The 55,225-nt window shown below is 59.9% G+C and carries 55 protein-coding genes, 1 tRNA gene, 2 pseudogenes and 1 riboswitch (2 of these 59 only partly in view); of the genes and pseudogenes, 33 read left to right on the top strand and 25 right to left on the bottom strand.

From position 1 onward, the window contains the following. The 5 genes from ACEN8E_RS25035 to ACEN8E_RS25015 form a co-directional block, all read right to left on the bottom strand. Positions 1–262 carry the beginning of a ribose-phosphate pyrophosphokinase gene (locus ACEN8E_RS25035; RefSeq protein ID WP_003171603.1) on the bottom strand. 680 nt of this gene lie to the left of the window's left edge, so the window shows 262 of its 942 coding nt (coding positions 1–262); it begins with the start codon at positions 260–262; its stop codon lies beyond the left edge, outside the window. 46 nt (positions 263–308) lie between these two features. Next, positions 309–383 (bottom strand) — tRNA-Gln (locus ACEN8E_RS25030). A gap of 36 nt (positions 384–419) precedes the next feature. Beyond that, positions 420–1,271, bottom strand: coding sequence for a 4-(cytidine 5'-diphospho)-2-C-methyl-D-erythritol kinase (gene ispE, locus ACEN8E_RS25025; RefSeq protein ID WP_495590272.1), 852 nt, complete (start codon positions 1,269–1,271; stop codon positions 420–422). Between the two features lies 1 nt (position 1,272). Beyond that, complete coding sequence (gene lolB / locus ACEN8E_RS25020; RefSeq protein ID WP_495590271.1) at positions 1,273–1,890, bottom strand: lipoprotein insertase outer membrane protein LolB; 618 nt, start codon at positions 1,888–1,890, stop codon at positions 1,273–1,275. A gap of 4 nt (positions 1,891–1,894) precedes the next feature. Then, entirely contained in the window at positions 1,895–3,619 is a 1,725-nt protein-coding gene (locus ACEN8E_RS25015; RefSeq protein WP_495590270.1) for a tetratricopeptide repeat protein, read from the bottom strand. Between the two features lie 224 nt (positions 3,620–3,843). Between ACEN8E_RS25015 and hemA the strand changes: the two genes are divergently transcribed. From hemA to ACEN8E_RS24985, 6 genes are all read left to right on the top strand, one after another. Further along, positions 3,844–5,133 carry a glutamyl-tRNA reductase gene (hemA, locus tag ACEN8E_RS25010; RefSeq protein WP_495590269.1) on the top strand — a complete coding sequence of 430 codons (1,290 nt, stop codon included), beginning with the start codon at positions 3,844–3,846 and terminating at the stop codon, positions 5,131–5,133. Then, positions 5,130–6,212, top strand: a complete 1,083-nt coding sequence (gene prfA, locus ACEN8E_RS25005) for a peptide chain release factor 1 (protein ID WP_495590268.1) — start codon at positions 5,130–5,132, stop codon at positions 6,210–6,212. Before hemA ends, prfA begins: the two co-directional genes overlap by 4 nt. After that, positions 6,213–7,043 (top strand): peptide chain release factor N(5)-glutamine methyltransferase, encoded by an 831-nt coding sequence (gene prmC / locus ACEN8E_RS25000; protein WP_007973878.1) that lies wholly within the window; start codon positions 6,213–6,215, stop codon positions 7,041–7,043. Continuing rightward, entirely contained in the window at positions 7,037–7,792 is a 756-nt protein-coding gene (locus ACEN8E_RS24995; RefSeq protein WP_495590267.1) for a molybdopterin-synthase adenylyltransferase MoeB, read from the top strand. Before prmC ends, ACEN8E_RS24995 begins: the two co-directional genes overlap by 7 nt. Next, positions 7,785–8,576, top strand: coding sequence for a glutamate racemase (gene murI, locus ACEN8E_RS24990; protein WP_495590266.1), 792 nt, complete (start codon positions 7,785–7,787; stop codon positions 8,574–8,576). The genes ACEN8E_RS24995 and murI overlap by 8 nt, the downstream gene beginning before the upstream one ends. A gap of 123 nt (positions 8,577–8,699) precedes the next feature. Next, the gene (locus ACEN8E_RS24985; RefSeq protein ID WP_495590265.1) at positions 8,700–9,218 is read left to right on the top strand and encodes an acyloxyacyl hydrolase; all 519 of its coding nucleotides are present in this window, start codon (positions 8,700–8,702) and stop codon (positions 9,216–9,218) included. 132 nt (positions 9,219–9,350) lie between these two features. On the opposite strand, the gene ACEN8E_RS24980 is transcribed toward ACEN8E_RS24985, so the two are convergent. The 6 genes and pseudogenes from ACEN8E_RS24980 to ACEN8E_RS24955 form a co-directional block, all read right to left on the bottom strand. After that, positions 9,351–9,656: a YkgJ family cysteine cluster protein gene (locus ACEN8E_RS24980; RefSeq protein WP_495593394.1), complete on the bottom strand. Its 306-nt coding sequence runs from the start codon at positions 9,654–9,656 to the stop codon at positions 9,351–9,353. A 92-nt stretch (positions 9,657–9,748) separates the two neighbouring features. Further along, the gene (locus tag ACEN8E_RS24975; RefSeq protein WP_495590264.1) at positions 9,749–10,531 is read right to left on the bottom strand and encodes an SDR family NAD(P)-dependent oxidoreductase; all 783 of its coding nucleotides are present in this window, start codon (positions 10,529–10,531) and stop codon (positions 9,749–9,751) included. 99 nt (positions 10,532–10,630) lie between these two features. Further along, the gene (phrB, locus tag ACEN8E_RS24970; protein ID WP_495590263.1) at positions 10,631–12,088 is read right to left on the bottom strand and encodes a deoxyribodipyrimidine photo-lyase; all 1,458 of its coding nucleotides are present in this window, start codon (positions 12,086–12,088) and stop codon (positions 10,631–10,633) included. A 21-nt stretch (positions 12,089–12,109) separates the two neighbouring features. Next, positions 12,110–13,051: a MerR family transcriptional regulator gene (locus ACEN8E_RS24965; RefSeq protein WP_495590262.1), complete on the bottom strand. Its 942-nt coding sequence runs from the start codon at positions 13,049–13,051 to the stop codon at positions 12,110–12,112. Next, positions 13,051–13,593, bottom strand: a pseudogene (locus tag ACEN8E_RS24960) (YbgA family protein); the annotation flags it as partial. The pseudogene ACEN8E_RS24960 and the gene ACEN8E_RS24965, both read right to left, overlap by 1 nt. Positions 13,594–13,790: 197 nt before the next feature. After that, complete coding sequence (locus tag ACEN8E_RS24955; RefSeq protein WP_495590261.1) at positions 13,791–14,777, bottom strand: NAD(P)/FAD-dependent oxidoreductase; 987 nt, start codon at positions 14,775–14,777, stop codon at positions 13,791–13,793. A gap of 196 nt (positions 14,778–14,973) precedes the next feature. On the opposite strand from ACEN8E_RS24955, the gene ACEN8E_RS24950 reads away from it, so the two are divergent. Both ACEN8E_RS24950 and hemH read left to right on the top strand, forming a co-directional pair. Further along, positions 14,974–15,876: a TIGR01777 family oxidoreductase gene (locus ACEN8E_RS24950; protein WP_495590260.1), complete on the top strand. Its 903-nt coding sequence runs from the start codon at positions 14,974–14,976 to the stop codon at positions 15,874–15,876. Positions 15,877–15,889: 13 nt separating this feature from the next. Further along, positions 15,890–16,912, top strand: a complete 1,023-nt coding sequence (gene hemH, locus ACEN8E_RS24945; protein ID WP_495590259.1) for a ferrochelatase — start codon at positions 15,890–15,892, stop codon at positions 16,910–16,912. 103 nt (positions 16,913–17,015) lie between these two features. On the opposite strand, the gene ACEN8E_RS24940 is transcribed toward hemH, so the two are convergent. Beyond that, on the bottom strand, positions 17,016–18,290 hold the full coding sequence (locus tag ACEN8E_RS24940; protein ID WP_495590258.1) for a uracil-xanthine permease family protein: 1,275 nt from the start codon (positions 18,288–18,290) through the stop codon (positions 17,016–17,018). 2 nt (positions 18,291–18,292) lie between these two features. Next, complete coding sequence (gene upp, locus ACEN8E_RS24935) at positions 18,293–18,931, bottom strand: uracil phosphoribosyltransferase (RefSeq protein ID WP_495590257.1); 639 nt, start codon at positions 18,929–18,931, stop codon at positions 18,293–18,295. Between the two features lie 166 nt (positions 18,932–19,097). Between upp and ACEN8E_RS24930 the strand changes: the two genes are divergently transcribed. The 4 genes from ACEN8E_RS24930 (at position 19,098) to ACEN8E_RS24915 (ending at position 21,111) form a co-directional block, all read left to right on the top strand. Then, positions 19,098–19,655, top strand: coding sequence for a hypoxanthine-guanine phosphoribosyltransferase (locus ACEN8E_RS24930; RefSeq protein ID WP_007981338.1), 558 nt, complete (start codon positions 19,098–19,100; stop codon positions 19,653–19,655). A 3-nt stretch (positions 19,656–19,658) separates the two neighbouring features. Then, positions 19,659–20,132, top strand: coding sequence for a WbuC family cupin fold metalloprotein (locus tag ACEN8E_RS24925; RefSeq protein ID WP_495590256.1), 474 nt, complete (start codon positions 19,659–19,661; stop codon positions 20,130–20,132). A gap of 142 nt (positions 20,133–20,274) precedes the next feature. After that, a complete protein-coding gene (locus ACEN8E_RS24920) occupies positions 20,275–20,760 on the top strand; it encodes a hypothetical protein (protein ID WP_495590255.1) in 486 nt (161 codons plus the stop codon). 63 nt (positions 20,761–20,823) lie between these two features. Next, complete coding sequence (locus tag ACEN8E_RS24915; protein WP_495590254.1) at positions 20,824–21,111, top strand: PA4642 family protein; 288 nt, start codon at positions 20,824–20,826, stop codon at positions 21,109–21,111. A 66-nt stretch (positions 21,112–21,177) separates the two neighbouring features. Here the strand turns inward: ACEN8E_RS24915 and mqo are convergent, their stop codons facing one another. Next, positions 21,178–22,686 (bottom strand): malate dehydrogenase (quinone), encoded by a 1,509-nt coding sequence (gene mqo, locus ACEN8E_RS24910; protein WP_495590253.1) that lies wholly within the window; start codon positions 22,684–22,686, stop codon positions 21,178–21,180. Positions 22,687–23,426: 740 nt separating this feature from the next. After that, positions 23,427–23,666, bottom strand: coding sequence for a hypothetical protein (locus ACEN8E_RS24905; RefSeq protein WP_495590252.1), 240 nt, complete (start codon positions 23,664–23,666; stop codon positions 23,427–23,429). A 206-nt stretch (positions 23,667–23,872) separates the two neighbouring features. Between ACEN8E_RS24905 and ACEN8E_RS24900 the strand changes: the two genes are divergently transcribed. Continuing rightward, positions 23,873–24,457 carry a YajG family lipoprotein gene (locus tag ACEN8E_RS24900; protein WP_007973847.1) on the top strand — a complete coding sequence of 195 codons (585 nt, stop codon included), beginning with the start codon at positions 23,873–23,875 and terminating at the stop codon, positions 24,455–24,457. A 123-nt stretch (positions 24,458–24,580) separates the two neighbouring features. Here the strand turns inward: ACEN8E_RS24900 and ACEN8E_RS24895 are convergent, their stop codons facing one another. Further along, positions 24,581–24,787, bottom strand: a complete 207-nt coding sequence (locus ACEN8E_RS24895) for a hypothetical protein (RefSeq protein ID WP_033048315.1) — start codon at positions 24,785–24,787, stop codon at positions 24,581–24,583. A 190-nt stretch (positions 24,788–24,977) separates the two neighbouring features. Here ACEN8E_RS24895 and ACEN8E_RS24890 point away from each other — a divergent pair, with 190 nt between their 5' ends. Then, on the top strand, positions 24,978–25,256 hold the full coding sequence (locus ACEN8E_RS24890; RefSeq protein ID WP_429385168.1) for a hypothetical protein: 279 nt from the start codon (positions 24,978–24,980) through the stop codon (positions 25,254–25,256). 75 nt (positions 25,257–25,331) lie between these two features. Here the strand turns inward: ACEN8E_RS24890 and ACEN8E_RS24885 are convergent, their stop codons facing one another. Continuing rightward, the gene (locus tag ACEN8E_RS24885) at positions 25,332–26,495 is read right to left on the bottom strand and encodes a 1-acyl-sn-glycerol-3-phosphate acyltransferase (protein ID WP_495590251.1); all 1,164 of its coding nucleotides are present in this window, start codon (positions 26,493–26,495) and stop codon (positions 25,332–25,334) included. 142 nt (positions 26,496–26,637) lie between these two features. Between ACEN8E_RS24885 and ACEN8E_RS24880 the strand changes: the two genes are divergently transcribed. From ACEN8E_RS24880 to ACEN8E_RS24870, 3 genes are read left to right on the top strand one after another with little or no spacing between them, the layout of a single operon-like run. Further along, the gene (locus ACEN8E_RS24880) at positions 26,638–26,820 is read left to right on the top strand and encodes a CPXCG motif-containing cysteine-rich protein (RefSeq protein ID WP_495590250.1); all 183 of its coding nucleotides are present in this window, start codon (positions 26,638–26,640) and stop codon (positions 26,818–26,820) included. Between the two features lie 9 nt (positions 26,821–26,829). After that, a complete protein-coding gene (locus ACEN8E_RS24875) occupies positions 26,830–27,090 on the top strand; it encodes a putative signal transducing protein (RefSeq protein ID WP_495590249.1) in 261 nt (86 codons plus the stop codon). A gap of 35 nt (positions 27,091–27,125) precedes the next feature. Then, the gene (locus ACEN8E_RS24870; protein WP_495590248.1) at positions 27,126–27,749 is read left to right on the top strand and encodes an SOS response-associated peptidase; all 624 of its coding nucleotides are present in this window, start codon (positions 27,126–27,128) and stop codon (positions 27,747–27,749) included. Between the two features lie 105 nt (positions 27,750–27,854). On the opposite strand, the gene ACEN8E_RS24865 is transcribed toward ACEN8E_RS24870, so the two are convergent. Both ACEN8E_RS24865 and ACEN8E_RS24860 read right to left on the bottom strand, forming a co-directional pair. Continuing rightward, positions 27,855–28,598, bottom strand: coding sequence for a methyl-accepting chemotaxis protein (locus ACEN8E_RS24865; protein WP_495593393.1), 744 nt, complete (start codon positions 28,596–28,598; stop codon positions 27,855–27,857). 111 nt (positions 28,599–28,709) lie between these two features. Continuing rightward, positions 28,710–28,907: pseudogene (locus tag ACEN8E_RS24860) on the bottom strand (HAMP domain-containing protein); the annotation flags it as partial. Between the two features lie 1,360 nt (positions 28,908–30,267). Here ACEN8E_RS24860 and ACEN8E_RS24855 point away from each other — a divergent pair. After that, entirely contained in the window at positions 30,268–31,086 is an 819-nt protein-coding gene (locus ACEN8E_RS24855; RefSeq protein ID WP_495590247.1) for a M48 family metallopeptidase, read from the top strand. Positions 31,087–31,219: 133 nt separating this feature from the next. Here the strand turns inward: ACEN8E_RS24855 and ACEN8E_RS24850 are convergent, their stop codons facing one another. The 3 genes from ACEN8E_RS24850 to ACEN8E_RS24840 form a co-directional block, all read right to left on the bottom strand. Further along, a complete protein-coding gene (locus tag ACEN8E_RS24850) occupies positions 31,220–31,804 on the bottom strand; it encodes a TMEM165/GDT1 family protein (protein WP_495590246.1) in 585 nt (194 codons plus the stop codon). An 89-nt stretch (positions 31,805–31,893) separates the two neighbouring features. Continuing rightward, positions 31,894–32,018, bottom strand: a riboswitch (yybP-ykoY riboswitch). A gap of 50 nt (positions 32,019–32,068) precedes the next feature. Continuing rightward, entirely contained in the window at positions 32,069–33,067 is a 999-nt protein-coding gene (locus tag ACEN8E_RS24845; RefSeq protein ID WP_495590245.1) for a methyltransferase, read from the bottom strand. Positions 33,068–33,100: 33 nt separating this feature from the next. After that, a complete protein-coding gene (locus ACEN8E_RS24840) occupies positions 33,101–34,066 on the bottom strand; it encodes a 2-hydroxyacid dehydrogenase (protein ID WP_495590244.1) in 966 nt (321 codons plus the stop codon). A gap of 91 nt (positions 34,067–34,157) precedes the next feature. Here ACEN8E_RS24840 and ACEN8E_RS24835 point away from each other — a divergent pair, with 91 nt between their 5' ends. The 7 genes from ACEN8E_RS24835 to ACEN8E_RS24805 all read left to right on the top strand — a co-directional run bounded on the left by ACEN8E_RS24835 (position 34,158) and on the right by ACEN8E_RS24805 (position 44,708). Then, entirely contained in the window at positions 34,158–34,787 is a 630-nt protein-coding gene (locus ACEN8E_RS24835) for a LysE family translocator (RefSeq protein ID WP_429365866.1), read from the top strand. Between the two features lie 160 nt (positions 34,788–34,947). Beyond that, positions 34,948–36,630 (top strand): fatty acid--CoA ligase, encoded by a 1,683-nt coding sequence (locus tag ACEN8E_RS24830; protein ID WP_495590243.1) that lies wholly within the window; start codon positions 34,948–34,950, stop codon positions 36,628–36,630. A gap of 339 nt (positions 36,631–36,969) precedes the next feature. Next, the gene (locus ACEN8E_RS24825) at positions 36,970–38,853 is read left to right on the top strand and encodes a DUF1302 domain-containing protein (RefSeq protein WP_495590242.1); all 1,884 of its coding nucleotides are present in this window, start codon (positions 36,970–36,972) and stop codon (positions 38,851–38,853) included. Positions 38,854–38,881: 28 nt separating this feature from the next. After that, on the top strand, positions 38,882–40,246 hold the full coding sequence (locus ACEN8E_RS24820; RefSeq protein ID WP_495590241.1) for a DUF1329 domain-containing protein: 1,365 nt from the start codon (positions 38,882–38,884) through the stop codon (positions 40,244–40,246). Between the two features lie 175 nt (positions 40,247–40,421). Beyond that, positions 40,422–43,160, top strand: coding sequence for a winged helix-turn-helix domain-containing protein (locus ACEN8E_RS24815; protein WP_495590240.1), 2,739 nt, complete (start codon positions 40,422–40,424; stop codon positions 43,158–43,160). Positions 43,161–43,246: 86 nt separating this feature from the next. Continuing rightward, on the top strand, positions 43,247–43,888 hold the full coding sequence (locus tag ACEN8E_RS24810) for an MBL fold metallo-hydrolase (RefSeq protein ID WP_008016675.1): 642 nt from the start codon (positions 43,247–43,249) through the stop codon (positions 43,886–43,888). Between the two features lie 103 nt (positions 43,889–43,991). After that, entirely contained in the window at positions 43,992–44,708 is a 717-nt protein-coding gene (locus tag ACEN8E_RS24805) for a YiaD family glycine zipper/OmpA-like lipoprotein (protein WP_495590239.1), read from the top strand. Positions 44,709–44,999: 291 nt separating this feature from the next. On the opposite strand, the gene ACEN8E_RS24800 is transcribed toward ACEN8E_RS24805, so the two are convergent. Then, a complete protein-coding gene (locus ACEN8E_RS24800) occupies positions 45,000–45,434 on the bottom strand; it encodes a Z-ring associated ZapG family protein (RefSeq protein ID WP_008016678.1) in 435 nt (144 codons plus the stop codon). 144 nt (positions 45,435–45,578) lie between these two features. Between ACEN8E_RS24800 and ACEN8E_RS24795 the strand changes: the two genes are divergently transcribed. The 3 genes from ACEN8E_RS24795 (at position 45,579) to zapE (ending at position 48,773) form a co-directional block, all read left to right on the top strand. After that, a complete protein-coding gene (locus ACEN8E_RS24795) occupies positions 45,579–46,208 on the top strand; it encodes an alpha/beta hydrolase (RefSeq protein WP_495593392.1) in 630 nt (209 codons plus the stop codon). A gap of 24 nt (positions 46,209–46,232) precedes the next feature. Next, the gene (locus ACEN8E_RS24790) at positions 46,233–47,588 is read left to right on the top strand and encodes a tryptophan--tRNA ligase (RefSeq protein ID WP_495590238.1); all 1,356 of its coding nucleotides are present in this window, start codon (positions 46,233–46,235) and stop codon (positions 47,586–47,588) included. Positions 47,589–47,678: 90 nt separating this feature from the next. Beyond that, on the top strand, positions 47,679–48,773 hold the full coding sequence (zapE, locus tag ACEN8E_RS24785; RefSeq protein WP_413427774.1) for a cell division protein ZapE: 1,095 nt from the start codon (positions 47,679–47,681) through the stop codon (positions 48,771–48,773). A gap of 195 nt (positions 48,774–48,968) precedes the next feature. Here the strand turns inward: zapE and ACEN8E_RS24780 are convergent, their stop codons facing one another. Further along, positions 48,969–49,889, bottom strand: a complete 921-nt coding sequence (locus tag ACEN8E_RS24780) for a GlxA family transcriptional regulator (RefSeq protein WP_223461246.1) — start codon at positions 49,887–49,889, stop codon at positions 48,969–48,971. A gap of 221 nt (positions 49,890–50,110) precedes the next feature. Between ACEN8E_RS24780 and ACEN8E_RS24775 the strand changes: the two genes are divergently transcribed. Next, positions 50,111–51,247: an acyl-CoA dehydrogenase family protein gene (locus ACEN8E_RS24775; RefSeq protein ID WP_495590237.1), complete on the top strand. Its 1,137-nt coding sequence runs from the start codon at positions 50,111–50,113 to the stop codon at positions 51,245–51,247. Between the two features lie 103 nt (positions 51,248–51,350). Here ACEN8E_RS24775 and ACEN8E_RS24770 read toward each other — a convergent pair whose 3' ends face one another. Then, positions 51,351–52,391: an NADP(H)-dependent aldo-keto reductase gene (locus tag ACEN8E_RS24770; RefSeq protein WP_495590236.1), complete on the bottom strand. Its 1,041-nt coding sequence runs from the start codon at positions 52,389–52,391 to the stop codon at positions 51,351–51,353. A 245-nt stretch (positions 52,392–52,636) separates the two neighbouring features. Between ACEN8E_RS24770 and rplM the strand changes: the two genes are divergently transcribed. The 4 genes from rplM to ACEN8E_RS24750 form a co-directional block, all read left to right on the top strand. After that, entirely contained in the window at positions 52,637–53,065 is a 429-nt protein-coding gene (rplM, locus tag ACEN8E_RS24765; protein WP_003228062.1) for a 50S ribosomal protein L13, read from the top strand. Positions 53,066–53,079: 14 nt separating this feature from the next. Beyond that, the gene (rpsI, locus tag ACEN8E_RS24760; protein WP_003228056.1) at positions 53,080–53,472 is read left to right on the top strand and encodes a 30S ribosomal protein S9; all 393 of its coding nucleotides are present in this window, start codon (positions 53,080–53,082) and stop codon (positions 53,470–53,472) included. Between the two features lie 268 nt (positions 53,473–53,740). Then, entirely contained in the window at positions 53,741–54,334 is a 594-nt protein-coding gene (petA, locus tag ACEN8E_RS24755) for a ubiquinol-cytochrome c reductase iron-sulfur subunit (RefSeq protein ID WP_495590235.1), read from the top strand. Then, on the top strand, positions 54,334–55,225 hold the 5' portion of the coding sequence (locus ACEN8E_RS24750) for a cytochrome b (protein ID WP_429365854.1). It continues 320 nt past the right edge of the window; only the first 892 of its 1,212 coding nucleotides appear in the window; it begins with the start codon at positions 54,334–54,336; the stop codon falls past the right edge of the window. Before petA ends, ACEN8E_RS24750 begins: the two co-directional genes overlap by 1 nt.

Below are 55,225 nucleotides of genomic sequence, written 5' to 3'. Positions count from 1 at the left end.
CAGCAGTGATACGAGTAGCCGAGGAGCGGCGGAAGGCATCAGCCATCACTACCAGTTCCATCAGGTTATCGTTGGTCGGAGCGCAAGTCGGCTGAATAATGAAGACGTCTTTACCGCGGACGTTTTCATTGATCTCGGCTGTAATTTCGCCGTCGGAAAATTTACCGACAGAGATGTCACCGAGAGGGATATGCAGCTGACGTACGACACGCCGAGCCAGATCGGGGTTAGCGTTCCCCGTAAAGACCATCATCTTGGACACGCGCAGTACCTGAAGGCTGAGGGTAACCTGGATGAGTATAGGAAAATGGCAGGGGCGGCTGGATTCGAACCAACGCATGGCAGGATCAAAACCTGCTGCCTTACCGCTTGGCGACGCCCCTGTATCTGTTGCAACGATTACCCTGTAATCGGTTCCTTTAGAGCAGACTTTGCAGCTTGCGATGCAACATCGAAACGTTGCTTCCTTTTGCTACAAACCCTGTAAGGGTCTCTGTAAGAAGGGCCGAGACTTTATCAGCTTCAGCTTTGCTTGGGAAGCCCCCAAACACACAACTTCCAGTTCCGGTGAGTTTTGCTTCGGTAAATTTACCTAACAAATTCAAAGCGTTACGTACCTCTGGATAACGCCTTGTTACCACCGGCAAGCAGTCATTTCGACTGTTTCCCTTGGGAACGGGGCGCACTTTAATGGGAGGAGTGTTACGTGTCAACAACGGATCTGAAAAAATTTCTGCCGTACTTACAGAGACTTGCGGCACCAGCACGAGATACCACGGTTCTTCCGGGTCGACAGGGGTCAGTTTCTCCCCCACGCCCTCGGCAAAAGCCGCGTGGCCACGCACGAAAACCGGGACGTCAGCGCCCAGCGTCAATCCCAGGCCAGCCAGGCGATCTTCATCCCAACCCAATTGCCACAGGTGATTGAGGCCGAGCAAAGTCGTTGCGGCATTCGAACTGCCGCCGCCAATGCCGCCGCCCATGGGCAGGATTTTTTCGATCCAGATATCGACACCCAGTGTGCACCCGGACTGTTCCTGAAGTTTTTTCGCGGCCTTGACGATCAGGTTGCTGTCGTGGGGAACGCCTGCGAATTCGGTGTGCAGTTGAACGACGCCATCATCGCGCAGGGCGTAGGTGATTTCGTCGCCGTAGTCGAGAAACTGAAACATGGTTTGCAGTTCGTGGTAGCCGTCTTCGCGGCGGCCGAGAATGTGCAGCATCAGGTTGAGTTTGGCCGGAGACGGCAAAGTCAGGCGATTGGCTGGCATGTCACGACCCCAGTTTGCGCGGTTGCCAGGCCTTGATCACCAGTGTGACGTCAAGGTCGGTGCCATGCAGCTTGATTCGTTCGGGCAGCCAGTAACCGTTTTGCTGGGTGTAGTCGGTGTATTCGACCTTCCAGCCATCCTGTTCGAGGTTGGCCAGGCGGCTGTCGGCATCCAGTGTCACGTGGCTTTTGCTGTCCGGAGCCGGAAGCCCGCGGACCCACCACGCCAGGTTGGACACCGGCAACTTCCAGCCCAGTTGCTCCTCGAGCAGCACTTCCGGGTTCGGTGCGTCGTAACGCCCCTGGTTGGCGACTTCCAGCGAAACCTTGCCCGGCCGTCCGGTCAGGCGCGCCGCACCACGCCCCAGCGGACCGGAGAGGCGAATGTCGTAGTAATCCTGGCGTTGCAGCCAGAACAGCGTGCCGCTGCCCGAGTCTTTCGGCGCGCGAATGCCGATCTTGCCGTCGATCTGCCAGCCATCGAGGCTGGTCAGTTGCTGTTTGTGCTCACGCCATTGGGCTGGATTGCCGTGCCCCTCGACCGATTCGCGGGGACCCAGCCCGGCGCAACCGGCGAGCAGGGCGATAAAACTGAAGACGATGAAATGGCGCAAAAACATAATCCTAAAGAGTCTCTGATCCGGTCAGGCGTTTGATGGTGCCGCGCAATGTCGGGCTGTCAGGCTGTTCCTTGAGGAACTTGCCCCAGACTTGTTTCGCTTCACGCTGTTTGCCGTTGGCCCACAGGACTTCGCCCAGGTGAGCGGCGACCTCCTGATCGGGGAAGCGGTCCAGGGCTTGACGCAGCAGGCGCTCGGCTTCGTCGAGGTTGCCCATGCGGTAATTCACCCAGCCCAGGCTGTCGAGTACCGCCGGGTCTTCCGGACTGATCTGGTGAGCCTGTTCGATCAGGGCCTTGGCTTCGGCATAGCGCGTGGTGCGGTCGGACAGGGTGTAGCCCAGGGCGTTCAATGCCATGGCGTTGTCCGGGTCGCGCTTGATGATTGTGCGCAGGTCTTTTTCCATTTGCGCCAGGTCATTGCGTTTTTCCGCCTGCATGGCGCGGGTGTAGAGCAGGTTCAAGTCGTCCGGGTATTTCTGCAAGGCTTGTTGCAGGACATTCCAGGCCTTGTCGCCCTGATTGTTGGCGGACAGGGTTTCGGCCTCGATCAGGTACAACTGGATGGCGTAATCCGGCTGCTCATCGCGCTCTGCCGCCAGCTTGCGTTGCGCTTCGGCGGTCTTGCCGTTGTTGATCAGGATGTCGGCCTGACGCAATTGCGCCGGCAGGAAATCGTTGCCCGGTCCGACTTTGGCATATTCGATCAGCGCGCCTTGCGGGTCGTTTTGTTCTTCGGCGATGCGGCCGAGGTTCAGGTGCGCCGAGTCGACATGGCTTTCCCGGGCGATCAGGTCTTCGAGATAACCCTTGGCCTCATTCCAAGCCTTGGCTTCCAGGCAGACCAGCGCCAGGGAGTAACGCAGTTCGTCGTCTTCCGGGTACTGCTGAACCAGGCTCGAGAACTCGGCCTTGGCGTCGTCCATGCGGTCCTGTTCAACCAGCATGCGTGCGTAAGTCAGGCGCAGGCGCTTGTCGTCCGGGTATTTCTTGATGCTTTTCTGTAGCAGTGGCAGGGCTTCGTCACCGCGATGGAGGGTCTGCAGCAGGCGTGCGCGCAGCAGGATCGGAGCGATTTCGCCGTCATCCGGCGGATTGTTTTCCAGCAGCGTGAGCGCGCCTTTGGCGTCGCCATCCTGTTGCATCAGCAGCGCCTTGCCGAAAATCAGCTGGCTGTTGTTCGGATGACGCTGCAACAAACGGTCGAAGCTTTTCATCAAGCCGTTGCGGGTGTCCTGGTCGGTGTCGGCCGCAGACAGCGCGAGGAAGTCGAAATGGGTGTCGCCCTTGCCTTGCAGGACTTTCTCCATATAGGCCATAGAGTCGTCATAACGCCCGGCGCGTGCCAGTTGCACGGCGGCGGCGCGTTGCGCTTCGAGGTCGTTGGGGGCGTTCCTGGCCCAGATCAGCGCGGTATCCAGGGCCGCCTGATCGGCGCCCAGGTATTCGGCGATACGGAATGCCCGCTCGGAGATGCCCGGATCCTGGGTGTTGATGGCCTGGGTCACATAGTTGTCCAAGGCAATGTCGAAACGATTGCGCTGACCAGCCAGTTCGGCGCTCAACAGGCTGAAAATGGTTTCCTCGCTGAACGAGCTGTAGACCTTGGGCTTTTCAGGGGCCGGGGTGCTGTCTTCAGTCGATGGCGTACCGTCCGACGAAACGGGTGCCAAGGCCTGGCAGCCGCTGAGGAAGACAAAAGCGAGGAGCAACGCGGAAGATCTATTCATATAGGAAGAGGACGACTAACCTGCGGTCAGATCATCATGACACAAGCTTTCGGCCAAACATAACCGGCCAGCCATTTTCCCACTGGAGGCGATGTGCGCACCTGTAAACGAGAACGGCTCGCAGTACGAGAGGATGCCGATCATGGCGATAGAGATCGAGTAGTTGTTCTGACTCCGTCGAAGTAGGACAATTACCGGCTTCACGTCACAATCAGCGACTTTGAATGGCCTTCCTTGCACTCGGTATTAACCACAAGACTGCTTCAGTAGACGTCCGCGAGCGCGTGGCTTTTACCCCTGAGCAGCTGGTTGAGGCCTTGCAGCAGCTCTGCCGACTCACCGACAGCCGCGAAGCTGCGATCCTCTCCACCTGCAATCGCAGTGAACTCTATATAGAACAGGATCACCTGTCGGCGGACATCGTGCTGCGCTGGCTGGCCGAATATCATCATTTGAGCTTCGACGAGCTGCGCGCAAGCGCCTATGTGCATGAAGATGATGCGGCAGTTCGTCACATGATGCGCGTGGCCTCCGGGCTCGACTCGCTGGTATTGGGCGAACCGCAGATTCTCGGTCAGATGAAGTCGGCCTATGCCGTGGCCCGCGAGGCAGGCACCATCGGGCCATTGCTCGGGCGGCTGTTCCAGGCCACGTTCAATGCGGCCAAGCAGGTGCGCACCGACACGGCCATCGGCGAGAACCCGGTATCGGTGGCGTTTGCCGCGGTGAGCCTGGCGAAACAGATTTTCAGCGACTTGCAGCGCAGTCAGGCCTTGTTGATCGGCGCCGGCGAGACCATCACCCTGGTCGCCCGCCATCTGCATGACCTCGGTGTAAAGCGCATCGTGGTCGCCAACCGTACCCTGGAACGCGCGAGCATTCTGGCCGAACAGTTCGGCGCCCATGCCGTGTTGCTGTCGGATATTCCGGCTGAGCTGGTGCGCAGCGATATCGTCATCAGTTCCACTGCCAGCCAGTTGCCGATACTGGGCAAGGGTGCAGTGGAAAGCGCCTTGAAACTGCGCAAGCACAAACCGATCTTCATGGTGGACATCGCCGTTCCGCGCGACATCGAGCCAGAAGTCGGCGAGTTGGACGATGTTTACCTCTATAGCGTCGACGATCTCCATGAAGTGGTCGCCGAGAACCTCAAGAGCCGCCAGGGCGCAGCCCAGGCCGCCGAAGAGATGGTCTCGGTCGGCGCCGAAGACTTCATGGTCCGCCTGCGTGAATTGGCGGCGGTGGACGTGCTCAAGGCCTATCGCCAACAGAGCGAACGCCTGCGCGACGAAGAGTTGCAAAAGGCCCAGCGCCTGCTGGCCAACGGCGCCAGCGCCGAAGAGGTGCTGGTACAACTGGCGCGCGGGCTGACCAACAAACTGTTGCACGCACCGAGCGTGCAGTTGAAAAAGCTTACTGCCGAAGGTCGCCTGGATGCGCTGGCGATGGCCCAGGAACTCTTTGCCCTCGGTGAGGGCTCATCGGATAGCTTTTCGGATAAAAAACCGCAATGAAAGCGTCACTGCTCAACAAGCTGGATATTCTCCAGGACCGTTTCGAGGAATTGACCGCCCTGCTGGGCGACGGCGAGGTCATTTCCGATCAGAACAAGTTCCGCACTTATTCCAAGGAGTACGCGGAAGTTGAACCGATCGTGAACGCCTATAAACAGCTGCTGAAAGTGCAGGGTGACCTCGAAGGCGCCCAGGCTCTGCTCAAGGACAGCGACCCGGACATGCGTGAAATGGCCGTGGAAGAAGTCCGCGAGGCCAAGGAACGCCTGGTCACGCTCGAAGCCGACCTGCAGCGCATGCTGCTGCCCAAGGACCCGAATGACGGGCGCAACGTATTCCTCGAAATCCGTGCCGGCACCGGCGGCGACGAGGCGGCGATTTTCTCCGGTGACCTGTTCCGCATGTATTCGCGCTACGCCGAGCGTCGTGGCTGGCGGGTGGAAATCCTCTCGGAAAACGAGGGTGAACACGGCGGCTATAAAGAGGTGATTGCCCGGGTCGAAGGCGATAACGTCTACGGCAAGCTGAAATTCGAGTCTGGCGCCCACCGCGTGCAGCGGGTGCCGGCGACCGAGTCCCAGGGCCGTATCCACACGTCGGCCTGCACCGTGGCGGTGTTGCCCGAGCCGGACGAACAGGAAGCGATCGAGATCAACCCGGCTGACCTGCGCATCGATACCTATCGCTCCTCCGGTGCCGGAGGCCAGCACGTCAACAAGACCGACTCGGCTATCCGTATCACGCACTTGCCGTCCGGCATCGTGGTCGAGTGCCAGGAAGAGCGTTCACAGCACAAGAACCGTGCCCGGGCGATGTCCTGGTTGTCGGCCAAGCTGAACGATCAGCAGACGTCGGCCGCAGCCAACGCCATCGCCAGCGAGCGCAAGTTGCTGGTCGGTTCCGGTGATCGCTCCGAGCGCATCCGCACCTACAACTTTGCCCAGGGCCGGGTCACCGACCACCGGGTCAACCTGACCCTGTATTCCCTCGACGAGATCCTTGCCGGCGGCGTCGAGGCGGTGATCGAGCCATTGCTTGCCGAGTACCAGGCCGATCAACTGGCAGCGATAGGTGAGTAAATGACGATCATTGCCAGTTTGTTGCGCGCCGCCGATTTACCCGACTCGCCGACGGCGCGTCTGGATGCCGAATTGCTGCTGGCGGCGGCGTTGGGCAAGTCCCGCAGTTTTCTGCACACCTGGCCGGAACGCATCGTGCCGAGCGAAGCGGCGCTGACCTTCGCCGAGTATTTGCAGCGCCGCCGCAGCGGTGAGCCAGTGGCCTATATCCTCGGCCAGCAAGGTTTCTGGAAACTGGATCTGGAAGTGGCGCCGCACACGCTGATCCCGCGCCCGGACACTGAGCTGCTGGTGGAAGCTGCGCTGGAATTGTTGCCGGCCACACCGGCCAAGGTCCTCGATCTGGGCACCGGCAGCGGCGCGATTGCCCTGGCACTGGCGAGCGAGCGTCCGGCCTGGAGCGTCACTGCCGTGGATCGCGTGCTGGAAGCCGTGGCCCTGGCCGAACGCAATCGCCAGCGCCTGCATCTGAATAACGCCAAGGTGCTGAGCAGCCATTGGTTCAGCGCCCTGGAAGGTCAGCGTTTTCAACTGATCATCAGCAACCCGCCTTACATTGCAGCGGCCGATCCGCATCTGGTCGAGGGCGATGTGCGCTTCGAACCGGCCAGTGCGCTGGTGGCCGGTGTCGACGGGCTCGACGATCTGCGTCTGATCGTCGCCCAGGCACCGGACCATCTCGACGCTGGCGGTTGGCTGATGCTCGAACACGGTTATGATCAGGCCGAGGCGGTCCGCGATTTGCTGCTGACCCGTGGTTTCGAGGAAGTTCACAGCCGCACCGATCTGGGCGGTCACCAACGCATCAGTCTGGGGCGCCTGCCGTGCTGAATGATCAGGAGTTGCTGCGTTACAGCCGGCAGATTCTGCTGCAACACATCGATATCGACGGCCAGTTGCGGCTCAAGGACAGTCGCGTATTGATCGTGGGCCTTGGTGGTCTCGGTGCGCCGGTGGCGCTGTATCTCGCTGCCGCAGGTGTCGGCGAATTGCATCTGGCGGACTTTGATACCGTCGACCTGACTAACCTGCAACGCCAGATCATTCACGACACCGACAGCATCGGCATGGGTAAAGTCGATTCGGCGATCAAGCGCCTGACGGCGATCAACCCCGAGATCCGGTTGATCGCTCATCGTGCGGCGCTGGATGAAGACTCCCTGGCCGCTACGGTCGCCGCCGTGGACCTGGTGCTCGATTGCTCCGACAATTTCTCCACCCGTGAAGCGGTCAACGCCGCTTGTGTGGCGGCCGGCAAACCGCTGGTCAGCGGCGCGGCGATTCGCCTCGAAGGGCAATTGTCGGTGTTCGATCCGCGTCGGCCGGAGAGCCCGTGCTATCACTGCTTATACGGGCACGGCAGCGAAGCCGAATTGACCTGCAGCGAAGCCGGGGTGGTCGGGCCGCTGGTGGGGCTGGTCGGTAGTCTGCAAGCGCTGGAAGCGCTGAAATTGCTGGCCGGATTCGGCGAGCCGCTGGTGGGGCGTCTGCTGTTGATCGATGCCTTGGGCACGCGCTTTCGCGAATTGCGGGTCAAGCGGGATCCAGGCTGCGGCGTCTGCGGGCCTTCACATGCGTGAAGCGCCAATCGGCGTGTTCGACTCCGGTGTCGGTGGGCTCTCGGTGCTGGCCGAGATCCAGCGCTTGTTGCCCAACGAGACGCTGATGTATATCGCCGATTGCGGGAATGTTCCCTATGGCGAGAAAACCCCGGAGTTCATCCGGCAGCGTTGCAGTGTAATGGCCGACTTCTTTCAGCAACAAGGCGCCAAGGCCCTGGTGCTCGCCTGCAACACGGCGACGGTGTCCGGCGTCGCCGATTTGCGTCGCGACTATCCCGAATGGCCCATCGTCGGCATGGAGCCGGCAGTCAAACCGGCCGCCGCCGCCACCCGCTCCGGCGTGGTGGGGGTGCTGGCTACCACCGGCACCTTGCAGAGCGCCAAGTTCGCTGCATTGCTCGACCGTTTCGCCACTGACGTGAAAGTGATTACCCAGCCGTGCCCCGGGCTGGTGGAGCTGATTGAAAGCGGCGATCTGCGCAGCCCCGAACTGCACCAGCTGTTGGCCAGGTATGTCCAGCCGCTGCTGGCCGCCGGCGCGGACACCCTGATTCTCGGATGCACCCATTACCCCTTTCTCAAGCCGATGCTCCGGCAGATGATCCCTGACGACATCAGTTTGATCGACACCGGTGCTGCCGTTGCGCGGCAACTCCAGCGGCTATTGGCCGAAGGCGAACTGCTCGCCGAAGGGCCTGCCCGTGAGGCGCAGTTCTGGACCAGCGCCGATCCGCTTCATTTCAGAAATATCTTGCCGATACTGTGGAATACCCATGGCGTTGTGCGAAGCTTCAACAGGTAAAAGATTGACCGGGGGAGTACGAAAAATCGGATGAAGGATCTGATCGCTCGCTGACTTCTATAAGCGTTGCAGGGCTGGGCAACATAAAAATCATACGAAATCGTTCGGAAAAGGAAGTTTCTCGTGAAGCGACTATTCTGTTTGGCCGCGATTGCGGCCGCATTAATGGGGCACACCTTTACTGCGCAGGCGGCAGGTGTGGAGTTCGCGGTTGGTCAGACCAGCGATTCGACCATGACGTATCGACTGGGCATGCAGTTCGATTGGGACCAGAGCTGGTGGCAGAGTGACGTCGGTCGGATGACCGGCTACTGGAGCGGTGCCTACACCTACTGGGAAGGCGACAAGACCTCGAGCAACAACAGCCTGTCGTTCTCTCCGGTGTTCGTCTACGAATTTGCCGGCCAGAACGTCAAACCGTACGTTGAAGCAGGCATTGGCGTGGCGGTGTTCTCCCATACCCGACTCGAAGACAACAACATCGGCGGTGCTTTCCAGTTTGAAGACCGTATCGGTTTTGGCCTGCGCTTCAACGGCGGTCATGAAGTCGGGATCCGCGCGACGCACTATTCCAACGCCGGGCTCGCCAGTTCCAACGACGGTGTAGAAAGTTACTCGTTGCATTACACGTTGCCGTTGTAACACGCAACGCTGTACTAAATGTGGGAGCGGGCTTGCTCGCGAAAGCAGTGGATCAGTCGACACTGTAATCGACTGATCTGACGCTTTCGCGAGCAGGCTCGCTCCCACATTTGTATTTGGGTGACTTCAAAACTAGCGATACGCCGTCGAAATTCCCTGGCGTTCGTCGATGCACTCCGGTGCGCCCATCTCGAACTCCCGGCAGATCAGCGGACGTTTTTCGTAGATGGTGCACAACATCGTGTTGCGATCCAGTGCGGCACACCAGCCGTCGTCCAGGCGCAGCATGACTTCCCCGCCCCAGTCATCGGTATCGATGAACCGTTCAGGCACGCCCGTATCGGTGATCAGCATGACTTCGAGCTGACAGCAGCAGGCTGCGCAGCTCGAGCAGGTGATTGCGGGTTCCGCGATTTGCGTATGGGGGATGGTTTTCATGGCGCGCAGTGTAAGGCAGTCGCCGGGAGCTGTGTGAAAGGTCGGACGGACGCAGGTCCGCCCCGAGATACCGCTGCCGATGATTGCGATGTTCACGGTTGATCCATGATCGGCGGCAGGCTGCGCACCATGCGTTTGCCGATCTCCAGTTTCACTTGGTCCGGCAGTCTGGAGAGCGGCCAGAGGGTGGCCATGAACGCTGCCGGGAAAGCGATTTCCAGCGGACGGTCCCGGAGTTTTTCGAAGATGTGCCGTGCGGCTTTTTCCACGGGCCAGCTCAAGGGCATGGGGAATCCGTCTTTTGTCGTCAGCGGCGATTCGATACTCCCGGGGCTGATCACCGTGACTTCTATGCCTTCGGGAGCCAGGTCGATGCGCAGGGATTCGAACAGATAACGCAGCCCGGCCTTCGAGCCGCCGTGGGCTTCTGCCCTGGGCAGCGGCAGGTAAGTCACGGTACTGGCCATGGCCACCATATGCGGTGCGGTGCCGGCACGCAGCAGGGGCAGGGCAGCTTCGATGCAATAGCTGCTGGCCAACAGGTTGGTGCGCACCACGTGCTCGACAATCGACGCATCGAACTGCCTGGCGTCCACGTACTCGCTGGTGCCAGCGTTGAGTATCACAGTGTCCAGCGAGCCCCAGTCTTCGGCAATCTGCTCGCCAATTTCGCGCACGGTCTGGCTGTTGGTCAGGTCCCCGGCGACCACCAGTACCTGTCCCGGATAACGTAGTGACAAGTCTTTCAGTGGTGACACGGTGCGCGAACTGACGGCCAGGTGCGCACCGATCTTCAGGATTTCTTCGGCCATGGCGGCACCAATGCCGCTGCTGGCACCGGTCAACCAGTATCGTCGTGGGGGTGTACGACTCATCCCAATCTCCTTATCAGCCAGGCAATTGCCCGATCCGTCAAATGTTCCAGGTTGTCTTTTTCGAGTGCCACGAAGTACCGGGCAAACGGCTGCAGGAAACTACTCATGGGCACTCCCGGCCAACTCGGCGGATAGTTGCCGTGACGGCAGATTCTTGAACGCGGTCAAGGCGCGTGTACGCGAAGCACTCAAGTCGACGATCGGTGATGGGTAATCCGCAACACCGAAAAGGCCGCCGAGACTGGCGGGATTGTGCACGTCTTTTTTACCCAGCCCGGCCAGTTCCGGTAGCCAGTGCTTGATGAACAGGCCTTCGGGGTCGAATTTTTCCGACTGGCTCAACGGGTTGAAAATCCGGAAGTAAGGCGCCGAGTCAGTACCGGTGGAGGAACTCCACTGCCAGCCACCATTGTTCGCCGCCAAGTCGCCATCGATCAGGTGACGCATGAAAAAGCGTTCGCCTTCGCGCCAGTCGATCAGCAGGTTTTTGGTCAGGAACATCGCCACCACCATGCGCAGGCGGTTGTGCATCCAGCCGGTAGCCAGCAGTTGGCGCATGGCCGCGTCGATGATCGGCAAACCGGTGCGCGCCTGTTGCCAGGCGGCCAGCTCTTCGGGGGCATCGCGCCAGGCCAGCGCCTCGGTTTCCGGGCGGAACGCGCGGTGCCGGGACACCCGTGGGTAGCCCACCAGGATGTGTTTGTAGAACTCGCGCCACAGCAGTTCGTTGATCCAGGTGACGGCGCCGGTCTTGCCGCTTTCGAACTCACCCTGATTGCTGTTCAGGGCGGCGTGCAGGCATTGGCGGGGAGAAATCACTCCGGCGGCGAGATAGGCCGAGAGCTGACTGGTGCCGGGTTTTGCCGGGAAGTCGCGCTCGTTATGGTAATGGTCGATCTGTGCATCGCTGAAGCTGTCGAGGCGCTGCCGGGCTTGGTCTTCGCCCGCCGGCCACAGGCTGCGCAGGTTATCACCGGGTGTCGCAAAACCCTCGACACTCAAGGGGATCGCATCGCTGGCAATGTTCAGCGGTGCTTGCTTGTGCGGTGCGCAGACCAGGCTTGGCAGCGAGTGGTGCAGGCGTTCGTAGCAGACTTTGCGGAACTGGCTGAAGACCTGAAAGTAAGTGCCGGTCCGGGTCAGCACACTCCCGGGCTTGAACAGCAACTGATCGAGGTAGTGGCGAACTTCGATGCCTTCGGCCTGGAGCGTCCTGGCGACCGCTGCATCGCGACGGGTTTCATGGATGCCGTACTCTTCGTTGAGGTACACCGCGTCGATCTGCCATTGTCGGCACAGATTCAGCAACACGGCTGGCGCGTCCTCCCAGCGAGGTGCCCGGCGGACCAGCAGGGGAATGTTCAGTTGGCCCAATTCGTGGCTCAACTCACGCAGGTTACGTAGCCAAAAGTCCACTTTGCAGGGCGCGTCATCGTGTTCCAGCCATTGTTCCGGACTCAGCAGATACACGGCCACACACGGGCCGCGAGCCGCGGCGGCCGAGAGGGCGGTGTTGTCATGCAGGCGCAAGTCGCTGCGCAGCCAGATCAATTGCATGTTGGTATCCACGCGATTCATTTAAACCAGCCCACGCTGAATGAGTGCCTGATGTGCCGACAATGGGTCCTTGGCCAGGTACAAGTCAGCGATCCCGGTAACACTTGCGGACCACTCGGCGTGGTGGATGCATACCGTTGGTCCGGCAATCATTTTGGGGCAACTGACCCCTTTGAAAAGTTTCGGCAGTTGCGCCAGGTTCATGGCCTTGCTGGAGTACAGCAGAACCCCGCGGGGTCGCAGTAGTTCAACCGCCAATGCCAGTTCACCGACAGGCAGCGACCCGTCGAAGACCTCCACCGGGCAATCGGCACTGCTGATCAGCCAGCCCGTTAGCCACAGCTGAGGCTCCATGGGCAAGTCCGAGTGGTTGATCAGCAGCAGCGGTGCGGTGCGCAACTGACGATTGTTATGGTAGATGCGTGCGCCGAATTTGCTGCGCAGCCAGGCACAAAAAAAGACCCGCTCCATCTGCGCACCGAACTGCCCTTGCCAGCGTAGCTCCAGAGCGGCCAGCAGGGGCATCAGCAAGTGTTCGCACAGGGTGCGTGGCGGATACAGCGCCATCGCCTGATTGACGCTGTCATCCAGGGTGCGTTCCTGCAATTCACTGACGGATTGCAGCAACGTTTGCAGCAAGGTGTGCCAATCGTTGTCGACGGGCTCGCCGACGGCTTGCGGTATGTCGAGCAACTGCTTGACCTGGCTGACGGCAACACCACGGTTGAGCCAGGTGAGGATGGCCTGGATGCGTTGTACATGGTCGGCCGAAAACAACCGGTGCCCCTTGGGGGTGCGTTGCGGCAGGATCAGACCGTAACGCCGCTCCCAGGCGCGCAAGGTCACGGCATTGACGCCGGTTTGCCGCGCCACTTCACGGATCGGCAGCCAGCCTTCGCCCAGCGCCTTGTCAAAGTCATCGCCGAGGTCATCGCGGGCGCTGGTGTCGAGTGCTTTTTTCATTAGATGGCGTTTCGCAGGCTGAGGCTTTGCGGGTGCGATTGCAGGTAAACCTGCCGTGCGATGTACGGATCGGGGTGTTGGCGAAAGTGATGCTTGAGCAGTGTCAACGGCACAACCAGCGGCACGATGCCCAGGCGATACTGGCTGATCACGTGTTGCACTTGCTGCTTGTCTTCGCGGCTGATGGCCCGTTTCAGGTAGCCACAGAGGTGCTGCAGGACATTGGCATGGGTACCGCGGGTGGCGCACTTTGTCAGGGCGGCCATCAGTTCACTGAAATAGCGTGGGCCAAGTTCCTCCGGATCCGTATGGCCCATGTTGCCCAGCAGGTTGCCGAGCACTTTGTATTGCTCCGGGTTGTGCGCCATCAGCAGGTATTTGTAGCGCGAGTGAAAGTCCGTGAGAGTGCGCCGGGTCAAGCCCTGCTGGCACAGCTGCTGCCAGGCGCTGTAGGCGTATACGCGAGTGAGGAAGTTTTCCCGCAGCAGCGGATCGTTGAGCCTGCCGTCTTCTTCCACCGGCAGGTCCATGTGCATCAGGCAGGTGCCGATGGCGATTTTCGGTTTGGCGGGGGAGTGGGGCATCGGAGCACCTCGAATCTGAACCTGTACAAATATTTTGGTCTGTACAAGATAACTTCATCATAGATTCAAAGTTGTACAAGTCAAATTATATGTATAAGTATCTTGACCGGCTGCTGTCCGTGACGACAGCAGCGACTTGCTCGGATCGATGCTCTTTACTGCAGGTGTTCATGCAAACGGCGTGCGGCTTCCTGACCGCTGAGCCAGGCCCCTTCGACGCGTCCGGACAGGCACCAGTCGCCGCAGGCGTACAGCCCCAGGTCGGCATCGGCCAGGGTGCCCCATTCGTGACTGGTGGCCGGGCGGGCGTAGAGCCAGCGGTGGGCGAGGCTGAAGGTCGGCGCGGGCATCGAGTCATGCAGCAGTTCGGCGAATGCACCATGCAACTGTTCGATCACAGCCTCCTTGGGCAGGTCGATGTGCTGGCGACTCCAGGCGCTGGTGGCGTGCAGCACCCAGGTGTCGAGGGTGTTGTCGCGCCCGGGTTTGCTGCGGTTGCGAGCCAGCCAGTCGAGTGGGCTGTCCTGTACGAAGCAGCCTTCCATGGGGGTTTCCAACGGCGTTTCGAAGGCCAGGGCAATGGCCCAGGTCGGGTCCATTTTCACCCCGGCGGCGGCGCCCGCGAGTTTCGGCGCAGATGCCAGCAGAGCCGTGGCCTGTGGGGCTGGCGTGGCGATGACCACGTGGCTGAACGGTCCGTGGGTGAAGCCTTCGGCGTCCTGCAGATGCCAGTGTTCTTCACCGCGATAGACCTCGGTGATCCGGCAGGCGAAATGCACTTCAAGGTCACCGAGCAGGGCACGGGTGATGGCGCTCATGCGGGGCGTGCCGACCCAGCGGGTCTGCTCGTCCGGCGACAGGTTGAGCTGGCCGCCATGGTAGGTGTACAGCTGCGGCGTCCACTCGGCGACCCAGCCGTTGGCTTGCCAGCGCTGGACTTCCGTGACAAAGCGGCGGTCGCGGGCGGTGAAATATTGCGCGCCCATGTCCAGAGCACCCGCATCGCTGCGCTTGCTCGACATGCGCCCGCCGCTGCCGCGGCTTTTATCGAACAGTTGAACCACGTGCCCGAGGTCGGTCAGGGCCTGGGCGGCGGAGAGTCCGGCAATGCCGGTGCCAATGATTGCGATAGGTACAGTCATAGGGGCCTCGTTTACCTTTCTGTACAGACTACGCCGGGGTTCAAACCTGTACAATATTGTTTTTTGGTATAACTTTTAGCGTTCTTGTTCTGACAGCGTGGCCTATTGTTAAACATAGAGCCTGCTCGATACCAAAGATCCCTGCTTATAAAAATAGACTAATGGACAGGGTAAAACGCCACGCGAGGAAGAAGTCATGCACATATTGCTGACCGGCGGTACTGGTTTGATAGGACGTCAACTCTGTCGGCACTGGTTGGGGCAGGGCTATCGCCTGACTGTCTGGAGTCGCAAGCCTGAAAAAGTCGCGAAAATATGTGGTGTCCAAGTGCGTGGAATTGCCCGGCTGGAGGATCTGGGGCAGGAGCCGGTGGATGCAATCGTCAATCTTGCCGGAGCGCCGATTGCCGACCGGCCCTGGACGCACAAGCGTAAAGCCTTGTTGTGGAGCAGCCGGATCACGCTGACTGAAACCCTGCTGGCGTGGCTTGAAAGTCGCGAGCAGAGACCACGGGTCCTGATTTCCGGCTCGGCTGCCGGTTGGTATGGCGATGGTGGCGAGCGCGAATTGACCGAGGACTCGACGCCGGTCAACGAAGACTTCGCCAGCCAGTTATGCATCGCCTGGGAGGAAACTGCTCAGCGGGCTGAAACGCTGGGCGTTCGCGTCATTCTTATCCGTACCGGGTTGGTGCTGTCGGCGGAGGGCGGCTTTTTGTCGCGGTTGTTACTGCCGTTCAAGCTGGGCCTGGGAGGGCCGATCGGCAACGGTCGGCAGTGGATGCCGTGGATTCATATCAACGATCAAATCGCCCTGATTGATTTTCTTCTGCACCGCAACGAGGCCAGCGGTCCCTATAATGCGTGCGCGCCAAAACCGGTGCGCAACCGCGAGTTTGCCAAGGCGCTGGGCAGCGTGCTGCATCGCCCGACGTTGATGCCGATGCCGGCCTTCGCATTGAAGGTGGGGCTGGGCGAGTTGTCCTTGCTGTTGCTGGGTGGCCAGCGGGCCACACCGGTTCGCCTGGTGAAGGCGGGTTTCACTTTTCAGTTCATGGATTTGCGCGCGGCTCTGGACGATCTGTCCGGTCGCCTTTGAAATAGGACGTTGCATGACCGATCACGCGTTGCTTCTGGTCAACCTGGGCTCACCTGCCTCCACCTCGGTGGCGGATGTGCGCAGTTACCTCAATCAATTTCTGATGGACCCGTACGTGATCGACCTGCCATGGCCGGTTCGACGTTTGCTGGTGTCGCTGATCCTGATCAAGCGTCCCGAGCAATCAGCCCATGCCTATGCCTCGATCTGGTGGGACGAGGGCTCGCCGCTGGTGGTACTCAGCCGTCGCCTGCAACAAGCCATGACCGGCCAGTGGCAGCACGGCCCGGTCGAACTGGCGATGCGCTACGGCGAGCCGTCGATCGAGTCGACGCTGGTGCGCATGGCCGCAGCGGGGCACAAGCGAATCACGCTGGCGCCGCTGTATCCACAGTTCGCCGACAGCACCACCACTACGGTCATTGAGGAAGCCAGGCGTGTGGTGCGCGCGAAGAGCCTCGACGTGCAGTTGTCGGTGCTCCAGCCTTTCTACGATCAACCGGAGTACCTCGATGCGCTGGTGGCCACGACCCGGCCGCATTTGCAGCAGGACTTCGATCACTTGTTGATGAGTTTTCATGGGTTGCCGGAACGGCATTTGAAGAAGCTCAACCCGGGGCACAGTTTCGAGGGTGGCGGTGATTGCTGCGCCGGGGCCCCCCCTGAGGTGGTCGCCACCTGTTATCGCGGCCAATGCCTGCGTACGGCAGCAGAGTTTGCCAAGCGCATGGGGTTGCCGGAGGGCAAGTGGTCGGTGTCGTTCCAGTCGCGTCTGGGGCGCGCCAAATGGATCGAACCCTACACCGAAGCGCGCCTCGATGAGCTGGCCAAGAGAGGCGTGAAAAAGATTCTGGTGATGTGCCCGGCGTTCGTTGCCGATTGCATCGAAACGCTGGAAGAGATCGGTGATCGCGGGAAGGAGCAATTCCGCGCAGCTGGAGGAGAGGAGTTGGTGCTGGTGCCATGCCTCAACGATGACCCGCATTGGGCGAAGGCGTTGAGTGCATTGTGCGAGAGAGCGCCGTTGGTGCTTTAAAAGTATCGCGAGCAGGCTCGCTCCCACAGGGAAATGCATTTCAAACTGTGGGAGCGAGCCTGCTCGCGAAAGCTATTTCATAAACAGCAAAGCTCTTGAGGCATTACAGCAGCGGCTCATCCGCCTTCTTGTGCTTCCAGCTGTCATTGCCTGGCAGGATCAGATTCAAGCCTATCGCCACCACCGCGCACAGCGCGATGCCTTTGAGGCCGAAATCGTCCGGGCCGGTACCGGTGCCGATCAGCACGCCGCCGATCCCGAATACCAGGGTCACCGAAACAATCACCAGATTGCGCGCCTCGCCCAGATCGATCTTGTGGCGAATCAGCGTATTCATCCCCACTGCCGCAATCGAACCGAACAGCAAGCAGAGAATCCCGCCCATCACCGGCACCGGAATGCTTTGCAGCAGTGCGCCGAACTTGCCGATAAACGCCAGGCTGATGGCGAAGATCGCCGCCCAGGTCATGATTTTCGGGTTGTAGTTCTTGGTCAGCATGACCGCGCCGGTCACTTCGGCGTAGGTGGTGTTGGGCGGGCCGCCGAACAGACCGGCCGCCGTGGTGGCAATGCCGTCGCCGAGCAAGGTGCGGTGCAGGCCGGGCTTCTTCAGGTAATCGCGACCGGTCACGCTACCCACGGCAATCACGCCGCCGATGTGTTCGATGGCCGGGGCCAGCGCCACCGGAACAATGAACAGGATCGCCTGCCAGTTGAATTCCGGAGCGGTGAAGTTCGGGATAGCGAACCACGGTGCCGCGGCAATCTTCGCAACATCGACCACGCCGAAGTAGAACGACATGCCGAAACCGACCAGCACGCCGGAGATAATCGGCACCAGGCGGAAGATGCCCTTGCCGAAAACCGCGACGATCAGGGTGGTCAGCAGCGCAGGCATCGAGATCATCATTGCCGTCTGGTAATGAATCAGCTCACTGCCGTCGCCAGCCTTGCCCATGGCCATGTTGGCGGCAATAGGCGCCATGGCCAGGCCAATCGAAATGATCACCGGCCCGATCACCACCGGCGGCAGCAGACGGTCGATGAAACCGGTGCCTTTGATCTTCACCGCGAGGCCGAGGAAGGTGTAGACGAAACCTGCCGCCATCACGCCGCCCATGGTTGCGGCCAGGCCGAACTGGCCCTTGGCGAGAATGATCGGGGTGATGAAGGCAAAGCTCGATGCCAGGAACACCGGCACCTGACGCCCGGTGACGATCTGGAACAGGATCGTCCCCAGGCCGGCCGTGAACAGCGCTACGTTCGGGTCGAGACCGGTAATCAGCGGCATCAACACCAGGGCGCCGAAGGCCACGAACAGCATCTGCGCACCCGACAGCACCGTGCGCCAGAGCGGATCGTTGAACTCTTGCTGCATGCTCACGCGTCCTTCTGCTTGGTGCCGAAGATCTTGTCACCGGCATCGCCCAGCCCTGGGATGATGTAGCCGTGCTCGTTCAGTTTCTGATCAATGGAAGCGGTGTAGATGATCACGTCCGGGTGAGCTTTCTCGACCACAGCGATGCCTTCTGGCGCGGCGACCAGCACCATGGCGCGGATGTCCTTGCAGCCGGCTTTTTTCAGCAAGTCGATGGTGGCAACCATTGAACCGCCCGTGGCGAGCATCGGGTCGATGATCATGGCCAGCCGTTCGTCGATTTCCGGCACCAGTTTCTCGAGGTAGGTGTGGGCCTCGAGAGTTTCCTCGTTGCGGGCAACGCCCACGGCGCTGACCTTGGCGCCCGGGATCAGGCTGAGTACGCCTTCGAGCATGCCGATGCCTGCACGCAGGATCGGTACGACGGTGATTTTCTTGCCGGCGATTTTTTCGACCGATACGGTGCCGCACCAGCCTTCGATATCGTAGGCTTCCAGCGGCAGGTCTTTGGTGGCTTCATAGGTCAACAGGGCACCGACTTCCTGAGCGAGCTCGCGAAAATTCTTGGTGCTGATGTCTGCACGGCGCATAAGGCCAAGTTTATGACGGATCAGCGGGTGGCGGATCTCTTGGATGGGCATGGGGAAAGGCTCCGGCGGCGGGCAAAAAAACCGGCCTAGATTAATCTATCCGAGGGTGTTGTCCTATAGACATACAGTACGTTAGTCCACAAACGCTTGATCTGGCCGTGCGGGATGCGTACCTTTGCCCGCTTTTCCTGACTTCCAACCCCCCCTGGAGAGCGCCATGTCCGCTGATCTCGAGCATATCCGTCAAATCATGCGAGAGGCTGACTGCCTGTACACCGAAGCTGAAGTCGAGGCGGCCATCGCTCGCGTCGGTGCACAAATCAACGAACAAATGGCCGACAGCAACCCGGTGGTGTTCTGCGTGATGAACGGCGGGCTGATTTTCTCCGGCAAGCTGCTGACCTATCTGCAGTTCCCGCTGGAAGCGTCCTACCTGCACGCCACCCGCTATCGCAACGAAACCAGCGGCGGCGACCTGTTCTGGAAAGCCAAGCCGGAAGTTTCCTTCATCGACCGTGATGTGCTGATCATCGACGATATCCTCGACGAAGGTCACACCCTGGGCGCGATCATCGACTTCTGCAAACACGCTGGCGCACGTAAAGTGCACACCGCCGTGCTGATCGACAAAGACCACGACCGCAAGGCCCGTCCGGACCTCAAGGCCGATTTCGTCGGTCTGCCGTGTATCGACCGCTATATCTTCGGTTACGGCATGGACTACAAAGGCTACTGGCGTAATGCCAACGGGATTTTCGCCGTTAAAGGAATGTAAGACATGAATACGCCTCGCTTTCTGGATCAGACCTTGTTCGCCGAGCTGGCCGGGAAAGCCGCGGCCAATCCTCGTGGGCGCCAGCATCACAACTTCCACCAGATGGAAGACGCTTGTCATCGCATGGTGGTGGGATTGCAGCCGTCCACGTATATCCCGCCTCATCGGCATCTGGGCGACAACAAGGCCGAAACCCTGTTGGTCCTCAAGGGCCGGCTGGGCGTGTTGATCTTTGATGAGACGGGTACGGTGCTGAGCAAGACCGTGCTTCAGGCCGGTGGCGACTGTGTTGGCGTGGACCTGCCAACCGGTGTGTTCCACGGTCTGGTGGTGCTGGAGGCTGACAGCCTGATGTTCGAATGCAAGGCCGGCCCTTACCGTCCGGTCGGTGAAGGTGAACTGGCGCATTGGGCGCCGCGCGAAGGCGAGCCCGGTGTTGCCGAGTATCAGGCGTGGATGCGCGCGCAGTTCGACTGATTGATTTTGCACCCTGTAGGAGCGAGCCTGCTCGCGATGAACGCAGGAACGCCGCGGGGTATCAGGCTCCCAGCGTTATCGTTGACGACCATCGCGAGCCGGCTCGCTCCTACAGGGACGCGTTCACCCTTCGGAGCCAGCCATGAGCCTTTTGATCCGCAGTTGCGCCGCCCTGTTGCTGACCCTCAGCCTGCCTCTGGCCGCCGCGCCGGCGCCCATGCATGCACAGTTCCTGCCGCCCGATGACTTGAACCTGCGTGACAGCGATCCCGAGCAGCAACAACTGCTGCAGGTTACCGAGTATTCGGTGGTTGTCGGCAGCCAGCGTCAATCCAGTCAACAGCCGATTCCGGTCACTTCGCCGCTGCTGGTTCGACTCAAGGGCAAATCCCTGAACAAGGGCGCCACCATCAGCCAGGTGCTGGTCAATTTCGACGGCGAAAGCAAAAGCCTGAAGAAGCCGGTCTATGACGAGCCGAGCAAGACCCTGACTCTTTATTACCCGCTGGCGCAATACCGGGTGGTGATCGACTTGTTGCGCAACGACACGGTGTATTGCCAGTTTCTCAGCTACGCCAATGGGCATGTCTGGGCCGATCTGCACACCGGCAGCACTCGTCCGCGTTGAGCCCTGTGCCCGCGCAGGGGTAAACTGCCTGCCCCGTGAAATGTCTGCGAGCTGGAGTCGGCAATGCGTAAAGATAAAAAACAAGTGATTGGTGACGAGATCGGCGATGAGCAGATCAAGTTGTTCCTCGATTTCGAACCGGTCGACGCGACTTCTCCGTCCCTGCACAAACTGGTCAAGGCCTACCGTGGCCTGCGCATCGACGATTTCGAGCGTTTCCTGACGTTCTTCGTCGAGGCGGGTTACGACGTGAATGGCAAGGATGAGCACGGTAATGATTTTGTTGCCCTGATCAAGGATCAGCGCAACGCGGCGGATTACATCGAGTTGATCGAAAAATCTCGCGGCTGAGTAAATTTCAGCCATAAAAAAACGCCCCGTTCTCACCGAGAACGGGGCGTTTTTCATGGCGCCGAATCAAGCGTAGCTTTCGGTCTCGCTGCTGGCTTCAACCAGTTCCAGGGCAACATTGTTCTGCGCGTTGATCTTGCGATACAGCGCAGCGTCGGTCTCCAGAACCTTTTCCCGGGCCGGGAAAATTTCGGCCAGTTTGGTGGCCCATTCGCCCTTGGCTTTGCTCGGGAAGCATTTTTCGATCAGTTCGAGCATGATCGAAACGGTCACCGAGGCACCTGGAGACGCGCCGAGCAGTGCCGCGAGGGAACCGTCCTTGGCCGCGACCAGTTCAGTACCGAATTGCAGGACGCCGCCTTTTTTCGGGTCTTTCTTGATGATCTGCACCCGTTGGCCAGCCACTTCCAGACGCCAGTCTTCGGGTTTCGCCTGCGGGTAGAAGCGACGCAGGGAATCCAGGCGCTGCTCCATCGACTGCATCACTTCGCTGACCAGGTACTTGGTCAGGTCCATGTTGTTTTTCGCCACGGCGAGCATCGGGCCGATGTTGCCGGCGCGAACCGACATCGGCAGGTCCATGAAGGAACCGTGCTTGAGGAACTTGGTGGTGAAGCCGGCGTACGGTCCGAACAGCAGGGACTTCTTGCCATCGACCACGCGGGTGTCCAGGTGCGGCACGGACATCGGTGGCGAACCCACTGCTGCCTGGCTGTAGACCTTGGCCTGGTGGTGCTTGACCACTTCCGGGTTGTCGCAACGCAGCCACTGGCCGCTGATCGGGAAGCCGCCGAAGCCTTTGCTTTCTTCGATGCCCGAGGCTTGCAGCAGCGGCAGTGCCGCACCGCCAGCGCCGAGGAAGACAAATTTGGCGTCGACCTCACGAGTATTGCCGCTGTTGACGTCCTTGATGCTGACAGTCCAGCCGCCGTTGCTGCGCTTGAGGCCGGTCACGCGCTTGCAGTACTTGACCTGGGCATCGGGTGCGCTGGTCAGGTGCTTGAGCAGCTGGTTGGTCAGGGCGCCGAAGTTGACGTCGGTGCCATTGATCACGCGGGTCGCGGCGAGGGTTTCGCCAGGATCGCGGCCAGGCATCATCAGCGGCATCCACTCGGCCATCTTGGCCTTGTCTTCGGTGTATTCCATGTCGGTGAAGGCGTGGTGCTTGCTCAGTACCTTGAAGCGTTCCTTGAGGAAGGACACGCCGCTGTCGCCCTGCACGAAACTCAGGTGTGGCACCGGGCTGATAAACGATTTGCACGAGCCGAACGTGCCTTTTCGGGTCAGGTACGACCAGAACTGCTTCGACACCTCGAACTGGGTGTTGATGTGCACGGCTTTCTTGATGTCGACGGCGCCATCGGCTGCCTGCGGCGTGTAGTTGAGCTCACACAGCCCGGCGTGACCGGTACCGGCGTTGTTCCACGGGTTGGAACTCTCCGCGGCACCGGAATCCATCAGCTCGACGACTTCCAGCTTGATCGCGGGGTCGAGCTCTTTGAGCAGTACCGCCAGGGTGGCACTCATGATGCCGGCCCCAACCAGTACTACGTCGACTGCTTCGTTATGCGCCATTTAACGCGTCTCCAAAATCTGCAGCACCAAATTGACGGCATGGCTGCCAGGAGTGACGGGGCGTGTCTGTGTTGCCCCAGGTACCCATGGCAGGATCGCCATGTCCGAATCTTCGCAATTTTTTGCAACTTCGACGGACGCTACCTGCCGGGTCTAATCAGAGCCCCATGAACTCATTTCAACGAGCGGCTGGCAATTCGACTTATGGTCGATACATCCGTTTGTGCAACCAAATCCGTAGCGGACAGGCTTCAGGCTCCGGTGTTCGAGGAATACTCGGTCCTGTGTCGTCGGGCTGTTGTAGACGCTAATGGTGCATGTTCAGACGCAAAACTATTCATTTGCTCGCCACACTCTTGTGAAGTTGTGAAAACCCGTTTTTTTCACGCTCTTTTGAAGACGTGAACCTCAAAAAGGGCTGTCCCAGCCTGGCACCGCGCCCGGATGGATTGCCGCCATGGGATACAGGGCAGGCAAAACGGGCAAACAGCTCAGTGACCGAGCGTAATGACAGCTCTGCAGATTCGCGAAAAGTGGAGGTTTTGCTCAACGAAACAGCAAGCGCGCCAGCTTCACTCGATCTGTGTGGGCGGCTCTCTGTGGGCGGTGCGGGGTGTCAACACAAGCGCATTGACGGTGCTGCGAGGCCCGATCAGGAGACGTCCTTATAATCGGGGGGAGATTGTATCTAAGAAACGCAGGGAATTGGTCGTGTTTAATGACTTTTATTAGGTGTTTGGTCAGGTCGTCATCAATTGCTGTGCACGCGAGCGTGGCTGGTGCTGTTGCGAAACGATGCGGGCGCCGGCCGGCAGCGGCTTATTCAGCCAGTTCAGACGGATTTCTTCGATTTCAACCCAGCCATCGCCCATGGGCTGGAGGCTGCACTGCTTGAAGGCCTGGCAATGGCCATTGCTGTCGAGCAGGGCAAAGCAGCGGTGCAGTGGGCGTGGTGCAAACAACGAGACGAGGTATCGCATGGCAAATTACCTTGTGGGGATGGTTATTGTGAAATTAGCCCACTAGTCGTTACGTGCAAGTGTAGGGGTGATGACAGACAGGTGACAAGAACCGCTTACCCGGGAGGTTGTCAAAGATTTCATCAAACACAGTGAGGCGCTGGTTCCCCACAGTGGCGCACCGCTATACTGCCGGCCTGTTTGTGCCTGATTCTGGAGAGAAGAGCATGTTGCAACGCCTGTTGTTCGGTTTGATCACTGTGACCAGTTTGACCCTGGTTGGCTGCGCCCACAGCCCGCAACAACTGAGCCCGGAACCCAAGCTGACCGCCCAGCTGGCCCCGGTCGGCCATGGCCAGCCCGTTGTGGTACGTGTAGTGGACGGTCGTCCGTCGCCGACTCTGGGCACCCGTGGCGGCCTGTATCCGGAGACCAGCGCGATCACCGTGCAGGGCGCGCAGATCCTGCCGAAGCTGCAGGCCCAGGCTGAAGCCGCAGTGCGTCTGTTGGGCTTTACCCCGACGAACAACGCCATGAATGCACCGCAACTGACCGTGACCCTGGCAGAGTTGAAGTACCAGTCGCCCAAGGAAGGCATGTACGTGACCGAAGCCACCATCGGCGCGACGTTCCGCTCCGATGTACAGAACGCCAACCGTCGCTACAGCGGTCGTTATGGTTCGTCCCTGGACCAGCGCTTCGGTATGGCGCCGAACCAGGAGACCAACACCAAGCTGGTCAGCGATGTGTTGAGCGATGCGTTGACCCGCCTGTTCAAGGACCCGACCGTGGGTCAGATTCTCGGCGAGTAATGCGAGCCCACTGTAGGAGCGAGCTCGCTCGCGATGGTCGTGAACGATTACGCGGGGAATCTGATACCCCGCGGCGCCCTCAAATCCATCGCGAGCAGGCTCGCTCCTACAGGGGCAAGGGAATCACGCGGCTTGCGAGTAAAAATCCAGCACACTCACACCGGTCAGCAAATCCGTTTCCGGCAAATCCGCATGTTGATGCCCGCCCAAGGCGCAATACACCAGCCAATGGCGGTCTTGAACGTTGAAGGCAAGGCTGCCGACGAGGGTTTGCTGTTCTTCGCTCGGGGTGATGAGGTAAAGACGATCCTGGTTTTCGGCGTGGAGCATGACGTGGTCCTTGTCGGTTTCGAGGCGCGCATGGTCGCCGATACAGATGACGAAGCCGTGACTCAGGGCAGCCATTGATCAATTGCTTCGTTATTTGTCGGAAACAGGGGGCAGGAGCGCAGGCTTTCGGTAGAATCCGCGCCGCGGTCGCCGGTCCGGCACCTGCCACCTGTTTTACTTGAGGTCTGTGATGTCGCTGCACTTGATGACGCTGTTTACCGCCCATCCCGCCAAATTGATCAATCTGCTGGCCTTGCTCTTTGCCTTCCCGGGCGGCTGGTTGCTGCACGCCACCCGTCGCCGCGAACTGCGCGCGATGGCCAGTTTGCAGGCGCAGCGCCAGAGCAGCCCCAATGTGGAGCCTGCGCTGGACTGGGCGACCTTGCGCATGAACCGGTTTTTCTACATTTTCGGTTTTGCCTGCATGGGGATGGCGTTGCTGGTGTCGTGGATCAGTACTCAGGTCTGACGTGTTGACGCAGCACCCTCGCAGATACAAAAACGGCGCCTCGAGGGCGCCGTTTTTGTATCTGGCCGAAACCGCTTACAGCGGCAACCCTGCCTTCACCCGGTACTGATTGCGCACCGGCGTCGCATACTGCAGCACCAGGAATGGACGATGCTCTTCGGGGCAGGCGTCCAGGCGGCGTTGCCATTCTTCCTGGGCCTTGGCCAGTTCCTCGGCCGGGAACACTTGCGCCGCTTTTGGTACCTGCAGCTGCGGGTCAGCGTCTTTCCACTGTGCATAAGCCAGGTAATGCACCGGGAACAAGCGATAGCCACTGAGGATTTGCCTGTCCATCTCGACCGCCAATTGCTTGGTGTCTTCGAACAGATCGGTAATCGGCGCGGCAAAGTTCACATGCACCCGGCCCTTGTAGCCGGTGATGCCCTTGGCGATGCTCACGTCGTCCTCGCCCGGCACCTTGGTGTAGCTGCCGGTGGTGGTGCGGATGTACAGCTCGCGGGCCTTGGCCTGATCGCACGGGTCGTATTCGTAGCTGATCGACACCGGGGTCAGGTTCAGCGATTGAATGACTTCACCGAACGGCTCGTCCTTGCGGCTCATGTGGAACATCTTGAGGATTGCCGATTCGGTACGGTCGTCACCGTCTTTGGCGCGCCCCTCGGCCTGGGCGATCCAGATCGAGGCGCAATCGTTGCGGATCGAATGGTTGATGTACGCCGACAGCAATTGATAGGCCGCCATTTTCTCCCGGCGCCCGCTGATCGAGCGGTGCACGATGAAACTCTTGTTCAGGCGCATCAGGTCGCTGACGAAAGGCTTTTGCAGCAGGTTGTCGCCAATGGCGATGCGCGGGGTCGGCAGACCGGCGTGGTACACGGCATAGTTGACGAAGGCCGGGTCCATCACGATATCGCGGTGGTTGGCGATAAACAGGTAGGCACTGCCGGACTTGAATTGCTCCACCCCGGTATAGGTGACACCGTCGGTGGCGCGCTCGATGGTGTGGTCGACGTAATGCTCGACTTTGTCCTGTAACGTGGCCACGGAGGTCACGCTGGCAAACTCACGACGTAGCCGATGGGCTATAAGAGGTTTGAGCGCCCAGCCTAATGCGCCGGCGAAACGCGGGAAGCGGAAGTGGGTGAGGATATCTAGAAACGCCTTGTCGCCGAGTAGCCGTGCCAGCACTGCCGGGACTTCACTGTCGTCGTAAGGACGGATGGCATCGAATTCGCCCATCATGCTCTCTTGTTAGAAACGGCTAGGGTAAGTAAAGGTTTTCATCGAAAACCGGCGGGGCACGGTCTGAAAAAGTAGCCAGACAAAAATAGCCCTGCAAATAGACCGGCGATTATACGCACAAGTCACTTGGGAGACCGCGATGCTGGAAAATGCGCTGTATGAATGTCCGTATTGTGGTGAAGAGGTCGAGACTACTCTGGATTTGTCCGGTGGCGATCAGACCTACATCGAGGACTGTCAGGTGTGCTGCCGGCCGATAACGTTCGTGTTGCAGGTTCATGGAGAGGAATGGCATCTCGATGTGTTCAGTGAAAACGAGTGAGGAGCGTGTATGCGGCGCATCTACGATCCGGAAAACCTGATGGAAGGCGAGTTGCTGCAAGGCATGCTCGCCAGCGAGGGCATCGAGGCGCATCTGGTGGGCCGTGATTTGCTCGGGGGCAGCGGCGAGTTGCCGATCTATGGCCTGCTCGGGCTGTCGGTCGAGAACGACAAGGCCGATTACGCTCGCGAGCTGATCACCGCGTACAATGCCGCGCTGCCGCTGTCTGGCGATGAACCGGACAGCTTTCCCGGCACGCTGGTCTGTTAGGCTGGCGTTCGTTTGATCAAGAGCCGTGTTGCCCCATGTGTGGACGTTATGCCCTGTTTCGCTGGAATCCCGCCTTTGCGGCGCTGCCCGGTTTTCCCGCCGACCAGCAGGCGCAGTGGAACATTTCCCCCAATGATTCGGTGCTGATGCTGCGGGCCGAGCCTGGCGGCCAGCGCACGCTGGCCCGCGCCCGCTGGGGCCTGACGCCGCCTTGGCTGACCGACCTGTCGCGGACTCCGGCCCACGCCCGTGCCGAAACCGTTGCCGAGCAACCGATGTTCCGCGAAGCCCTGCGCTTGCGCCGCTGCCTGTTGCCGGCCAATGGTTTCTACGAATGGCGTGGGACGACGCGCAAGCGGCCGTACTGGCTGACACCGGGGGAAGGCTCGTCATTGTTCTTTGCCGCGATCTGGGAGGCGTATCCGGTTCAGGAGCAGGTCTGGCTGAGTACGGCGGTGATCACGCAACCGGCGGCGAGCCAGCGGCGGCCATTGATTCTCGATGAGGCCGGGCAGGCGGCATGGCTGGATCCGGCTACGCCGCTGCATGCCTTGCAAGCCTTGCTGGCCAGTGAGCCCGCCGCGTTGCGCGAGCGGGTGCTGGCGAACATGGTGAATGATCCGAAGCTCAATGGGCCGGAGTGTCTGACGCCGGGTTGATGTGTTGGCTGTGCTGACGCCATCGCTGGCAAGCCAGCTTCCACAGGTTTTGTGAACGCCGCAAATCCCTGTGGGAGCGGGCTTGCCCGCGATGGGGTCTGCGGATCAGACCCTGAACTGATTGATCAACCGCCGCTGCTGCTCGGCCAGTTTGGTCAAGTCCGCACTGGCTGCACTCGACTCATCTGCACCACCGGCCACTTCGTTGGCCACTTGGCCGATGTTGATCACGTTGCGGTTGATATCGTCCGCTACCGCACTTTGCTCTTCGGCCGCGCTGGCAATCTGGGTGTTCATGTCATTGATCACCGACACCGCCTGGGTAATGGTTTCCAGAGCTTCGGCGGCCTTGGCGGCGTGCAGTACGCTTTCGTCCGTGCGGTTCTGACTGTCTTCCATGACTCGCACCACATCCCGCGTGCCTTGCTGGAGTTGCTGGATCATGGTCTGGATTTCTTCGGTGGCCTTTTGTGTCTTCTGCGCCAGGTTGCGCACTTCGTCGGCCACCACGGCAAAGCCTCGGCCCTGCTCGCCGGCACGGGCGGCTTCGATGGCGGCGTTCAGGGCCAGCAGGTTGGTCTGCTCGGCGATCCCGCGAATGGCGGTGAGGATGGCATTGATGTTTTCGCTGTCCTTGGCCAAAGTTTGCACTACGCCGACGGCCCTGCCGATCTCCACGGCGAGGGCGCCAATCGAGTCCGACGTGTCACGCACGATCTGCATGCCCTGGCTGGCGGCCTGATCGGCATGGCTGGCGGCCTGTGCGGCCTGGGTCGCATTGCGCGCCACGTCCTGGGCGGTGGCGGTCATTTCCTGCACGGCGGTGGCCACCTGGTCGATCTCGGCCATTTGTTTGTGTACACCGGTGTTGGTGCGGATGGCGATGTCGGCGGTGTGTTCCGACGAATCGCTGACGCTCTGCACCGAAGTCACCACCTGGGTGATCATCGCCTGCAACTTGGCCAGGAATGTGTTGAAGCCTTTGGCGATCGAACCCAGTTCATCGGCGCGGTCGCTGGTCAGGCGCCGGGTCAGGTCACCTTCGCCCTGGGCGATATCGTCGAGCATGGCCACCATCTGCTTGAGTGGGCGGGCGATGCCGTGGCCTACCAGCCAGATCACCAGCAAGCCGATACCGGCAATCACCAGACCGACCATCGCCATGCCGAAGGTGTCGGATTTGCGTTGTGCGTTCAGGTCGGCCTGGAGTTTTTGCAGGTCGGCCATCACCGCGTCCAGCGGCAGTTGCAGCATCAAGGTCCAGCGGGCGTCGGTCTGGCCGATGCCGAAAGGCAGGTACAGTTCGATCCGGCCCTGGGCCTTGTCGACGGTGTAGGTGACTTCGCCGCGCTTGAGATTGGCCATGTTGGCCATCTGCTTGCTGTCGAGGATGTCGCTGACTTTTTCACCGAATTTGCTCGGATCCTTGGTGTACGCAACGATCCGGCCATTGCCGCCAATCAGGGCCATCTCACCTGCGCCGCTGTAGAGTTTCTGGTTGGCGCCCAGGAGCATTTCCTGAATGAAGTTCACCGACAGGTCGGCGCCGACAATGCCCTGGAAGGCACCGTTGAGCATGATCGGTTCAATAAAGGAGGCGAGCATGACGATTTTGTCGCCCACCTTGTAAGGCGCCGGATCGATCACGCAGGATTTTCCGGTTTCTTTCGAGCACAGGTAGTACTCGCTGGCACGCACGCCGGTGGACAGGGTTTTCTGGTCGTCGACGTCCACCAGTTTGTCCAGGCCCAGGGTGCCGTCGTCGTTGCGGAACCACCAGGGCAGGAAGCGCCCGTTGCTGGCGTCGATGCCGATAACCTGAGTGCCGACGTAGGCCGCATCGTTGTGATCCAGTGCGTCTTTCTCCCAGCCGATGTAGGTGCCAAGGATTTTCGGGTTCTTGACCACGTTTTCCTTGATCAGGCCGATCAGTTGCTCGCGGCTGAGGCTCAGGGCTGGCTTGCCGTCAGCGCCTGGTGTGCCGATCAGGGCATTGACCCGTACCAGTCCACCGGCAATCAGCAGCGGTGCTTCGAGTTCACGCTGGATCTGGCTGACCTGGGTTTGCGCCAGGGACGTCAGGCGTTGTTCGATGACTTGCTCGAATTGGGCCTGGGTCCGCTCCTGGATCATGTCTTGCGTGCGGGCGCCGGAAAACAGCGCATACACCACCAGCGCTGCCACGACACTAAGGACAATGGCGCCGGCAAGGGCCGCCACGGAAAACTGGATCGACTTGAATTTCATGGGGGCTCCGCACGCGAAAGGACGTCTGCGGAGGTGTATCGGCAGGGTATCGGGCGAGCATGAGCACGGGCTTTTGAAATGGTTGTTTTTGCGTGGCGCATGTCGCAAATGAATCAATGCGCGGCGTGATGGGCTGCGTCTCGCCGCGGAATGTGAATTTTTTCCTGCAGCGCTGAGAGCTTTGTCCGAATTGTGCGTCTTATGTCCGTTGTATCTGGCGTCGATACAATTCCACGCCTAGGATACGCGCATGTTTTCAGGGAGTTTTTCGATGAACAAGACATTGGCTTTGTGTGCGCTGAGCGCAGGCCTGCTGCTCGCCGGTTGCCAGTCGGTCAATACCACCAGTGGTGGCGCTGTCGGCGTTGAGCGCAAGCAGTACATGTTCAGCATGTTGTCTTCGCAAGAGGTCGACCAAATGTACGCCCAGTCCTATCAGAAGACAGTGGGCGAAGCGTCCAGCAAAGGTGTGCTGGACAAGTCCAGCAATGAAGCCCAGCGGGTTCAGGTGATTGCCGACCGGCTGATTGCCCAGACGCCGAACTTCCGCCCGGACGCGGCCCAGTGGAAGTGGGAAGTCAACCTGATCAAGAGCGATGAGCTCAACGCCAACTGCGGCCCTGGCGGCAAGATCATTTTCTACACCGGGTTGATCGACAAACTGCAACTGACCGATGATGAAATTGCCGCGGTCATGGGCCATGAAATCGCCCACGCCCTGCGCGAACACGGTCGTGAGGCCATGTCCAAGGCCTATGGGATCGAGATGGCCAAGCAGGGCGCCGGCGCCTTGTTGGGTCTGGGCCAGGACAGCCTGGCACTGGCGGACACGGTAGCCAACTACGGCATGACGTTGCCCAATAGTCGTGAAAACGAAAACGAAGCAGATTTGATCGGCCTTGAGCTGGCTGCACGCGCCGGCTACAACCCGAACGCCGCGATCAGCCTGTGGGGCAAGATGAGCAAGGCCAACGAAGGCGCGCCGCCGGAGTTCATGAGCACTCACCCGTCTTCCAGCAGCCGGACCGCTGCGTTGCAGGCGGCGATTCCGAAGGTGATGCCGCTGTACGAGCAGGCCAGGAAGTACTGATGTCTATGCGGTGAGGCCGCTATCGCCATCGCGAGCAAGCTCGCTCCCACATTGGTTTTGTGCTCGGCGCCGAACCCTGTGGGAGCGGGCTTGCCCGCTATGAACGATAACGCGGTCTTACTGACTTACCGCGTCAAACCCACCCACTGCTCTGCATCGCCTTGTACACCGCGACAATCGCCAGGACGAAGAACGCCGATGCCGCCAGTCGACGGATCAGGGTCAATGGCAGCTTGTCTGCGGCAAAGTTACCCGCCAGAACCACCGGTACGTTGGCAATCAGCATGCCGGCCGTGGTGCCGATGATCACCAGCCACAACTCCGGATATTGCGCAGCCAGCATCACGGTTGCGATCTGGGTCTTGTCGCCGATTTCCGCGAGGAAGAACGCAATCAGCGTGGTCAGGAACGGCCCGAACTTGCGGGCGGTGCTGGCTTCGTCGTCATCCATCTTGTCCGGCACCAGGGTCCACAGCGCGGTCGCGGTGAAACTCGCGGCGAGGATCCAGTGCAGCATCGTGTCCGAGAAGAAGCTGCCGACCCAGGCACCGATTGCACCAGCCGCAGCGTGGTTGGCCAGGGTCGCGGCGACGATACCGGCAATGATCGGCCAGGGCTTGCGGAAGCGGGCAGCAAGAATGAGCGCGAGCAGTTGCGTCTTGTCGCCGATTTCGGCCAAGGCAACGATTGCGGTAGGTACGAGTAGTGAATCCAGCATCAGGGGTTTTCCTAAGGGGCGGGTCGACACGGCTATGACACGTACAGCCTTCCCGCCCCGGGTAAGGTGTTCGTGTCATAGGTCTTGTCAAACCCTGCGATCCATCTGATGTGGATGCATGGGTCGCATGCGCCATGGTCTGAGGACCAAGTATGTTGACGCATGCCGGACGAGCGTGGCGCTCGTGGGAGACTACTCCCCTAGGACGGAGCGGATTCTGCCTAGGCAAAATCCATTCGGCAAGTCTTCTTTTTCAAAAAAGCCTTACCCGCGTTTGGCCCGGTAGATGCGAAAACCCTGGCCTTCGGCCTTGATCGTGCATGGGCCAAGATGCTCTTCGATCAACGGCTGGTACTTCAGGAAACTGTTCGCCACCAAGCGCAGTTCGCCGCCGTTTTTCAGATGTTTGGCTGCTTTTCGCAGCAAGTTCTCCGTTGCGAAATAGTCGGTGTGCACGCCGACATGGAACGGCGGGTTGCTCAGGATCGCACTCAAACCCATCGGTGCCGCATCGATTCCATCGCCGGTAATCACCTCGGCTTCCAGACCATTGGCCGCCAGTGTCAGACGACTGCTGGCGGCGGCAAAGGCGTCCACATCGAGCATCGTCACCTGATTGTGCGGGTAGCGACGTTTCACCGCCGCGCCCAAAACCCCAGCGCCGCAACCGAAATCGAGCAAGTGACCGCCGGGCAGTTTGTCCAGATGCTCCAGCAGCAGCGCGCTGCCGCGATCGAGTCGACCGTGGCTGAACACTCCCGGCAGGCTGATGACCTTCAACGGGCCTTCGGCCAGCGGCAGTTCGTAGGTCTGCGCCAGGCTTTCCAGCGGTTTGGCTTGTGGCGCATTGGCCACGGTGACCAGCCAGAGCTGGCAATGCCGCGCGCTATCGAGCTTGCGTGGCTTGCCGAACGGGTTGAGTTGTTTGGCGGCACCTTCGATGCCGCTTTTTTTCTCGCCCACCAGATACACCTCGCGACCTTCCAGCCGCGAGGCCACAGCGTTGAGGATATAGTCGGTCAGGTCCCTGGCCTTGGGCAAAAACACCACGGCGCTATCGAACCCGCGCTCAGGCGCATTCACGCCAAAATGGCTGCGCCCGGCAAAGCGGGCTTCCAGCGCGGCCTGATCGCCGGCGTGCCAGCACCAGCCATGAGCCTCGGGCAGACGGCCCAGCAAGTCGTCGGCAGGCAAACCGGCCAACAGTACCGAACCCTGGAATAACTCGGCCTGACGAAGCAGTACTTCACTGCGCGGATCCATAACTGCTCCCGTGAAAAAAAGTGCCGCAGTTTATCAACTGACGACCCGCAGCGCCTTACCGCTGAAGTATCCCAGTGCGTTTTCGGTCACTTGGCCAACGATTCGCTGGCGTGCCTCGCGGCTGCCCCAGGCGTTGTGCGGGGTGACGATCAGGCGCGGGATGTCGTGGGCCAGCAGCGGATTGCCATTGATGGGAGGCTCGACGCTCAGTACGTCAGTGGCGGCGCCGCCCAGATGCCCGTTGCGCAAGGTGTCGGCCAGCGCCTGTTCGTCGATCAGGCCACCGCGAGCGGTGTTGATCACGAACGCGCCGGGCTTCATTGAGGCCAGTTCTCGGGCGCCGATGAAATGCCGGGTGTGTTCGTTGAGCGGGCAGTGCAGGGTCAGGGCATCGACTTGCGGTAACAGTTCATCCAGTGGCAAGCGGTCCGGCCGGGCAGGGCGCCCGGGAATCTGCCCCAGCAGAACGCGCATGCCGAAGGCTTCAGCCAGGCGTGCGACTGCGCCGCCCAATTCGCCGTGGCCCAGCAGGCCAAGGGTTTTGCCTTCGAGTTCGACAATCGGATAGTCCAGCAAACAGAACTGTCTGGCCTGCTGCCAGCGGCCTGCGCCGACGGCTTTCTGATAATCGGCCAGGCGCGTGGCCAGGTTGAGCAGCAGCATGATCGTGTGCTGCGCCACCGATGGCGTACCGTAGCCCTGACAGTTGCACACGGTAATTCCGTGGGCGCGGGCGGCGGCGAGGTCGACGTTGTTGGTGCCGGTGGCGGTGATCAGGATCAGCTTGAGATCAGGGCTGGCGGCCATGGCGGCGGCATCGATCAGGATCTTGTTACTGATGGCGACGCTGGCGCCCTTGAGGTGTTCGATGACTTGATCGGGCAAGGTCTGGGCGAACAGCTGCAGTTCGCTGAAACAACTGCGCAGCGGGTCGAGATCAAGGTCGCCGAGGTCCAGGGACGGGTGGTCGAGGAAAACGGCGCGGCGAGTGTTCGTCATCAACTGTACCTTTTGTGCAATGAACTGAAGGCGTAACCTGCCGAGCCTACCAGATGGAATTAATAGTTACGCTTGGCCTGAAGGAGCCCCCATGTACTGGACAGAGTTCTTGACCGTTGCCCTGATTCACCTGCTGGCCGTGGCCAGTCCCGGCCCGGACTTCGCCGTGGTGGTGCGCGAGAGTGTTACCCACGGTCGCCGTGCGGGCACCTGGACCGCGCTGGGCGTGGGTTCTGCGATTTTCCTGCACGTGGGTTATTCCCTGTTGGGCATCGGCCTGATCGTGTCCCAGTCGATCGTGCTGTTCAATGCCTTGAAATGGGCCGCCGCCGCTTACCTGCTGTACATCGGTTACAAGGCGCTGCGCGCGCAACCGGCCAAGCCTGTGGCGGACGATCTGCACAAGGAAGCCGGGGAACGCACGGCCCGTGGAGCCTTCACCTCAGGTTTCGTCACCAATGGTCTCAACCCGAAAGCCACGCTGTTCTTCCTCTCGCTGTTCACCGTGGTGATCAACCCGCACACACCACTGGCCGTGCAGGCCGGTTACGGGGTTTACCTGGCGGCGGCGACAGCGACCTGGTTCTGTCTGGTGGCGATGTTGTTCAGCCAGCAGCGCGTACGTGCCGGTTTCGCACGCATGGGTCACTGGTTCGACCGGACCATGGGCGCAGTGCTGATTGCGATTGGCGTGAAGCTCGCCTTTACCGAGATGCATTGATTCCGTAAGTACGACAGGCAGCAAATCTCTGTAGGTGCTGGCGCAACGCCAGCATTTGCGGGCCCCTGCAAATCATTCCTTTGGCTGATTTGGCTGACGATCAAGGGCACTACAGTGCGTACTTTCAGTCACGTCCGTGCAGTCAGAAAAAGGGATTCTTATGTTGCAGACTCGCGTTATCCCCCCGGCCGAAGGTGCTTACCAGTATCCGCTGCTGATCAAGCGGCTACTGATGTCCGGTGCCCGTTATGAGAAGACCCGCGAGATCATCTACCGCGACAAGTTGCGCTACAGCTACCCGACCCTGATCGAGCGGGTGGCGCGTCTGGCCAATGTGCTGACGGCGGCCGGGGTCAAGCCCGGGGATGCCGTGGGTGTGATGGACTGGGACAGCCATCGTTACCTGGAATGCATGTTCGCCATTCCGATGATCGGTGCGGTGATCCACACCATCAACGTACGCCTGTCGCCGGAACAGATCCTCTACACCATGAACCACGCCGAGGACCGCTTTGTGCTGGTCAACAGCGAGTTCGTCGGCCTCTACAAGGCCATCGAAGGGCATCTGACCACAGTCGACAAAACCCTGCTGCTGACTGACCTGCCGGAAAAAACCGCTGACCTGCCGAATCTCGTCGGCGAATACGAGCAACTGCTGGCCGCGGCGAGCCCGCAGTACGACTTCGAGGATTTCGACGAAAACTCGGTCGCTACCACGTTCTATACCACCGGCACGACCGGCAATCCCAAGGGCGTTTATTTCACCCATCGGCAACTGGTGCTGCACACCATGGGCGTGTCGACCATCATGGGCGCAATCGATAGCGTGCGCCTGCTGGGCACCAACGACGTGTACATGCCGATCACCCCCATGTTCCATGTGCACGCCTGGGGCTTGCCGTATGTGGCGACCATGCTCGGACTCAAGCAGGTGTACCCCGGCCGCTATGACCCGGAGTATCTGGTGGAGTTGTGGCGCAAGGAAAAGGTCACGTTCTCCCATTGCGTACCGACCATTCTGCAGATGGTCCTCAATGCCAAGGCCGCGCAGAACGTCGACTTCGGCGGCTGGAAAATCGTCATCGGCGGCAGCGCCCTGAATCGCACGCTGTACGAGGCGGCCAAGGCCAAGGGCATTCAGTTGACGGCTGCGTACGGCATGTCGGAAACCGGGCCGCTGGTGTCGTGCGCGCACCTCAACGATGAATTGATGGCCGGCACTGAAGACGAACGCACCACCTACCGGATCAAGGCTGGCGTACCGGGACCACTGGTGGAGGCGGCGATCGTCGACACCGAGGGTAACTTCCTGCCCGCCGACGGCGAGACCCAGGGCGAGCTGGTGTTGCGCGCGCCGTGGCTGACTGAGGGGTATTTCAACGAGCCGCAGAAGGGCGCCGAACTCTGGGCCGGCGGCTGGCTGCACACCGGCGACGTGGCGACCCTGGACAGCATGGGCGTGATCGACATTCGTGACCGCATCAAGGACGTGATCAAGACCGGTGGCGAGTGGATTTCCTCCCTGGACCTTGAAGACCTGATCAGCCGCCATGCGGCGGTACGCGAAGTAGCAGTGGTGGGGATCCCTGATCCGCAATGGGGCGAGCGGCCCTTTGCCCTGGTGGTGCTCCGCGAGGGACACGTAATCGGGGCTCGGGAACTCAAGGAACACCTCAAGCCGTTTGTGGAGCTGGGGCACTTGAGCAAGTGGGCGATTCCGAACCAGATCGCCCTTGTTACTGAAATTCCCAAGACCAGCGTCGGTAAACTCGACAAGAAGCGCATTCGTGTCGACATCACCGAATGGCAAGCCACCAACAGCACCTTCCTCTCGACGCTTTAAGCGCCTCTCGGCGTGCCCGAAAGGGCACGCCAGCCCCACCAAGCAAGCGCTTGGCTTGTCAAATCGAAATTTTCAGCCATTCTTGCCGGGCCGACGGGTGTCGGACTGGCGAAAGGACTGTTCCAGAGTGGCCGGCAGCTGCAAATCACACTTTAGAGGGATCAAGCGTTACTACCTGCTGGCTATAGTCCGCTCAAGGATTTTTAAGAACGGGGCAACCGCACAAACGGGGGCGATGCAACTTTGGAATGACTTTGGGATGCCATGGCTCCCGGTTATCCACAGCGTTTTTAGAAGTGCTCACTGCCATAACAATAAAATGCACATGGAGTAGCGTCGATGACATCAGTTAACCAGTTCTGGCGCCGGGCGAAACTGCCCCTGGCGGTCAGTCTTGCCTCTACGCTCGCCGGGCCAGCATTCGGCGTCAGTTTCAACGTAGGTGAAATCGAAGGTCAGTTCGACTCATCCCTGTCGATTGGTGCCAGCTGGTCTACTCAGCAGCCGAACAAGAACCTCATCGGTGTCAACAACGGTGGCAAGGGTCTGTCCCAGACTTCTGATGACGGTCACCTGAACTTCAAGAGCGGGGAAACCTTCTCGAAGATCTTCAAGGGCATCCATGACCTTGAACTGAAATACGGCGATACCGGTGTTTTCGTCCGCGGCAAATACTGGTACGACTTTGAACTGAAAGACGAAAGCCGTCCGTTCAAGGACATCAGTGACGACGGCCGCAAGGAAGGCGCCAAGTCCGCTGGCACTCAACTCCTCGACGCCTTCGTCTACCACAACTACTCCATTGCCGATCAGCCAGGCTCCGTGCGCCTGGGCAAGCAGGTCGTGAGCTGGGGTGAAAGTACCTTCATTGGCGGTGGCATCAACTCGATCAACCCGATCGACGTGTCCGCGTTCCGTCGTCCGGGTGCCGAGATCAAGGAAGGCCTGATCCCGGTCAACATGTTCTACATCTCCCAGAGCCTGACCGAAAACCTCTCGGCCGAAGCCTTCTACCAACTGGAATGGGACCAGACCGTCGTCGACAACTGCGGCACGTTCTTCTCCCAGCCGGACATCGTTGCCGACGGCTGCGATAACAACCTGCGTGTGCTGAACAAGCGCTCGCAAATTCCGGCCATTGCCCTGGGGCCTTTGGCCGCCAACGGCGTCGACGTCAACGAAGAGGGTGTTCTGGTGCGTCGTGGCCCCGATCGTGATGCCCGTGACAGCGGTCAGTGGGGCGCGTCCTTCAAGTACATGTTCGATCCGCTGGACACCGAGTTCGGCGCCTACTTCATGAACTACCACAGCCGTGCGCCGATCTTCAGCGCCACCGGTGCACCACAGTCGGTCTACAACACGGCAGCGGGACTCCCGGGGCCGTTCGCCGCGCTGGCGCCATTGCTGGTGGCGGGTAATTCGCAGTACTTCATCGAATACCCGGAAGACATCCGCCTCTATGGTCTGAGCTTCTCCACCACCCTGCCTACCGGCACGGCGTGGAGTGGTGAAATCAGCTATCGTCCGAACGCTCCGGTGCAGCTCAACACCACCGACATCCTGTTCGCTGGTGTACGTCCCTTGGCCGGCCTGGGCAACGCGTCGCTGCTGTCCGCTGCACCGGGTACTGACCTGCACGGCTATCGTCGCAAGGAAGTCACCCAGTTCCAGACCACCCTGACGCACTTCTTTGACCAGGTCATGGGCGCCAGCCGTCTGACCCTGGTGGGCGAAGTGGGCGTGACCCATGTCGGCGGACTGGAAAGCTCCTCCGATGTCCGTTACGGCCGTGACCCGGTCTTCGGCCCGGGTGAATTGCCTGCTACCAACGGCCAGAATACCTGCGTGACGCTCAACGCCAGCACAATCCGCGGTGCCGGTCCGGGTACTCCGACCAACAACCTCAGCCGCAATTGCACCAACGAAGGCTTCACCACCCCGACTTCGTGGGGCTACCGCGGTCGCGCCATCTGGGAATACAACGACGTGTTTGCCGGTGTGAACCTCAAGCCGAACGTTGCCTGGTCCCATGACGTGAGCGGTTACTCGCCTGGCCCTGGCGGCAACTTCGAGGAAGGCCGCAAGGCGGTGAGCCTGGGTGTCGATGCCGAGTACCAGAACACCTACACCGCGAGCCTGGCGTACACCAACTTCTTCGACGGCAAGTACACCACCGTGGATGACCGCGACTTCGTTGCGCTCAGCCTCGGCGTGAACTTCTAAGCACTGCATTCTCAGGACGAACGCACATATGAAAATAACAAAGAGTCTGTTCCACGCCAGTGTTCTGGGGCTTTCGCTGCTGGCGACCAGCGTCATGGCAGCGGTTCCCCAGGCCGAGGCCGACAAGCTGGGCAAGAGCCTGACCCCGATGGGCGCCGAAATGGCGGGTAACGCCGACGGTTCGATCCCGGCCTGGAAACCGATGCCGAAGAATGCCGGCACCGCTGACAGCAAAGGCTTCCTGTCCGATCCGTACGCCAGTGAAAAGCCGCTGTTCACCATCACGGCGCAGAACGTCGATCAATACAAAGAGAAACTCGCCCCGGGCCAGTACGCGATGTTCAAGCGCTACCCGGAAACCTTCAAGATGCCGGTGTACCCGTCCCACCGCGGTGCCACCGTGCCGGATGACGTGTTTGCCGCCATCAAGAAGAACGCAACCAACACGGAACTGGTGTCCGGCGGTAACGGGCTGAAAAATTTTGAAACCGCGGTACCGTTCCCGATTCCGAAAACCGGTGTGGAAGTCATCTGGAACCACATCACCCGCTATCGCGGCGGCAGCGTGACCCGTCTGGTGACCCAGGCCACGCCACAGCCGAACGGTTCGTTCAGCCTGGTGTACTTCCAGGACCAGTTCGTTTTCCGCGACAAGATGAAGGATTACGACCCGAAAAACCCGGGCAACATCCTGTTCTACTTCAAGCAGAAAGTAACCGCGCCGGCACGTCTGGCCGGTGGTGTGCTGCTGGTGCACGAAACCCTCGATCAGGTAGCGGAACCACGCTCGGCGTGGGTCTACAACGCCGGCCAGCGTCGTGTGCGCCGTGCACCGCAAGTGTCCTATGACGGCCCGGGTACTGCAGCCGACGGCCTGCGTACTTCCGACAACCTGGACATGTACAACGGTGCACCGGACCGTTACGACTGGAAGCTCGAAGGCAAGAAAGAGATGTACATCGCCTCCGATGCCTACAAGCTCGATGATCCGAAGCTCAAGTACGCCGACATCATCAAGGCCGGCCACATCAACCAGGACCTGGCTCGTTACGAGTTGCGTCGTGTGTGGCATGTGGTTGCAACCCTGAAGGAAGGTCAGCGTCACATCTACGCCAAGCGTGACTTCTACATTGACGAAGACACCTGGCAAGCTGCGGTGATCGATCACTACGATGGTCGCGGTCAACTGTGGCGCGTCGCCGAAGCCCATGCCGAGAACTACTACGACAAGCAAGTGCCGTGGTATGCCCTCGAAGCCCTGTATGACCTGCAGTCGGGTCGTTACCTGGCGCTGGGCATGAAGAACGAAGAGAAGTCGGCCTATGACTTCGGCTTCACTGCCACCACCAGCGACTTCACCCCGGCAGCCCTGCGTCAGGATGGTGTTCGCTAAGGTGAACTGAGTAGCGACGCCCCCTCTGAAAACGCCCCGACTGGTTCGGGGCGTTTTTTTTTGCTTGTAGTCTTTTTGTAGCCATTTGTAGCAATTACCTTCATTCCCTATCCGATTACGGCTAGTCTGCGGACATCTGCAACGCCGCCACCCGCATTTCAAACAAGAGCCGGCTATGACTGATTTGTCTACACCCCCAGGTTCTGCTCACGTTGCCGTCGCGACTCTCGACGGGCGTTTCTACCGCCCGCCGTTGCCCGACGGCCATGTGCTGCGTCCACGTTTGTGCGAGCGGCTGAGTGCCGGGCTTGCGGGCAGGTTATTGCTGGTCAGCGCACCGGCAGGGTTCGGCAAGAGTTCGTTGGCGGTGGAATTTTGTCAGGGCTTGCCGGCGCACTGGCAAAGTCTCTGGTTGGGGTTGAGCCCGCGAGACAGTGACCCGGGGCGTTTTCTCGAGCGCCTGCTCGAAGGTCTTCAGGACTATTTCCCGCACTTGGGCAGGCAGTCCCTCGGGCTGTTGAAAATGCGCCAGCGTCATCAGCCGTTCGCGTTCGAAGAATGGCTGGACGGCCTGCTCGACGAGTTGGCCGTGCACCTGTCCACGGCGAAACCATTGCTGCTGGTGCTGGATGATTACCATCTGGCCCAGGGGCCGGTACTGGACCGTTGCCTGCAGTTTTTCCTCAATCATCTTCCCGATGGCTTGCTGGTGATGGTCACCAGTCGGCAACGTCCCGACTGGCACCTGGCACGGCTGCGGCTGTCGCGACAACTGCTTGAATTGCATGAACAGGATTTGCGCCTGACCCGTGACGAGGCCTTGAGCCTGCTCGACCGACACAGCAGTTCCTTGCGCGGTGAAGCACTGGAAAGCCTGATCCAGCGCAGTGAAGGCTGGGTCGCGGGGTTACGCTTCTGGCTGCTGGCTGCTTCGGAGGCGGGAACCGATGGAACGCTGCCGCAATCCTTGCACGGTGGGGAAGGGTTGATCCGTGATTATCTGCTTGAAGAAGTCATCGATTGCCTGCCCGCCGAGGTTCAGTCGTTCCTCTATGACACCGCACCCCAGGAACGCTTTTGCAGTGAACTGTGCGATGCCGTCCGCGATGCCCATGACAGCGCAGAGATCCTGCGCTTCCTGTCGGCTCACCAGGTGTTTCTGGTGCCGCTGGACGAACATGGTCACTGGTACCGCTACCACCACCTGTTTTCCGATCTGTTGCGCACGCGGCCGACTTCCCAGTCGATGGTCCCGGCCGCCAGCCTGCACCTGCGTGCCTGTCGCTGGTTCAATGCCCAGGGACTGCTCGATGAGGCTGTGGAGCAGGCCTTGCGTGCCGGTCACCTGGACGTCGCGGCGAACCTGGTGCAGAACCTCTCCGAAGAACAGCTGCTGGCCGAGCAGAATGTCGGCATGTTGTTGCGCTGGAAAATGGACTTGCCGGACAGCTTGCTGATCAGCACGCCGCGACTGATCGTGTTGTATAGCTGGGCGCTGGGGATGGCTTGCCAACTGGATGCCGCCGAAGAGCTGGCCAGCCATTTGAGCCGCTTCCTGCCGGCTCCGTCGGCCACTGCCCAGAAGTCCATGCTGGCTCAATGGCTGGCATTGAGTGGCATCATTGCCCGTGGGCGCGGCAACCGCGAACTGACGCTGCGGTACTGCCGCGAAGCGTTGGAAAGTCTTCCGTCCAAGCGTTACGGCCAACGCCTGATGTGCCTCTCGACCCTGTCCAACCTGGCCATTGCCGACGGTGATTTGTGGCGGGCACGGGGACTGAACCGCGAATCCCTGGAGCTGGCGCAACGGGTCGGCAACCCGTTGTTCGAAGCACTGGCGCATTACGACCGTGCCCGGGTGTTGCAAGCGCGCGGGGAAATCTGTCGGGCACTGGAAGAGGTCCGTCAGGGAATGCAGCGCCTGCAGAGCCTGTCAGCGCAGCGGCTGTATGCAGTTCGCGCCCGACTGACCTTGTACGAAGGCTTTTTGCTGGCCCTGCGCCTGCAGCCGCAATTGGCTCGGGTGCGATTGCAGGCCGGGTTGAGCGAGGCGCGCGCCTGTCGTGACATCAGCGTGCTTATCGGCCACTGCGTGATTGCCAGGCTGGAAGGCAGCAGCGGCGAGTTCGCCAAGGCCTTTGCCGAACTCGCCGAGGCGGAACGGCTGATGCACATCTGGGATGTGCCGCCGATCTACTACCTGGCGATGATCACCCTGGTCAAATGTGAACTCTGGCTGGCCCAGGGGCGCACCGATCTGGCCGAAGCCTGGCTGGCGCGTCTGGGCCAGACCTATAACGGCGAAAACGGGGCAGCACCACCAGAGTTCCACCCGCAATTGCCGCTGCATATCGAATTGCAACAAGCCTTGCTGGATGTCATCCAGGGCCAACCGATGCTGGCTGAAGGGCGTTTGAATGCGCTGCTTGAACATGGCCAGCAAAGCGGTCGGCAGATGCTCAGTGCCATGGCGCTGACCCAGAAAGTGGCGTTATTGCTGGGCAGCGGACGGGAACCGGAAGCACGCAAGGCACTGGCTCAGGCGCTGGACGTCGCCGGTGGCGGGGTGCTGCAACCCTTTGAGGGCTTGCTGGCCGAGTACCCGGACTGGCTGCGTGGGCAGCTTCAAAACTGCCCGCCAACCCCCGTTTCCCTGAGTCTCAGTGAAAAACTGCCGGCATCGGCTGCCCGTTCCGGACTGGAGTCCGGCGTGGCCGCGGAACAGCTCAGCACGCGGGAGCTTGCGGTATTGCGATTGATTGCCCAGGGCTGTTCTAACCAGGAAATCAGCGATCAGCTGTTTATCTCCCTGCACACGGTCAAGACCCACGCCAGTCACATCAACAGCAAGCTCGGGGTCGAGCGGCGTACACAGGCCGTGGCGCGGGCCAAGGAGTTGGGGGTGCTGGATTAAGGATTTTTCACGATACGGATCGCAGCCATTGGCTGGGTACTCATTTGTGCGAAAATCGCTCGTCCCCGTTTATCGAGCAGAGCCCGATGTCCCAACAACCCACACTCATCCGCGAAACCTTCCCCGTCGGCCCGTTGCAGTGCAACTGCACGATCATCGGCGATCCGGTGACGAAAAAGGCCATCGTTGTCGATCCGGGTGGCAATCATGAATTGATCCTGGCGCGTCTCGATGCCCTGGGGCTGAAAGTGGTCAGCATCATTCACACCCATGCCCACCTCGATCATTTCCTTGCTTCCGGTCAACTCAAAGAGAAAACCGGCGCTACGCTGCATCTGCACAAGGAAGACCAGTTTCTGTGGGACAACCTGGAAATGCAGTGCCAGATGTTCGGTGTGCCTTATACCCCGGTGCCCTCACCGGATCGCTGGCTGGCCGATGATGAAGAGCTGGCCTGCGGCTGCGGCGTGGCACTGCACACGCCGGGTCATACACCGGGCTCCATGAGCTTCTGGTTTTCCGAGGCCAAGCTGCTGATTGCCGGCGACACGCTGTTTCGTCGCGGAGTCGGGCGCACGGACTTGTGGGGTGGCGACCAGGCGACCATAGTGCGTTCGATCAAGCAGCGGCTGTACACCCTCGACGAAGAGGCGACAGTGGTGGCCGGGCATGGTCCGGACACCCGTCTGGGCGATGAAATGCGCGAAAACCCGTTTGTACGGGCCTGATTTGTAACGAGCGGAATTTTTAATCCAGGAAGTGATCCAACGCCCGCAAAGGCTGATGCCTTGGTCCGTTGCACCACAGAATGCAAAAAAGTAGGAGCTTTACATGTTCACCACGCGTCGTTTGATTATTGTCGCTACAGCTGTGGCCGTTTTGTCCGGTTGTGCCACGCCTAACCCTTACGGCGGTCAGGGCCAGGCTCAGGGCCAGGCGGATAGCGGCTCCGAAGGCATGAGCAAGACCGCGAAATACGGTGGCCTCGGCGCGCTGGCCGGTGCGCTGGCCGGTGCTGCCATCAACCACGATAACCGTGGCAAGGGTGCGCTGATCGGTGCTGCAGTGGTCGGCGCTTCCGCCGCCGGTTACGGCTACTACGCCGACCAGCAAGAGAAAAAGCTGCGCGCCAGCATGGCCAACACCGGTGTTGAAGTGCAGCGCCAGGGCGACCAGATCAAGCTGATCATGCCGGGCAACATCACGTTCGCTACCGATTCGGCGAACATTGCTTCCGGTTTCTATCAGCCGCTGAATAACCTGGCGGGCTCGCTGAAAGAGTTCAACCAGAACCAGATCGAAATCGTCGGCTATACCGACAGCACCGGCAGCCGCCAGCACAACATGGACCTGTCCCAGCGTCGTGCACAAAGTGTGGCAACCTACCTGACCTCGCAAGGTGTCAGCGGGACCAACCTGAGCGCTCGCGGCGCAGGTCCCGATAGCCCGATTGCCAGCAACGGCGACGCCAATGGCCGGGCGCAGAACCGCCGTGTAGAGGTCAATCTCAAGGCGATTCCGGGTCAGGAATATGGTGCTCAGCAGTAAGGTCAGGTTCAGCAGTATCCTTGATCGTCTGATTGAACCCCAGGCGTAGAAAAGCCCGCCCGATCCTCTACAGATCGGGCGGGCTTTTTTTTGTCGTCAGTTCCGGCCCCATCGCGAGCAGGCTCGCTCCCACAGGGGATCTCCTTTGGTCGTAGAGGTTTGTCCGCTGAAAGTTAATTGCGGGAGCGAGCCTGCTCGCGAATAGACCAGTACAGGCAACGAAGAACGCAGAAACAAAAAGCCCCCGGACAATCACGTGTCCGGGGGCTTTTTGCCATGCGCGAAAGCTGATTACTTCTTCAGGCCATAATGCTCATCGAGCATGCCCGGCGCGTTCGGGGCTTTTGGTGCGTAGTCGCGAGGCGGTTCCTGATTGCGCGGCGGCGTCAGGCGTTCCCGTGGAGCCTGCGCCGCATCGGCGTGCAGGGAGGCCAGCAGGCGTTGGCGAGTCTGTTCGTCCAGGGCCAGGCGGTTGGCACCCTCGGCGAGATGGTCCTGCACTTCCTGATAGCTCGCAGTCAGTTTCTTGACCAGCGTTGCAGTGCTGTTGAAGTGGGTCACCACTTCGTTCTGATAACTGTCGAAACGTTCCTGAATGTCGTCCAGCTGACGTTGCGTGCTGCTAGGCGCGGCATTCGGCGCAAGGCGAGCGATCAGAAACCCAATGGCGACACCCACAACCAGGGCAAGAGTCGGTAACAACCAAACTAAGAGCGAGTGTTCCACGAGTCCTTCCTCTATAAACGGCTTTGCTTTACGTTAACGGCTCGAACCTGCGCTGTATACCGCGATTCACTCGCAATAGACAGCCACAGACAATTTGCTAGACGAGTCGACCCGATTCGAGGTCACGGAGTTCCTTCCTTGCTGATGCGCGAAACCCCTGTAGTGATAGATGGCCCGGTGGGTCAACTGGAAAGTCTGTATCTGGACAATGAACAGCCGCGCGGTGTTGCGCTGATCTGCCACCCGAACCCGGTGCAGGGCGGCACCATGCTCAACAAGGTTGTCTCGACCCTGCAGCGCACGGCACGTGATGCCGGTCTGATTACGCTGCGTTTCAATTACCGAGGCGTCGGTGCCAGCGAGGGTGTCCACGACATGGGCACCGGTGAGGTCGATGATGCCCAGGCCGTCGCCGCATGGCTGCGGGAAAAACACCCGGATTTGCCGCTGACCCTGTTCGGTTTTTCCTTCGGCGGTTTTGTTGCAGCAAGTCTCGGCGGGCGCCTCGAGGCCAAGGGTGAGCCGCTCAAGCACCTGTTCATGGTCGCACCGGCGGTCATGCGCCTCGGCGATCAGGATCAGTTGCCGCAACACGGCGAACTGACCTTGATCCAGCCGGAAATCGACGAAGTGATCGATCCACAAGTCGTTTATGAATGGTCCGACAAGCTCGAACGCCCCCATGAGCTGCTGAAAGTGGCAGAATGCGGACACTTTTTTCATGGCAAGCTGACCGATCTCAAGGATCTGATCCTGCCGCGTCTCTCGAATTGATTGCAGTCTGACAAGCGATTACCCATGACGACTCGTACCCGTATCCTCACCGGCATCACCACCACCGGCACGCCGCACCTGGGCAACTACGCTGGCGCCATCCGCCCGGCGATCCTTGCCAGCCGTGACAGCAATGCCGATTCGTTCTACTTCCTGGCCGACTACCACGCCCTGATCAAGTGCGATGACCCGCTGCGCATCCAGCGCTCGCGTCTGGAAATCGCCGCGACCTGGCTGGCCGGTGGCCTGGATGTCGATCGCGTGACCTTCTACCGTCAGTCCGACATCCCGGAAATCCCCGAATTGACCTGGCTGCTGACCTGCGTCGCCGCCAAGGGCCTGCTCAATCGCGCCCACGCCTACAAGGCTTCGGTGGACAAGAACGTCGAGACCGGCGAAGACCCGGATGCCGGTATCACCATGGGCCTGTACAGCTACCCGGTGCTGATGGCGGCGGACATCCTGATGTTCAACGCACACAAGGTGCCGGTCGGTCGTGACCAGATCCAGCACGTGGAAATGGCACGGGACATCGGCCAGCGTTTCAACCACCTGTTTGGCCAGGGCAAGGAGTTCTTCACCATGCCCGAGGCGCTGATCGAAGAGAGCGTCGCCACGTTGCCGGGCCTGGATGGCCGCAAGATGTCGAAGAGCTACGACAACACCATTCCGCTGTTCAGCAGCGCCAAAGAGATGAAGGACGCGATTTCGCGGATCGTCACCGACTCCCGCGCGCCGGGCGAAGCCAAGGATCCGGACAATTCGCACCTGTTCACCCTGTTCCAGGCGTTCGCCACCCCGGCGCAGGCCGATGAGTTCCGTAGCGAACTGCTGCAGGGCCTGGGTTGGGGTGAGGCGAAGAATCGTCTGTTCCAGCTGCTGGATGCCGAACTGGGTGAATCCCGCGAGCGCTACAACCAGCTGATCGAGCGTCCGGCGGATCTGGAAGACATCCTGCAACACGGCGCGAAAAAGGCCCGTGCGGTAGCGACGCCGTTCCTCAACGAACTGCGTGAAGCGGTGGGCCTGCGCTCCTTCGTAGCCCAGACTCAAGTGGCAGCGACCACCAAAAAGAAAGCCGTGAAAGCCGCACGTTTTGTCAGCTTCCGCGAGGATGACGGCAGCTTCCGCTTCCGTCTGCTGGCGGCCGATGGCGAACAACTGCTGCTGTCGCGCAACTTCGCCGACGGTAAAACCGCCGGTCAGGTGACCAAGCAATTGCAAGCGGGCCAGGCATTGGACGTGCGCAGTGACGAGCTGGGCTTCAGCGTCTGGCTCGAAGGCCAGTGCGTTGCCGACAGCCCGGCCTTCGTCGACAGCGCCGCGCGCGATGCGGCTATCGAAGCTCTGCGCATTGCCCTGACACCGGTTCAGGAATAAACAACGGTTCGGCCTGACCAAGGGCCGATTGCCATTCCTGCGGGCCGTCGCTACAGTGTCGGCCCGTTTTTGTTGCCTTGCTAACGAATTATGACGCCCCTAGAACGATATCAAGCTGATCTGAAACGCCCGGAATTCTTTCATGACGCCGCGCAGGAAACTGCCGTGCGCCATTTGCAGCGCCTGTACGACGACCTGGTCGCGGCCGAGCAAAACAAGCCGGGCCTGCTGGGCAAGTTGTTTGGCAAGAAGGATCAGGCCCCGGTCAAGGGCTTGTATTTCTGGGGCGGCGTAGGTCGCGGCAAGACTTACCTGGTGGACACCTTCTTCGAAGCACTGCCCTTCAAGGAAAAGTCCCGTACGCACTTCCACCGCTTCATGAAGCGCGTGCACGAAGAGATGAAAACCCTGGGCGGCGAGAAAAACCCGCTGACCATCATCGCCAAGCGCTTTGCCACCGAAGCCCGGGTGATCTGCTTCGATGAGTTCTTCGTCTCCGACATCACCGACGCCATGATCCTGGGCACCTTGATGGAAGAGCTGTTCAAGAACGGCGTGACCCTGGTCGCGACTTCGAACATCGTGCCGGACGGCCTGTACAAGGACGGTCTGCAACGCGCGCGCTTCCTGCCGGCCATTGCGCTGATCAAGCAGAACACCGAGATCGTCAACGTCGACAGCGGCGTCGACTATCGTCTGCGTCACCTCGAGCAAGCCGAGCTGTTCCACTATCCACTCGACGAAGCCGCCAACGAAAGCCTGCGCAAAAGCTTCCGGGCGCTGACACCGGAATGCACGGCAGCGGTCGAAAATGACGTGCTGATGATCGAAAACCGTGAGATTCGTGCCCTGCGCACCTGCGATGACGTGGCCTGGTTCAACTTCCGTGAACTGTGCGACGGCCCGCGCAGCCAGAACGACTACATCGAGCTGGGCAAGATCTTCCACGCTGTGCTGCTCAGCGATGTCGAGCAGATGAGCGTCACCACCGACGACATCGCCCGCCGCTTCATCAACATGGTCGACGAGTTCTACGATCGCAACGTGAAGCTGATCATTTCTGCCGAAGTCGAGCTCAAGGATCTGTACACCGGCGGTCGCCTGAACTTCGAGTTCCAGCGGACCCTGAGTCGTCTGCTGGAAATGCAGTCCCACGAATTCCTGTCCCGGGCGCACAAGCCTTAAGACGATTCAAAAAATGAAAAAGGGCCTGCAGATGCAGGCCCTTTTTTATGCGCCGAAGAACCCTGAAATTCACCACAATCCCCTGTGGGAGCGAGCCTGCTCGCGAAAGCGGTATGTCGGTCACCTCATTGCTGCTTGTGCCGACGCCATCGCGAGCAGGCTCGCTCCCACATTGGGTTTGTGTTGGGCCTGAGTCTACGCAGCCTGCTGGAACTGCTGCCGATACTGGTTCGGCGACAACTCCGTGTGCTGGCGGAACAGTCTTGCGAAGAAACTCGCATCGTCGTAACCGACTTCGTAACTGATGGTCTTGATGCTCTTGCGGCTGCCGGACAGCAAGCCCTTGGCAGTTTCGATGCGCAGGCGTTGCAGGTAATGCAGCGGCTTGTCGCCGGTGGCGGTCTGGAAGCGGCGCATGAAGTTGCGGATGCTCATGCCGTGTTCGCGGGCAACGTCTTCGAAGCGGAACTTGTCGGCGAAATGTTCTTCGAGCCAGTGCTGGATCTGCAGGATGATCACGTCCTGGTGCAGCTTCTGGCCGCCAAAACCGATGCGTCCAGGCGCGTAGCTGCGTTGCACCTCATACAGAATGTCCCGCGCAACGGCCTGGGACACGTTGGCACCGCAGAAGCGCTCGATCAGGTAAATGTACAAATCGCACGCCGAGGTGGTGCCGCCGGCACAGTAGAGGTTGTCGGCGTCGGTCAGGTGCTTGTCCTGATTGAGCTGAACCTGGGGGAAGCGTTCGGCGAAGGCATTGAAGAAGCGCCAGTAGGTGGTCGCTTCCTTGCCGTTGAGCAGCCCGGCTTCGGCCAGCCAGAAAACACCGGTGGCCTCGCCGCACAGCACGGCACCGCGCGCATGTTGCTGGCGTAGCCAGGGCAGGACTTGCGGGTAACGTTTGCAGAGGCTTTCGAAATCGTCCCAGAACGCGGGAAGAACGATGATGTCGGCGTTTTCCAGCCCGCCATCCACCGGAATCAAGACATCGCTGAAGGTGTTGACCGGTTTGCCATCGGGGCTGACCAGGCGGGTTTCGAACGCCGGTGTCAGGCCCTGGCCCAGCTGTTTACCGTAGCGCAGGCTGGCGAGGTGGAAGAAATCCTTGGCTTGCATGAGGGTGGAAGCGAAAACCCGGTCGATGGCCAGGATGCTGACGCGCCGCAGGGGCGTGGAGGCTTGGTTAGACATAATTCAACTTTATTTTTATAGGGGGAAGTGGTCACCAGACGGCTGGATCGTCTTATTTTTTGTCGGATGTGTCCAGTGTCCTGTATCGGAAGCGAGGCATAGTCTCTGAAGGCCAACTCCTTCTAAAAACAGAGAAAAGGTGCCGCATGATCCCCAGAACCTTGTTCAGTCCCGAGCACGAGCTTTTCCGCGACAGTGTGCGAACGTTCCTCGAAAAAGAGGCGGTGCCGTTCCATGGGCAATGGGAAAAACAAGGCTATATCGACCGACAGCTGTGGAACAAGGCAGGGGAGGCGGGGATGCTCTGCTCGCACCTGCCGGAAGAATACGGCGGTCTGGGGGCGGACTTTCTCTACAGTGCGGTGGTGATCGAAGAGGTAGGGCGACTAGGCCTGACCGGCATCGGTTTTTCCCTGCACTCCGACATCGTGGCGCCCTACATCCTGCATTACGGCAGTGAAGCGCTGAAGCACAAGTACCTGCCGAAACTGGTGTCCGGCGAGATGGTTACCGCGATTGCCATGACCGAGCCGGGCGCCGGTTCCGATCTGCAGGGCGTGAAAACCACGGCCGTGCTCGATGGCGATGAGTACGTGATCAACGGCTCCAAGACCTTCATCACCAACGGTTACCTGGCCGATCTGGTGATCGTCGTCGCCAAGACCGATCCGAAGGCGGGCGCGAAGGGCACCAGCCTGTTTCTGGTGGAAGCCGACACACCGGGCTTCGACAAGGGCAAGCGCCTGGAAAAGGTCGGGATGAAGGCCCAGGACACCTCGGAACTGTTTTTCCAGGACGTGCGTGTACCCAAGGAAAACCTGCTGGGCCAGGCCGGGATGGGCTTTGCCTACCTGATGCAGGAGCTGCCCCAGGAGCGCCTTACCGTGGCCGTTGGCGGGCTGGCATCAGCTGAGGCGGCGCTGCAATGGACGCTGGACTACACCCGCGAGCGCAAGGCGTTCGGCAAGTCGATCGCGGATTTCCAGAATACCCGGTTCAAACTCGCGGAGATGGCCACGGAAATCCAGATCGGCCGCGTCTTCGTCGACCGCTGCCTGGAGCTCCACCTGCAAGGCAAGCTCGACGTGCCGACGGCGGCGATGGCCAAGTACTGGGGTACTGATCTGCAATGCAAGGTGCTCGATGAGTGCGTGCAATTGCACGGTGGTTACGGGTTCATGTGGGAGTACCCGATTGCCCGGGCATGGGCGGATGCGCGGGTGCAGCGGATCTATGCCGGGACGAACGAGATCATGAAGGAGATCATTGCCAGATCATTGTAGGAGCGAGCTTGCTCGCGATGGTCGTCAACGATAACGTTGAAAACCTGACACCCAACGGTGTGCTCAGGTTTTTCGCGAGCAAGCTCGCTCCTACAAGTGGGGGCTATGGCGCAGGATTCGGATGATCCTTGTGAATCGCCTCGATCCCTTCCAGCACTTCCTCCGACAGTTTCAGATCGAAACTGGCAATGTTGCTCTCCAGTTGTTCCAGGGTCGTGGCGCCAATGATATTGCTGGTCACGAACGGCTGCTGCGTCACGAACGCCAGGGCCATTTGCGCCGGGTCCAAACCGTGCTCGCGAGCCAGCGCCACATAACGGCTGCAGGCTGCTTCCGACTGCGGGTTGAAATAGCGGCTGAAGCGGCTGTAGAGGCTCAGGCGACCTTTTGGCGGACGGGCGCCACCTTCGTACTTGCCTGACAGGAAACCGAACGCCAGCGGCGAATAGGCGAGCAGGCCGCATTGCTCGCGGATGGCGATTTCCGCCAGGCCGACTTCAAAGCTGCGGTTGAGCAGGTTGTACGGGTTCTGGATCGACACGGCACGCGGCCAGCCTCGGGCTTCAGCCAGGGCGAGAAAGCGCATGGTGCCCCACGGCGTCTCGTTGGACAGGCCGATGTGGCGGATCTTGCCGGCCCGGACCTGCTCGTCCAGCGCTTCGAGGGTGTCCTCCAGCGGGGTCAGGTTGGCTTCGATCTTGTGCTTGTAGCCGAGCTGGCCGAAGAAATTGGTGCTGCGCTCGGGCCAGTGCAGCTGGTACAGGTCGATGTAGTCGGTCTGCAGGCGCTTGAGGCTGGCATCCACGGCTTCGGTGATGTGCTGTCGGTTGTGCCGAAGGTTTTTGTCACGGATATAGTCGATGGTGTTGCCCGGGCCGGCGATCTTGCTGGCCAGGATCCAGTCCGCACGATCGCCGCGGCTTTTGAAGTAATTGCCGATATAGCGTTCGGTGGTGGCGTAGGTTTCGGCCTTGGGGGGCACCGGGTACATTTCGGCGGTGTCGATGAAATTGATCCCGGCGTTCTTGGCCCGCTCAATCTGGGCGAAGGCGTCTGCTTCGCTGTTTTGCTCGCCCCAGGTCATGGTTCCGAGGCAGATGGCGCTCACGTTCAGGTTCGTTCGGCCTAGCTGGCGATAGTCCATCGGGTGCTCCTTGGGCAAAACAATCATAAAAGCAGGTTGAAATATTTTTCGCAATCTGCATAATTGCGCACCTCTTTCTGCAGTGGAAGTGATGCGCCGCCGCCGAAGAATCTTGCCGTTGAACGGACGCGCCGACCCGAGCCCCCGAAAGCGTCTGTATCCGGCTGCCTTTGACTTGTCAAAGTACGCACTATTCAGTAAGATCCGCCGTCTAATTTACAGGGCGGCCCCTGAGGCTATAAAGAATGAAAACTTTTACTGCTAAACCGGAAACAGTAAAGCGCGACTGGTTTGTCGTCGACGCTGCTGGTCAGACCCTGGGTCGTCTGGCCACCGAAATCGCGAGCCGTCTGCGTGGCAAGCACAAGCCTGAGTACACTCCTCACGTTGACACCGGCGACTACATCGTCGTAATCAACGCTGAGCAGATCCGTGTTACCGGTGCTAAAACCACTGACAAAATGTACTACTCCCACTCCGGTTTCCCGGGCGGCATCAAGTCGATCAACTTTGAAAAGCTGATCGCCAAGGCCCCTGAGCGCGTGATCGAGACCGCGGTCAAAGGCATGCTGCCTAAGAACCCGCTGGGTCGCGACATGTACCGTAAGCTGAAAGTATATGCGGGCGCTGCACACCCTCATACTGCTCAGCAGCCCCAAGAACTGAAGATTTAACGGAATAGTTCATTATGTCGGCGACTCAAAATTACGGCACTGGCCGTCGCAAGACCGCAACCGCACGCGTTTTCCTGCGTCCGGGTACTGGTAACATCTCCATCAACAACCGTTCGCTGGATAATTTCTTCGGCCGCGAAACTGCCCGCATGGTAGTTCGTCAGCCGCTGGAATTGACTGAGACTGTCGAGAAGTTCGACATCTACGTCACCGTGATCGGCGGTGGTGTAAGTGGTCAGGCTGGCGCAATCCGCCACGGCATCACTCGCGCTCTGATGGACTACGACGAGACTCTGCGCAGCGCCCTGCGTAAAGCCGGCTTCGTAACCCGCGATGCTCGTGAAGTTGAACGTAAGAAAGTCGGTCTGCGTAAAGCGCGTAAGCGTCCGCAGTACTCGAAGCGTTAATTCGCTTTCACGTTCAAAAAAGAACGCCCAGTATCCTCGCGGAGCTGGGCGTTTTTTTATGCCTGCGATTTATCAAAGAATTGCGCTGTGACAACTTGCCACATCCGCAGACGCCCTATACTACAAGGCTTGGGGGTGATGGGCTCCGGTAATTACCTTGTCAGGATTGGGGCTTTTCATTACCATTCGGCAAAATTTTTATAAGTACATAGATTTACTTAGTAGATGCCTGATTTAACAGGCCACAAAGCTGATGGGAGAGGACTGAATGAGCAATGACGGCGTGAATGCAGGCCGGCGTCGCTTCTTGGTAGCAGCCACATCCGTGGTGGGTGCTGCAGGAGCGGTGGGGGCTGCGGTCCCGTTCGTGGGGTCATGGTTTCCCAGTGCCAAGGCGAAAGCCGCAGGTGCACCGGTGAAAGTGAATGTCAGCAAAGTCGAGCCAGGCCAGCAGATGATTGCTGAGTGGCGCGGCCAGCCGGTGTTCATTGTCCGCCGTACACCGGAAATCCTGGGGAATCTGAAGAAGATCGAGGGTCAGCTCGTTGATCCGACCTCCAAGAACTCGACACAACCGACTTACGTTGATCCGGAAACCCGTTCGATCAAGCCTGAGATTCTGCTGCTGATCGGTATCTGCACGCACCTGGGTTGCTCGCCGACCTTCCGTCCTGAAGTGGCACCTGCGGATCTGGGCAAAGACTGGGTGGGTGGTTATTTCTGCCCTTGCCACGGTTCCCACTACGATCTGGCTGGTCGCGTCTACAAGTCGCAACCTGCGCCTTTGAACCTGCCAGTTCCCCCGCATTCCTATGAGACCGATGAGATCATTATCATTGGCGTCGATACGGAGAAAGCGTGATGAACAAATTCATGGATTGGGTTGACGCACGCTTTCCCGCAACCAAGATGTGGGAAGACCATCTCAGCAAGTATTACGCTCCAAAAAATTTCAATTTCTTCTATTTCTTCGGCTCCCTGGCGCTGCTCGTTCTGGTCAACCAGATCGTTACCGGTGTCTGGCTGACCATGAGCTACAACCCGTCGGCGGAAGAGGCATTCGCCTCCGTCGAATACATCATGCGCGACGTCGAGTACGGCTCGATCCTGCGTCTGCTGCACTCCACCGGCGCTTCGGCGTTCTTCATCGTGGTCTATCTGCACATGTTCCGTGGCCTGCTCTACGGTTCGTACCAGAAGCCGCGTGAACTTGTGTGGGTCTTCGGCATGCTGATCTACCTGGCATTGATGGCCGAAGCCTTCATGGGGTACCTGCTGCCGTGGGGGCAGATGTCCTACTGGGGTGCCCAGGTAATCATCTCGCTGTTCGGTGCGATTCCGGTCATCGGCAACGACCTGACCCAATGGATTCGTGGTGACTACCTGATTTCCGGCATTACCCTGAACCGCTTCTTCGCCTTGCACGTGGTTGCCCTGCCGATCGTTATCCTTGGTCTGGTGGTGTTGCACATCCTGGCGTTGCACGAGGTTGGTTCGAACAACCCGGATGGCGTGGACATCAAGAAGCACAAGGACGAAAACGGCATACCGCTGGACGGCATTGCCTTCCACCCCTACTACACCGTGAAAGATATCGTCGGCGTGGTGGTGTTCCTGTTCATCTTCTGCTCGATCGTGTTCTTCTTCCCGGAAATGGGCGGCTACTTCCTCGAAAAGCCGAACTTTGAAGTGGCGAACGCCTTCAAGACCCCAGAGCACATCGCTCCGGTCTGGTACTTCACCCCGTTCTACG

The organism is Pseudomonas sp. Pseusp9 (assembly GCF_059491265.1).
Note: the sequence above shows the minus strand (reverse complement) of the source record. Positions and strands in the feature narration are given on the sequence as shown.

Excerpts from the sequence above, each read along its gene's own strand:
- ispE (WP_495590272.1), bottom strand. The coding sequence starts at position 1,271 with ATGCCAGCCAATCGCCTGACTTTGCCGTCTCCGGCCAAACTCAACCTG.
- lolB (WP_495590271.1), bottom strand. The coding sequence starts at position 1,890 with ATGTTTTTGCGCCATTTCATCGTCTTCAGTTTTATCGCCCTGCTCGCC.
- ACEN8E_RS25015 (WP_495590270.1), bottom strand. The coding sequence starts at position 3,619 with ATGAATAGATCTTCCGCGTTGCTCCTCGCTTTTGTCTTCCTCAGCGGC.
- hemA (WP_495590269.1), top strand. The coding sequence starts at position 3,844 with ATGGCCTTCCTTGCACTCGGTATTAACCACAAGACTGCTTCAGTAGAC.
- prfA (WP_495590268.1), top strand. The coding sequence starts at position 5,130 with ATGAAAGCGTCACTGCTCAACAAGCTGGATATTCTCCAGGACCGTTTC.
- prmC (WP_007973878.1), top strand. The coding sequence starts at position 6,213 with ATGACGATCATTGCCAGTTTGTTGCGCGCCGCCGATTTACCCGACTCG.
- murI (WP_495590266.1), top strand. The coding sequence starts at position 7,785 with ATGCGTGAAGCGCCAATCGGCGTGTTCGACTCCGGTGTCGGTGGGCTC.
- ACEN8E_RS24980 (WP_495593394.1), bottom strand. The coding sequence starts at position 9,656 with ATGAAAACCATCCCCCATACGCAAATCGCGGAACCCGCAATCACCTGC.
- ACEN8E_RS24975 (WP_495590264.1), bottom strand. The coding sequence starts at position 10,531 with ATGAGTCGTACACCCCCACGACGATACTGGTTGACCGGTGCCAGCAGC.
- phrB (WP_495590263.1), bottom strand. The coding sequence starts at position 12,088 with ATGCAATTGATCTGGCTGCGCAGCGACTTGCGCCTGCATGACAACACC.
- ACEN8E_RS24965 (WP_495590262.1), bottom strand. The coding sequence starts at position 13,051 with ATGAAAAAAGCACTCGACACCAGCGCCCGCGATGACCTCGGCGATGAC.
- ACEN8E_RS24955 (WP_495590261.1), bottom strand. The coding sequence starts at position 14,777 with ATGACTGTACCTATCGCAATCATTGGCACCGGCATTGCCGGACTCTCC.
- ACEN8E_RS24950 (WP_495590260.1), top strand. The coding sequence starts at position 14,974 with ATGCACATATTGCTGACCGGCGGTACTGGTTTGATAGGACGTCAACTC.
- hemH (WP_495590259.1), top strand. The coding sequence starts at position 15,890 with ATGACCGATCACGCGTTGCTTCTGGTCAACCTGGGCTCACCTGCCTCC.
- ACEN8E_RS24940 (WP_495590258.1), bottom strand. The coding sequence starts at position 18,290 with ATGCAGCAAGAGTTCAACGATCCGCTCTGGCGCACGGTGCTGTCGGGT.
- upp (WP_495590257.1), bottom strand. The coding sequence starts at position 18,931 with ATGCCCATCCAAGAGATCCGCCACCCGCTGATCCGTCATAAACTTGGC.
- ACEN8E_RS24930 (WP_007981338.1), top strand. The coding sequence starts at position 19,098 with ATGTCCGCTGATCTCGAGCATATCCGTCAAATCATGCGAGAGGCTGAC.
- ACEN8E_RS24925 (WP_495590256.1), top strand. The coding sequence starts at position 19,659 with ATGAATACGCCTCGCTTTCTGGATCAGACCTTGTTCGCCGAGCTGGCC.
- ACEN8E_RS24920 (WP_495590255.1), top strand. The coding sequence starts at position 20,275 with ATGAGCCTTTTGATCCGCAGTTGCGCCGCCCTGTTGCTGACCCTCAGC.
- ACEN8E_RS24915 (WP_495590254.1), top strand. The coding sequence starts at position 20,824 with ATGCGTAAAGATAAAAAACAAGTGATTGGTGACGAGATCGGCGATGAG.
- mqo (WP_495590253.1), bottom strand. The coding sequence starts at position 22,686 with ATGGCGCATAACGAAGCAGTCGACGTAGTACTGGTTGGGGCCGGCATC.
- ACEN8E_RS24905 (WP_495590252.1), bottom strand. The coding sequence starts at position 23,666 with ATGCGATACCTCGTCTCGTTGTTTGCACCACGCCCACTGCACCGCTGC.
- ACEN8E_RS24900 (WP_007973847.1), top strand. The coding sequence starts at position 23,873 with ATGTTGCAACGCCTGTTGTTCGGTTTGATCACTGTGACCAGTTTGACC.
- ACEN8E_RS24895 (WP_033048315.1), bottom strand. The coding sequence starts at position 24,787 with ATGCTCCACGCCGAAAACCAGGATCGTCTTTACCTCATCACCCCGAGC.
- ACEN8E_RS24890 (WP_429385168.1), top strand. The coding sequence starts at position 24,978 with ATGTCGCTGCACTTGATGACGCTGTTTACCGCCCATCCCGCCAAATTG.
- ACEN8E_RS24885 (WP_495590251.1), bottom strand. The coding sequence starts at position 26,495 with ATGGGCGAATTCGATGCCATCCGTCCTTACGACGACAGTGAAGTCCCG.
- ACEN8E_RS24880 (WP_495590250.1), top strand. The coding sequence starts at position 26,638 with ATGCTGGAAAATGCGCTGTATGAATGTCCGTATTGTGGTGAAGAGGTC.
- ACEN8E_RS24875 (WP_495590249.1), top strand. The coding sequence starts at position 26,830 with ATGCGGCGCATCTACGATCCGGAAAACCTGATGGAAGGCGAGTTGCTG.
- ACEN8E_RS24870 (WP_495590248.1), top strand. The coding sequence starts at position 27,126 with ATGTGTGGACGTTATGCCCTGTTTCGCTGGAATCCCGCCTTTGCGGCG.
- ACEN8E_RS24865 (WP_495593393.1), bottom strand. The coding sequence starts at position 28,598 with ATGGCCGAGATCGACCAGGTGGCCACCGCCGTGCAGGAAATGACCGCC.
- ACEN8E_RS24855 (WP_495590247.1), top strand. The coding sequence starts at position 30,268 with ATGAACAAGACATTGGCTTTGTGTGCGCTGAGCGCAGGCCTGCTGCTC.
- ACEN8E_RS24850 (WP_495590246.1), bottom strand. The coding sequence starts at position 31,804 with ATGCTGGATTCACTACTCGTACCTACCGCAATCGTTGCCTTGGCCGAA.
- ACEN8E_RS24845 (WP_495590245.1), bottom strand. The coding sequence starts at position 33,067 with ATGGATCCGCGCAGTGAAGTACTGCTTCGTCAGGCCGAGTTATTCCAG.
- ACEN8E_RS24840 (WP_495590244.1), bottom strand. The coding sequence starts at position 34,066 with ATGACGAACACTCGCCGCGCCGTTTTCCTCGACCACCCGTCCCTGGAC.
- ACEN8E_RS24835 (WP_429365866.1), top strand. The coding sequence starts at position 34,158 with ATGTACTGGACAGAGTTCTTGACCGTTGCCCTGATTCACCTGCTGGCC.
- ACEN8E_RS24830 (WP_495590243.1), top strand. The coding sequence starts at position 34,948 with ATGTTGCAGACTCGCGTTATCCCCCCGGCCGAAGGTGCTTACCAGTAT.
- ACEN8E_RS24825 (WP_495590242.1), top strand. The coding sequence starts at position 36,970 with ATGACATCAGTTAACCAGTTCTGGCGCCGGGCGAAACTGCCCCTGGCG.
- ACEN8E_RS24820 (WP_495590241.1), top strand. The coding sequence starts at position 38,882 with ATGAAAATAACAAAGAGTCTGTTCCACGCCAGTGTTCTGGGGCTTTCG.
- ACEN8E_RS24815 (WP_495590240.1), top strand. The coding sequence starts at position 40,422 with ATGACTGATTTGTCTACACCCCCAGGTTCTGCTCACGTTGCCGTCGCG.
- ACEN8E_RS24810 (WP_008016675.1), top strand. The coding sequence starts at position 43,247 with ATGTCCCAACAACCCACACTCATCCGCGAAACCTTCCCCGTCGGCCCG.
- ACEN8E_RS24805 (WP_495590239.1), top strand. The coding sequence starts at position 43,992 with ATGTTCACCACGCGTCGTTTGATTATTGTCGCTACAGCTGTGGCCGTT.
- ACEN8E_RS24795 (WP_495593392.1), top strand. The coding sequence starts at position 45,579 with ATGCGCGAAACCCCTGTAGTGATAGATGGCCCGGTGGGTCAACTGGAA.
- ACEN8E_RS24790 (WP_495590238.1), top strand. The coding sequence starts at position 46,233 with ATGACGACTCGTACCCGTATCCTCACCGGCATCACCACCACCGGCACG.
- zapE (WP_413427774.1), top strand. The coding sequence starts at position 47,679 with ATGACGCCCCTAGAACGATATCAAGCTGATCTGAAACGCCCGGAATTC.
- ACEN8E_RS24780 (WP_223461246.1), bottom strand. The coding sequence starts at position 49,889 with ATGCAAGCCAAGGATTTCTTCCACCTCGCCAGCCTGCGCTACGGTAAA.
- ACEN8E_RS24775 (WP_495590237.1), top strand. The coding sequence starts at position 50,111 with ATGATCCCCAGAACCTTGTTCAGTCCCGAGCACGAGCTTTTCCGCGAC.
- ACEN8E_RS24770 (WP_495590236.1), bottom strand. The coding sequence starts at position 52,391 with ATGGACTATCGCCAGCTAGGCCGAACGAACCTGAACGTGAGCGCCATC.
- rplM (WP_003228062.1), top strand. The coding sequence starts at position 52,637 with ATGAAAACTTTTACTGCTAAACCGGAAACAGTAAAGCGCGACTGGTTT.
- rpsI (WP_003228056.1), top strand. The coding sequence starts at position 53,080 with ATGTCGGCGACTCAAAATTACGGCACTGGCCGTCGCAAGACCGCAACC.
- petA (WP_495590235.1), top strand. The coding sequence starts at position 53,741 with ATGAGCAATGACGGCGTGAATGCAGGCCGGCGTCGCTTCTTGGTAGCA.